Here is a 54,757-nt window from a genome sequence, read left to right on the forward strand (position 1 = left end):
TCGACGCCGAGTTCATCCAGCAACTGTGCGCCGAGCAGCTCGTCACCCGGCGTGATCGCCACGGCTTTGCGGTGCGCGAGTGGCAGAAGATGCGCGAGCGCAACGAGGCGCTGGACTGCTACGTGTATGCCCGTGCTGCTGCTGCGGCCGCAGGGCTCGACCGCTTCGAGGAACGCCACTGGCGCGAACTGGAGCGGCAACTGGGGCTGGCCAGTCCGCCAGCCCTTGAAACACCTACTGAATCGATCACCGAGGCCACCCATCGAGGTGGCCTGGGTGTTTCTGGCAACCGCAACACCGGCCGGCGCGTGATCAAGAGCCGCTGGCTGTCCTGACGAGGAGACGCTATGTCACTGACCACCCGCATCGAGAGCCTGGTCATCCGCGTCGCGCAGGAGTTCAACGACGTCCGCGCGAAGGCCGGGAACCTCGCCCACCTCACCACCACCGACAAGTCGAGCCTGGTGGCGGCCATCAACGAGCTGAAGGCCGCGGTGGTGGCCTCGGGAGCGATCGACGACGCCCAGGTCGCCACGAGCAGCACCTACTCCTCGCACAAGATCGTCACGCTGCTCGACACCCTCAAGGCCGAGATCCTGGGCGGGGCCGATGCCGCCTACGACACGCTGCTGGAGATCCAGCAGCTGCTGCAAGACGGCACCAGCGGTCTGGACGCGCTGCTTGCCGCGGTCAACCACCGCGTGCGCTTCGACGCGGCGCAGACCCTGACGGCCGCCGAGCAATCCCAGGCGCGCAGCAACATCGGCGCCGTGGCCGCGGCCGACGTGGGCGACACCGACACCGACTTCGTCGCGATCTTCGAAGGGGGCGCTGCTCTGATGAGTCTGGCTGCGCGCATCGCCGCCTTGGCCAGCCGCATCGGGCGGGAGGTCAAGGTCAAGGTCGGCGCCGACCACCCGGGTCTGGCGCGCGCCTGGGTGTGTTTCGGCTATGTCGGCAACCAGGTCGTCGTGCGCGCTGCGCACAACGTCGCCTCGGTCACGCGGCTCGCCCCAGGGCGCTACCGCGTGAGCTTCGCCAGCCCGCTGCCGGACGCGAACTACTGCTGGGTGGGCGTCGCACGCAGCAACACCAACACGGGCACGCAGCGGCTGCTGATCGTGCGCGCGACCGCCGACGAGAAGACGCCGACGCACGTCGATGTGGGCTGCGCGACCACCGCCGCGTCCTTCGCCGACTCCGCCGAGATCAACCTCGTGGTCTACCGCTGATGGCCTACACCCAATCCGACCTCGAGGCCCTGCAAGCCGCACTCGCCAAGGGCGAGAAGCGCGTGAGCTTCGGCGACAAGACGGTCGAGTACCGCAGCGTGGAGGAACTGCAAGCTGCTATTCGCCAGGTGAAACGCGACCTCTTCGAGCAGGCCGTGGCCACGGGGCTGTGGCCCGGCGCACCGCGGCAGATCCGCCTTCACACGACCAAGGGGACGTGATGGGTTGGCGCACCTCACGAACGCCAGCAAGCTGGCTCAGCACCCTCAAGCGCCGGCTGCTTGGCTCGAGCCCCACCTACGACGGCGTGGGCGGCGGCCGTAGGGCCGTGGCCTGGCAGGTCGGCAATCCCGGGGCGGTCGCGGCACTCGCCTACACCCAGGGCGAGCTGCGCGCCAAGAGCCGCGATCTCGCCCGGCGCAACGCCTGGGCCGCGGCGGGCATCGAGGCGTTCGTCGCCAACGCCATCGGCACCGGCATCAAACCGCAGAGCATGGTGACTGATGCGGCCGTGCGCGAGGCCATCCACGCGCTGTGGTGGGACTGGGTGGAGGAGGCCGACGCCGCAGGACTCACCGACTTCTACGGCCTGCAGGCGCTCGCCTGCCGCGCGATGCTCGAAGGCGGCGAGGCGCTGGTGCGCCTGCGCTGGCGCCGCCCCGAGGACGGTCTGCCGGTGGGCCTGCAGCTGCAGGTGCTGGAGCCCGAGCACCTGCCGATCACCCTGAACCGGGACCTGCCCTCGGGCCACGTCATCCGCGCCGGCATCGAGTTCGACCGGCTCGGGCGGCGCGTGGCCTATCACCTGACCCGCGCGCATCCGGGCGACGGGAGCCTGGCGCCGATGTCGGGCACGGGCGGCATGGAGACCGTGCGCGTGCCGGCGGACGAGGTCATCCACCTGTTCCGCCCGCTGCGCCCGGGGCAGATCCGCGGCGAGCCGTGGCTCGCGCGGGCGCTGGTGAAGCTGCACGAACTCGACCAGTACGACGACGCGGAACTGGTGCGCAAGAAGACCGCGGCGATGTTCGCCGGCTTCATCACGCGGCTCGCCCCCGAGGACACCCTGATGGGCGAAGGGCTGCCGGACGCGCAGGGCGCGGCGCTCGCCGGGCTGGAACCCGGCACCTTGCAGATCCTGGAGCCGGGCGAGGACATCAAGTTCTCGGCGCCTGCCGACGTGGGCGCGAGCTACGGCGAGTTCATGCGCCAGCAGTTCCGGGCCGTGGCCGCCGCCATGGGCATCACCTACGAGATGCTCACCGGTGATCTCACCCAGGTGAACTACTCCAGCATCCGCGCCGGGCTGCTGGAGTTCCGCCGCCGCTGCGAGGCCATCCAGCACGGGGTGATCGTGCACCAGCTCTGTCGCCCGGTGTGGCGCGCCTGGATGGAGCAGGCCGTGCTCGAAGGGGCGCTGATTCTCCCCGGCTACGCCCGCCGCCGGCGCGCGTACCAGTCCGCCAAGTGGATCCCGCAGGGCTGGCAGTGGGTCGATCCGCTCAAGGAGTTCAACGCGCTCAAGCTCGCGATCCGCGCCGGGCTGATGAGCCGCTCGGAGGCGATTTCGGCCTACGGCTACGACGCCGAAGACATCGACCGCGAGATCGCGGCGGACAACGCCCGCGCAGATGAACTGGGGCTGGTGTTCGACTCGGATCCGCGGCACGACCAAGCATTGAGGCCGGTGCCGACACCTGCGCCCGACACCGAACTTCAGGACTGAACCGATGCTGCCCCATCTCGCCTCCCGGCTCTTTGGCACGCCCTTGCTCGTCCAGCGCGCCAAGCTCGACGTGATCCTCGCGGTGCTCTCCGAGCGCCTGCATCTGGCCGCGCCGGACGTCGCACTCGCGCCGCCGCTGCCGAGAAGCCCGAACCCTGCGGCACATCCACAGACGTCGATCGCCGTGATCCCGGTCCACGGCACCCTGGTCAAGCGCACCCTGGGGCTGGAAGCGGCCTCGGGGCTGGTGAGCTACGCCGACATCGGCGCGCGGCTGGAGGCGGCACTTGGCGACCCGACGGTCGCCGGCATCGTGCTCGACATCGACTCACCCGGGGGTGAGACGGGCGGCTGCTTCGAGCTCGCCCGCCGCGTGCGCGAGGCGGCCGGCCTCAAGCCCATCTGGGCCGTAGCCAACGACGCCGCCTTCTCCGCGGCCTACGCGATCGGCTGCGCCGCCGAGCGGCTCTACGTCACCGAGACCGGCGGCGTGGGCTCGATCGGGGTGATCGCGCTGCACGTCGACCAGTCGGTCAAGGACGCCCGGGACGGCTTGCGCTACACCGCGATCACCGCGGGCGAGCGCAAGAACGACTACTCGCCGCACGAGCCGCTACACGATGCCGCCCGCGCGGCGCTGCAGGCCGAGGTGGACCGGCTGCACGCGCTCTTCGTCGCGCACGTGGCGGCGATGCGCGGCCTGCCCGAGGACGCGGTGCGCGCGACCGAGGCCGCGCTCTTCTTCGGCCCGCAGGCCGTGGAGACGGGGCTGGCCGATGGCGTGGCGACGCTCGCCGCCGTGCTCGCCGAGTTCGACCGACATCTTGCGGCCACGCGGCGTCCGTCTTCCCCGCCGCGCCAAGCCCCGACCGGGAAGGCGACCGTTTTCCGAGGAACCCCCACCATGACCGATACCCCGTCCGAAACGCTCGGCGTGGATGAGGCCGCCACCCTGGTGGCCGAGGCCCGCCGCGAAGTGGCGCAGTCCGCGCAAGCGATCGCGCAACTGTGCCTGATCGCCGGCTGCCCCGAGCGCGCCGCCGAGTTCATCGCCGCAGGCCGAAGCGAAGCCGAGGTGCGCCGCGCCCTGATCGAAGCGCGCGCCGCCCACAGCATGGAGTCGGCCGTGCGCTCGACCCACGCGCCCCAGGACTGGGCCACCCCCGGCGCCGATCCGGCCGCCTCGCCCGTGGTCGCCGCCGTGAAGAAACTCGTGACCCGGGAGTGAACCATGCCCACGCTCACCCAAGCCCCCACCCTCGGCGACCTGCTGAAGTACGAGGCGCCGAATCTGTACTCGCGCGAGCAGGTGACCGTGGCCGCCGGGCAGAACCTGCCGCTCGGCGCCGTGGTCGGCCGCGAGACGGCCACGGCCAAGCTCAAGGCCCTCGACCCCGCGGCCGGCGACGGCAGCGATGTCGCCGTGGGCGTGCTCGCGCTGGCCGTGGATGCGACGCTGATCGACCGGGAGGACGCGATCCTGATCGCCCGCCACGCCATCGTCGCGCGAAACGCACTGGTCTGGCCCGCGGGGATCACCACCGCGCAGCAGCTCGCTGCGATCGCCCAGCTCGAAGCGCGAGGCATCGTGGTGCGCGACAGCGCCTGACCGACACCCGATCCCGACCCACTCGAGCGACCCGCCACCCGGCGGGTTTTGCGTTTCTGGAGACCCCGATGCTCAACCCCTTCGACTCCCCCGGCTTCTCGATGGCGAGCCTGACCGCCGCCATCAACCTGATCCCCAACCGCTACGGGCGGCTGGAAGCCTTGAACCTGTTTCCGGCCAAGCCCGTGCGCACGCGCCAGGTCGTCATCGAGGAGTACGCCGGGCGCCTGAACCTGCTGCCCACCCGACCGCCCGGCTCGCCGGGCACGGTGGGCGAGCGCGGCCAGCGCCGGCTGCGCTCCTTCGTCATCCCGCACATCCCGCACGACGACGTGGTGCTGCCCGAGGAGGTCCAGGGCATCCGCGCCTTCGGCTCGGAGACGGAAATGGAGGCCGTCGCGGGCGTGCTGGCGCGGCATCTGGAGACCATGCGCAACAAGCATGCGATCACCCTCGAACACCTGCGCATGGGGGCGCTCAAGGGCCAGATCCTGGACGCCGACGGCAGCACGATCTACGACCTGTTCGACGAGTTCGATCTCAGGCCCACCACCATCGCCTTCGATCTGGCCAATGCCGCGAGCGACGTCAAGGGCCACTGCTACGAGGTGCTGGCCCACATCGAGGAGAACCTGAAGGGCGAGTTCATGACCGGCGTGCACGTCCTCTGTTCGCCCGAGTTTTTCCGGGCGCTCACCGGCCACAAGTCGGTCAAGGAGGCCTATACGCAGTGGCAACAGGGCGCGATCCTGATCAACGACGTGCGCGCGGGCTTCGTCTTCGCCGGCATCACCTTCGAGGAGTACCGCGGCCAGGCCACCGACGCCCACGGCAACGCGCGCCGCTTCATCGCCGCGGGCGAGGCCCACGCCTTTCCGCTGGGGACGGTGGACACCTTCGCCACTTACTTCGCCCCGGCCGACTTCAACGAGACCGTGAACACCTTGGGCCAGCCGCTCTACGCGAAGCAAGAGCCGCGCAAGTTCGAGCGGGGGACCGATCTGCACACCCAGAGCAACCCGCTGCCGATGTGCCACCGGCCCGGCGTGCTGGTGAAGCTCACCGTCTGAGGGTGCCTGTCCGATGGTCCGTGTGGAGGATCTGTACGACGCCGCCGAGCGCGCGGGACTCTTGACGCCCGTCGTGGTGGGCACCGCCACCGTGCACTGTGCGTTCCGTGCGCCGGACGAGACGGTGCTCGACGGCCTGGCGCTCTCGCGCGACTTCGAGATCGAGTATGCGGCCTCGCGCCTCGCGCTCGCCCCGGGCGACATGGTCACCATCGCCGGCGAGCCCTACCGCGTGCGCGAGGTAAGGGCGTTCGGCGACGGCCGCGAGTGCCGGGCGAGGCTCGCGAGGCTGCCATGAACTCGGTGCGCGAGCGCCTGCTGCGCCTCCTGATCGATCGGCTCACGGCGGCCCTGGCCCCGGCACCCGTGCTGCGCCAGCCGGCCACACCGCTGCCCCGCGAGGCCGGCCCTGTGTTGCTCGTCTTCGTCGAGGGCGACGCCCTCACCGCGCATGCCAACCGGCTGGCGGACCGGGCGCTCACCGTGCGCCTGGTCGCGCTCGCGCGCGGCGCGGACGCCTTCGACGCGGCCGACCGGCTGATCGTCGCCGCCCACGCCGCCGTGCTCGCGGACCCGAACCTGGGCGGCCTGGCGCTCGCGGTGCGCGAGCTCGACGCCGACTGGGACGCCGACGACCTCGATGCCGGCACGGTGATGCTGCCGGCGCGCTACGAGATCCGCTACCGCACCGCCCTGACCGACCTCACGACCCCGGGATGACCCCCATGCCCATCGAACTGCTCCGACCCCACACCCACGCCGGTCGGCGCCTGCCCGCGGGCGCGCGGCTGGACCTGCCCGAGGCCAGCGCCCGCTGGCTGATCGCCCAGGGCGCGGCCCGGCTCGTCACGCCGGACTCCCCGGCGCCGGCCGCATCCCTCAAACCCTCGCGCCGTGACGGTCCCGCCGCCGCGGCCCCGTCCACGCCCACCCCCACGGGAGACTGACCATGGCTTACTTCTGGCTTCGGCCGCTTCGCTTAACGCCCGCTACGCGGGCATTAGCCTTCGCCGCAACGCGCCGACACGGCGCGTTGTCCGGACACATCGCCGATCGCTGAGGAGGCACGGCAATGGCTTACTTTTCTGGACAGGGACGCGTTTACATCGGCGCGCGCGACTCGGCAGGCAACCCCGCCGGCCTCACCTTCGTCGGCAACGTGCCGGAACTGAAGGTGTCGCTGTCGGTGGAGACGCTGGAACACCAGGAGGCGCAGTCCGGCCAGCGCCTCACCGACCTGCAGCTCATCAAGACCAAGAAGGGCGAGTTCGCCTGCACGCTGGAGGAGCTCAGCAGCGGCAACCTCGCGCTCGCCCTCTACGGCCACTCGACCACGGTAGCACCGGGCACGGTCACGGGTGAGGCGCTGCCCAACCCGGTGACCGCGGGCCACCTCTATCCGCTCGCACACCAGAACGTCTCGGCGGTGCAGATCCAGGATTCCGACAGCCCGCCCAAGCCCCTGCCGGCGGCGCAGGTCCAGGTGCACGCCCGGCACGGCTCGGTGCTGATCCTCGACGCCACGACCGGCGGCCCCTATGTCGAGCCCTTCACCGTCGATTACGCCTATGGCGCCGCGCAGAGCACGGCGATGTTCACCCGGCCGCTGCCCGAGCGCTGGATCCGCTTCGAGGGCCTGAACACCGCCGACGCCAACCGCGAGGTGGTGATCGACCTCTATCGCGTGGCGATCAACCCGGCCAAGGAGTTGTCGATCATCACCGACGAACTGCTGAAGTTCGAACTCTCCGGCCAGGTGCTGGCGGACCTCTCCAAGCCCGCCGACGGCGAACTCGGCCAGTTCGGCCGCCTGGTGCTGCTGTGAAGGAGGGTGCGATGAAGGAGGGTGCGATGACCCCAGGCAGCGACGACTTCACGACCTTCCCGCCCGTGCCCCAGGTGGTCACGGTGGCCGGCACCGCGCTGGAACTCACGCCGATCCGGCTGGGCGAGTTACCCCGGATCCTCGCCGCGGTGCGGCCCATCGCCGCCGACCTCTCGACCGAGCCGGATTGGCTCGCGCTGCTCGCCCGGCACGGCGAGGCGGTGCTGGAGCTGCTCACGCTCGCCACCCGGCGCGACCGCGCCTGGATCGAGGGGCTGGCGCTCGACGAGGCCGTCACCTTGGCCACTGCCGTGTTCGAGGTGAACGCGGATTTTTTTCGTGCGGCGGGTGGCGCCGAGCATCGCGCGCTCGGGCGAGCGGCTGGCGCCGATCCTCTCGGCTGGGACGATGCCGTCGCCCGGCTCGTCGCCTGCGGTCACCGCCCCGCCGAGGTGATGGGCTACACGCTCACGCAAGTGCGCGGCTTGCTGGCCGCCCACGAGCGACAGGAGCGCCGGCAGCACGCCTTGCGGCTGGCCTTGCACGCGGTGGCGGCCCAGGGCGACCGCTCGGCCATCGAGCGGCTGCAGCGCGAGTTGTGGGAGGACGTGCGGCCATGAAACTGACGCTCACCACCGAGGGACTGCTCGATCCAAGGAAGCTCTCGGCCTGGAGCGTGGAGCGTCGGCGGGCGATCCATGCCGCCGTCGCCAAAGGGATGGTCTCGGGCGGCCGTGACGTGCGCGAGGCCGCCCGCGCCCAGATGCGCAGCGCCTTCCAGGTCCGGCGCGCGAGCTTCGTCGCCTCGCTGCAGGCCAAGGTGTTCGACCGCAAGCCCGATCGCCTGCCCGCGCTGTGGGTGGGCAGCCGCATCCCTGGCTGGGCATCCACACCCAGGGTGGCACGGTCGCGGGCCGGATGCTGATCCCGCTGCTGCCGGGACGGATCGGCCCCAAGCGCTTCCGTCAGGTCATCGACGGCCTGATGCGCTCGGGCAACGCCTTCTTCGTCGAGAAGAACGGCCGCGTGCTGCTGATGGCCGAGAACATCCGGGAGAACACCGCACAGCTCAACCGCTTCAAGCGCGCCGAGCGCGAGCGCAGCGGCGTCAAGCGCCTGCAGCGCGGCCAGGAGATCCCCATCGCCGTGCTGGTGCGGCGGGTGGATCTGAAGCGCCGGTTCGATCTCGCAGCAGGCGTGCAAGGCGCCTTGCCCAAGCTCGCTGCCGCGATCGGGCGTGAATTGGACAAACTCTAATGGCAACCGAGCGAGCCCAGATCCTCATCCGCGCCGTCGACGAGACGCGCGCGGCCTTCGGCTCGATCCAGCGCAACCTCGGCGGCCTGGCCGACGCCGCACGCCGGGTCAACGGCGTGCTGGCCGGGCTCGGCGTGGCCTTGTCGGCGGCGGGCTTGGCCGCGATGGTCAGGTCGGCGCTGGAGTCGGCCGATGCGCTGAACAAGCTCTCGCAGCGGGTGGGCATCACGGTGGAGGCTCTGTCCACCCTGGTGCCGGCGGCGGAACTGTCCGGGGTCTCGGCGCAGACCTTCGAGACCGGGCTCAAGAAGCTCGCCACCACGATGTTCGAGGCGGCCACGGGCTCGGAGGAGTCCGCCCGGCGCCTCAAAGCGCTGGGCGTGGAGTTCAAGAACCAGGACGGCACGCTGCGCGCGACCGATGCGGTGCTGCTCGATCTGGCCGACCGTTTCCAGGCCATGCCCGACGGGGCGCAAGAAGTCGGCGCTGGCGGTGCAGCTCTTCGGCAAGAGCGGCGCGGAGCTCATCCCCTTCCTGAACCAGGGACGCGAAGGCATCGCGGCATTGACCGGCGAGATGGAAGCGCTCGGCGTGCAGATCGGCGGCGACACCGCGGCGCAGGCCGAGGTGTTCAACGACTCGCTGGCCAAGCTGCGGCTGGCTGCGACGAGTCTGGCCAACCGGGTGATCGAGGCCTTCCTGCCGGCCCTGAACGAGATGGCCGGCGGCATGGTCGAGTCGGCCAAGCAGGGCGGTGCCTTGCGCGCGATCCTGGACGGCGTGGTGCTGGTGCTCAAGACCCTGGCGCTGGGTGCCGCCACGGTCGGCAAGGCCTTCGTCGCACTCGGCGAGGCGATCGGCGCTGGTGTCGCGGCGGCGGTCGAGGCCCTGCGCGGCAACACCGCCGGGGCCAAGGCCATCATCGCCGAACTCAAGGGCAGCCTCGTGCGGCGCCTGGACGAGTTGGCCGAGTTCCGGGACAGCCTGTTCGACCCCAAGCCCATCGAGGTGCGCTCGCCCAAGGTGCAGGCCGACCCGGCGTTGCTGCAACGGCTCACGACTCCGGGCCAGGCCCGCGAGGCCGCCAGCGCCCTGGCGGCCCTGCGCAAGGCGCAGATGGACGCCGAGTTCGCCCTGCTCAAAGACGGCCTCGAGCGCCAACAGCGCGCGCTCGATCAAGCACTGGAAGACCGGCTGCTGTCGGTGCGCGACTACCACGGCCGCAAGACTGCGCTGGAGCAGCGCGAACTCGACGCCGAGATCGCCCGTCGCCGGCTGGCACTCGCAGCTAGCCAAGCCGTCGCGACCAACCCGCGCGCATCAGAATCGGACCGCCTGCGAGCCAAAGCGGAGATCGCCAAGCTCGAGGCCGACCTCATCGTCCTCAACGACCGCCGCGCCGACATCGAGGTCGCCAACGCCCGCGCCGCCGCCCGGGCCGAGCGGGAACTGGCCGAGGCCCTGGCCCAGGCGCGCGAGGAACTCGCCCAGCTCACCGGCACCGACACGGCGGAAGACCGGCGCGCCGCGATCGAGCGCAGCGTCCGGGATCTTCGCGCACGCCTGGCGGCCGAGAACGACGCCGCGGGCGTGGCGCTGATCGACCGGCTCATCGACGTGAAGGCCGCCCAGGCCAACCTCGCCCGGCTGGAACAGGAGTGGCGGCTCGTCACCGAGCGGCTGCGCAATGCCCAGGAGGCGATCCAGATCCAGCAGCAGGCCGGGCTGCTCACCGAAGCCCAGGCGCGCAGGCAGATCGTCGCCTTGCAGCAGCAATCTGCGGCCGAGATGCAGCGCCTGCTGCCCGCGATGCAGCAGGCCGCGCAGGCGATCGGACCGGATGCGGTCAATCGCGTGGCCGCCTGGCGCAACGAACTGGAGCGCACGCGGCTGGTCACCGACGAACTCGCGCCGCTGTGGAACCGCATCGGCGAGGGCTTCGGCACCGCCTTGCAGGGCATGGTCACCGGTGCGCAAAGCTTTCGTGAGGCCTTGTCCAACCTGTTCCGCCAGGTGGCCGACGCCTTCCTGCAACAGATGGTGATCCAGCCCTTCCAGCAGTGGGTGGCGATGCAGGCGCGCATGCTCGCGCTCAAGCTCGGCTTCCTCCAGCAGGAGCAGGCCATCGAGCAAGCGGCGGCGGCCCAGTCGGTGGCGCAGAAGTCTGCCGAGACCACCGCCAAGGTGTCGATGGACGCAGCCCAGGCCGGCGCGGGCGCGGCGGCCTCGCAGGCCTCCATCCCCATCGCCGGGCCGGCGCTGGCCATCGCCGCGATGGCGGCGATGGTGGCGGCCGTCATGGCCTTGCTGGGCGGGATCAAGAAGTTCGCGGCCGGCGGCTTCGTCACGGGTCCCGGCACGGCGACCTCGGATTCGATCCCGGCGCGGCTGTCGGCCGGCGAATACGTGGTGCGTGCGGCGGCGGTCCGGCGTGTCGGCGTGGCCTTCCTCGATGCCCTCAACGGCCTGCACGCCCCTCCGGTGTGGGACGGACGGCGTCTGGCCTTCGCCGCCGGGGGACTCGTGCCCCAGGTCCAGGTGCAGCCGGCCGCGCCGCCGGTCAGCCAGGCCGTGCGCATCGTCAACGCCATCGACCCGGGCGTCACCCACGACCACCTGCAGACCCCCGCCGGCGAGCGGGTGATCCTCAACATCATCGGGCGCAACGCGCGCGCGGTGCGCGCGGCGCTCCAGGGGTAAGCCATGGCCTTGATCTTCATCGACGGTTTCGATCACGACGACCCGCAGGCACTCGACCCCTTCGGCGATCCGTGGCTCGCGCGCGGCAAGGCGGCGTATCTGTCGCCGCAGGCCACGCGCATCCAGGGCCGGCGACCCTCGTCCTACGCCTTGCGTCTGCCGGCCGGTGCCGGCGGCGGGTATGTGAAGAACCTGGAGACCGGGCGCACCAGCCTCATCGTGGGCGCGGCGCTGCGCGTGGCGCCGTTCGAGAACACCGGCGAGGAGCCGGTGCTGCTCGGCGTGCGCGACACCACCGCGCAGGTGGCCCACCTCGTGCGCATCGGCGAGGACGGGCGCCTGAAGCTCTACCGGCGGACGGGATCGGGAACGAGCGGCTGGGACCAGTGGATCTCGACCTCGGTCACGACGGCGGCCGTGCGGGGGTGGCACTACGTCGAACTGCAGGTCGTTCAGGGCACGAGCAACGGCACGTTGAACGTGCGCCTCAACGGCGTGCTCGCGATCACCCTGTCGGCGCAGAACACCACGCAGGGCGGCGGGCCGCTGCTCACCGCCTTCGCAGGCAGCGTGCCGGGCCAACCCTGCCCGGTCACCGTCGATGTGGACGACCTGTACCTGGCCGACACCTCGGGCACGATCAACAACACCTTCCTCGGCGACGTGCGGGTCGATGCCTTGAAGCCGCAAGCGCCTGGGGCGCTGAACCAATGGACGGTCGAGCCCGTGGGGCTGCCCGCTTGGGCTGCGGTGAGCGACGGCGATGAGACGACGGCGCTGCGCGCGGCCACGGCGGGCCTGCGCCAGACCTTCGACGTCGAGGCGCTGCCCGCGATGACCACCCCGGCGATCCACGGCGTGCAGGTGACCCTGCTCGCGCGCAAGACCGATGCGGGCACCGGCCGCGTGCGCGGGATCGTGGCCAGCGGTGCGCAGACCGCCGTGAGCGCCGACCTCGTCCTGCAAGAGCAACTGGCCTGGCACACGGCGCTGTTCGAGCGCAACCCGAACGGGAACGTGCAGTGGACGGAGGGCGCCTTCAACGCGGCCGAGTTCGGGCTGGAGTCGGCATGACCGAGCGTGTGTTGACCGAGGCTCTGGCAGAGGCCGCCGCCCAACCCGCTGCGATGGCGCAGGTGGTCGAACAGCGTGCCGAGGCGATCTCGCGCGCGGCCTTCGGAGCGCTGGCCGCCACGGCGCTGGCCGAGACCTCGGCCCAGCCGCTACCGGCCACTCATCTCTCGACGCTGTGGGCCGAGACGCTGGCGGAGCACGCACCGCCGCTGCACGCCGCCGCCTTGCTCGTCGAGGTGCTGCGCCGCGACACCGCCGCGGCGGCGATGGTCACAGAAGCGATGGAGGCCTTCGGCGAGACGCCCTGGCCCGAGGCTCCACGCGGGGTGTTCGCCTTCCGCCACGACTGGGCCGAGCCCCTGGTCGAGCGCCTGCAATGGGCCACCGGCGTGGTGCGGCTCGCCTCGGGCAACGAGGCGCGGCAAGGGCTGCGGCGCGTGCCGCGGCGCTTCCTGACCTACCACGTGGGCCACGCTCGCGCGAGCGACGCACTGGTGGCCGAGTGGCTGGCCGACCATCTGGGCAGGACTGCGTGGTGGCCGCTGCCGCAACATGCGGTGCGGCTGGGTGCTGCCGCTGAGACCGGGGCCTTCGCGCTGGACATCCTTGCACCAGCCGGCCACGGTTTCGCGCCTGCTTCCTACCGGCTGGAAGAGGGCGGGCTGCAGCGCGAGGACGCGCCGTTGCGCGCCATCGTGTTCACGCAGACGGGCTGGCAGGTGCTGACGCTCACCGAGGTGGAGCCGGACCGACTGTGGCTCGCCGAGCCGCTGACCAGGCCTGTCCACGCAGGCGCGCTCGTGATGCCTTTGGTGGATGGCGTGGCGACGGATCCTGCCGAGTTCGCACAGTGGGTGCCAGGCGTCAATGCAGGCAGCGTCACTGCTCAGGTGGCCTTCGAGCCGCTGCCCGACGAAGGGCTGCTCGACGACCCCTGGCTCGACGGCCTGCCCGTCTGGCCCGATGGCAACTGGCGCGACGACCCCACCCATACGGCGGATGGCGCGGTCACGCGGCAGGACCTCTCGCCCGCCGACCCCTGGGTGCGCCGTGACGACCCGTGGCCGACGAGCACCTTCCAGCGCCGCTATCTCGCCACGGGGCGCGAGGACATCGCCCGCTGGCGCGCGCGGCTCGCCCGCGCCCAGGGGCGGCTCGGCGCCTGCTGGCTGCCCGACGGTCTGGCCCCTGTGCTGCGCGTGCAGGCCGAGGTCGAGGCCGGGTACCTGCGCGTGGACGCCCAGGCCGGAGCCGCCTTCTGGCACCGACCGGCCGCCGCGCTGATCCTGCACCCCGACGGCACGCGCCAGGCCGTCCTCACCGGCGCGTTCCATCAAGACGCCGGCGGCGTGCTCGTCTTGCGCTCGGGCCTCGATGCCGCGGTGCCCGCCGGCAGCCGCGTCCTGCGTCTGGCCCGCTGCCGGCTCGACCACGACGCCGTCGATCTGTACTGGCACACCCCCGAGCTGGTCGAGATCCCCCTGACCCTGCGCCGGCTGCCCGAGCCGCGCGGCAACGATCGCATCACCTACACCCCGTCCTGACCATGAGCGAGGGCCCCCTGTTCGAGGTCGAGCTCTACGCCTTCGAGGGCACGAGCGGCAGCTTCCGGCTCACCCCGCACGAGTTCGACGTGGAGATCGGCGGGGAGCGCTACGAGCGCTGCCCCTCGAGCGCAGCGCGCTCGCGCTCGGCGCCGAAGCGGCCAAGTCAGCGCTGGAGTTGAAGCTGCCGCCCGACCACGCGCTCGTGCGGCATCTGCTGCAGGCGACCCTCACCGGCGAGGCGACCGCGGTGCGACTGCGGATCGCCCGACGTGAGGCCTGGGGCGAGTATTGGTGGCTTTCCGGCACGCGCTGGATGGGCCGCGTGCTCGGGGTGGAGGTGGCCGATGACTCTGCGCGCATCCGCTGCGAGTCCGCCCAGGTGAGCTTGAAGCGCATTGGTCTGCGGCGGCTCTACAGCCGCGCCTGCTCGCACGTGCTGTATTCGGCCGCGTGCGGGGCGACGCCGATCTCGGGCAGCGCCGAAGTGATCCGCTCCGAAGGCCGCCAGGTGGAACTGGCGAGCCTGCCGCCCGAGGTGGCCGGCATGCTCGCCGGCGGCTGGTTGCAGACGCCGGCAGGCGCGCGCCACATGATCGTCAGCGAATCATATGCGGGCGTGGAACTGCTCTATCCGGTGGGGCTTGCGCCGCAGACGCCGGTCGAGCTCGTGGCCGGCTGCGATCACAGCATGCCCACCTGCGCCGCGCGCTTCGACAACCTCGCCAACTACGGCGGCTTCCCCTTCATTCCGACGAAGAACCCGTTCTCGACGGGCGTCTTCTGAACGCACAGATCCTCCCATGTGGTACCTGGTCGTCATCGTCGTGGCGGCGCTGGTCTCCGTCGCCCTCGCGCCCAAGCCGCCCGCCCCGAAACCCGCCGAACTCTCCGACCTCGACGCGCCCACGGCCGAGGAGGGCCGACCGATCCCGGTCGTCTTCGGCGCGGTGCTGCTGCGCGGGGCGAACGTCGTGTGGTACGGCGACCTGGAGGCCGAACCGATCAAGAAGAAGGGCGGCAAGAAATGAGCAAGGACGTGACCGTCACCATCGCCCACGTGCGCGCCGCAGGCCTGTGCGTGCACGGCACGCGCACCTGGTTCGCGCGCCAAGGCCTGGACTTCCGCGCCTTCCTCGCCCGGGGGCTGCCCGCCTCCGTGCTGCTGGCCACCGGCGACGCGATGGCCGCACGCGTGGTCGAGGTCGCGCAGGCCTGCCATGAGGAGCCGCGCTGATGGGCGGCCGCCGCAAGAAGCAGACCGTCGGCTACCGCTACCGCATCGGCATGCACCTGGTGCTGTGCCAGGGGCCGGTGGATGCGGTGCAGGAGATCCAGGTCGGCGATCGCAGCGCCTGGGGCGATGCGAGCCGCGCGCCGCTGGCGAGCGGCCATGGGCTGGGGCGGCTCTCGATCCACAAGCCCACGCTCTTCGGCGGCGACGAACGCGAAGGCGGCGTGGTGGGTGAGGTGGATGTGCTCAGCGGCGATGCGACGCAAGGCCGCAACGACTACCTGATGAACCGCCTGGGCGCGGCCATCCCGGCGTTTCGCGGGGTGCTGTCGATCGTGGCGCGCAAGATCCTGTTCGCCGCCAACAACCCCTACCTCAAGCCCTGGGCGGTGCGGGTGCGGCGCTTCACGGCGGGCTGGCACGACGAACCCTGGATGCCCTGGAACGCCGAGGTGCGGACCTGGGATGCCGACACCGGCACCTCTCTCACCGTCGGCATGAACCCGGCCCACATCCTGGTGCAGTGCCTCACCGACCCGCACTGGGGCATGGGCTATCCGCCGTCCACCCTCGGCGCGAGCTTCTGGAACGCGGCCTGGGCGCTCGAAAGCGAAGGCTTCGGCCTGAACCTGGTCTGGACGCGCCAGCAACCGATCGAGGCCTTCATCGCCCAGGTGCTCGACCACGTCGGCGGCCTCCTCTACCTCGACCCGGAGCAGGGCACCTTCGAGCTCAAGCTGCTGCGCGACGATTACTGGATCGACGGGCTGCCCGTGCTCGGCCCCGACGAGATCGTGCGCATCGAGCGCTTCGAGCGCGCGCAGTGGGCGGAACTCCCCAACGAAATCACCGTGGTCTACACCGACTGGGCGACGGCCAAGGAGTCCACCGTCTCGGTGCAAAACCTCGCCGCGATCCAGCTGCAAGGCGGGGTGATCAACCAGCGGCGCGACTATCCGGGCGTGAACCACGGGCCGCTGGCCGCGCGGCTCGCGCTGCGCGACCTGCGCGCACTCGGCTCGCCCCTGGCGCGCATGACCCTGACCATCGTCCCCGGCGCCCTGGAGCGTCCGCCCCTGCCGGGGGACGTGTTCCTGCTGCATTGGCCACGCCTGGGCATCGAGCGCATGGTGGTGCGCGTGACCGGCATCGACACCGGCACGCTGGGCGCCGCCGAATGGCGCATCGAGGCCGTGGAGGACGTCTTCGGCATGGGCCAGACCGTGCTCGCCCCCACCCCGCCGCGCCTCGAGGAGCCGCCGTTGGAACCGCTGCCGCCGGCCCTGGTGCTGGCGGTCGAGGTGCCGTACTGGGAACTCGCGCGGCGGCTGTCGCGGGCCGATCTCGCCACCCTCACCGACACGGACACCTACGTGGGGGCCCTGGCCTGCGCGGGCGGCACGGGGCAGTTGAACTGGCAGCTCGCCACGGGAGCAGCGAACGGTGAGCTCCGAGGCGGTGGCCCCGGAGGATTACGCGCCTTTGCTCGCGCTCGGCCAAGCGCTGCCGGCCACCGAAGCCGATGCGTTGGCCGTGCCGGTGACGGCGCTGGCCCAGCCCGAGCGCCTGGCGGTCGGCGACTACGCCTATCTCGTCGATGCGCTGGGTGCGATCCGCGAAGCGGTGGCCGTCCTCGCCTTCGATGCCACCGCGGGCACGGTGGATCTCGCCCGCGGGGTGCTCGACACCACGCCGCAGGCCCACGCGGCCGGCACGCGACTGGTGGGCGTGGGCGAATGGCTGGCCGCCGAGACCATCGAGCGCGCGCCGGGCGAGTCGGTGTTCGTCGCCGCCATCCCGCGCACGGCCAGCGCCGAAGGGGATGCGGTGCTGGCTGCCAACGGTGCGCCCCTCGTGCTCGCGGGCCGCCAGGCGCGGCCGTACCCACCGGGGCGAGTGCGGCTCAACGGCCAGCGCGAGCCCGCCGTGGTCGCCGGCGACCTGATCCTGACTTGGGCACACCGCGACCGCCTACTCCAGACCGCCTACCTCGTGCGGCAGGACGAGGGCGACATCGGCCCCGAGCCGGGCACGACCTACCGCGTGCGCCTCCGTGACCGCAACGGCACCCTCGTGCGCAGCGAGACCGGCCTCACCGGCAACACCTGGACCTGGGACGTGGCCAGTGCCGCCCTGGACGCCGGCGTCGCGGGCGACCGCGTCACCGTCGAGATCGAGGCCGAGCGCGACGGGCTCGTGAGTTGGCAGGCGCAGGTGCGCAGCGTCGAGCGCGCGGGCTACGGCCTGCGCTGGGGGCAGCACTGGGGCGGGGTGTCGCCATGATCGCCGGGCCGTCCCAAGATCATGGCGCGCCCCCTCGGGGGGCCGCCGCCCAGCGGCGGGGGGCAGCTATGAGTCCGCCGCGCATCGACGTGCATCTGCTCACCCTCGACGAGCCCGGGCACTGGCGCGAGGAATGCCTCGCGAGCCTCGCCGGCGCGCCGATCCGCCTGCACCGGCTGCCCGGCATCCCGGGGCGTGTCGGGAAGGCGCGAGCGGCGGGCTTCGCGCGAGGGACCTTGGCGCTCGTGTCCTTCGTCGATCCCGACGACCGCTACGAGGCCCGCGCCTTCGCGCACCTGGCCGATGCGCTCGATGCCTGTCCCTCCGCGGTGCTCGCCTACACCGACGAGGCACTGATCGACGAGCACGGCCGAGTCATCGGCGTGCGGCGACTGGCCTACAGCGCCTTCCAACACGCCCATTCGGCCAGCCACGTCCACGGCCTGATCGTGATGCGCCGCAGCGCCGTCGAGCCGGTGCTGACACGCATCGCCGATCTCGACGCCGGCGCCGACTGGCTGCTCACCCGCCTCGTGGCCAGTCGGGGCGACGTGCTGCACCTGCCCCTCGTCGGCCGTCACTGGCGGCAGCACCCGAACCAGCACCACCGCCGCGCGCGCAGCACGGCTTTGGGGTCACTGCCGAGTCTTGCGATACCGTGAGGAGATGAACCCATGCCACAGCTCGATCCGAACCTGGGCCTCGCCTACGGCTGGACGCTGGGCGAGTCCGGCTGGCACGCCGGGATGGACGCGAACCTGAAGCGCCTGGGCGCCGTCGTGGGCCTGTCGGTGACGAGCCGCAGCACGACCACGCCGCCTGCCAGCCCCGCCGAAGGGGATCGCTACATCGTGCCGGCTGGCGCCACCGGCGCCTGGGCCGGCAGGACCGACCAGATCGCGGTGCGGATCAATGGTGCCTGGGAGTACCACGCCCCGAAGGTCGGCTGGCTGGCCTTTATTGCCGCCGAGGACAGGCTCGCCGTCTACAAGGCTGGCGGCTGGAGCGCCGGCGTTCCCGTCTGACCCGCACCCCGATCCGTCACCCCCGAACCCGCCCGCGTGGCGGGTTCGTCGTTTTTGGCTCCGGCATCACGTGGCTGCGCCACGTGAGCCTACGCCGCAACTTCGTTGTGTGGAGACCCCCGATGACCACCGATGCCAATCCCACCCTCGCGGAGAACATGCTGCTCCTGCGCCGCGAGGACTTCGACGACCTGCTCGACCGCGCCGCCGAGCGCGGAGCCGAGCGTGTACTCGCCCACCTCGGCCTGGAGAACGGCCACGCCGCCCGCGACATCCGCGAACTGCGCGATCTGCTGGAGGCGTGGCGTGACGCACGCCGTACGGCGTGGCAGACCACCATCAAGTTGCTGACGACCGCCATCCTCGCCGCCCTGCTGGTCGGGGCCGCCATCAAGCTGAAGCTGATGGGAGGTGGCCAATGATCGAGACCCTGCTCGGCGGCCTCCTGGGCGGAGCCTTCCGTCTGGCACCGGAGATCCTGAAGTGGCTGGACCGCAAGGGCGAGCGCAGCCACGAACTGGCGATGCAGGACAAGGCGCTTGAGTTCGAGAAGCTGCGCGGCGCCCAGCGCATGGCCGAGATCGGTGCCGGGGCCGATGCCGCGTGGAACACCGGCGCCATCGAGGCCCTGCGGGAGTCGATCGCTGCCCAAGGTCAGCGGTCCCGGGTCCGATGGGCCGATGCGCTGTCGGTCAGCGTGCGCCCGGTGATCACCTACTGGTTCATGGCGCTGTATTGCGCGGCCAAGACGGCGGCGTTCGTGGCTGCCATCAACGGCGGCAGCGACTGGGGCGCCGCGGTCCTGCACGCCTGGACCGAGGCCGACCAGGCCCTGTGGGCCGGGGTGCTGAACTTCTGGTTCCTTGGTCGCGTGTTTGACCGGGTGCGGCCGTGATCGCGGTTCCGCAAGCGGCTATCGATCTGGCCAAGCGCTTCGAAGGCTTTCACCGCGTTCCAAAGCACGATCCCAACCGGGCCTATCCGTACATCTGCCCGGCCGGCTATCCGACGATCGGCTACGGGCATCTGTGCGATCCGAAGCACCCGCCGATCACGGAGGTCGAGGCCGAGGCCTACCTCGCCCAGGATCTGAGGGTGGCGCTCGCCGCCACGCTGCGCTACTGCCCTGTGCTGGCCGCGGAGTCGGAGGGGAGGCTGATCGCGATAACCGACTTCGCCTTCAACTTGGGAGCGGGCCGTCTGCAAACGTCGACCCTACGCCGTCGGGTCAACCAGCGGGATTGGTCAGCCGCCGCCGCTGAACTTCGCCGGTGGGTGTACGGCGGTGGGAGGGTGTTGCCAGGACTTGTTGCTCGACGGGAAGCCGAGGCGCGTCTTCTCGTGCACGGGTAACAGATCCGGGAGCATGGCCGTGTATGCACTACGTGCATTGGCATGATAGATTATGCTCTTAACGCATCAACGGCTAAGGCAATGGCGATCACCAGCGTTGGAGAACTGGTCAGAGCTGCTCGCAACGGGCGCAGCCAGAAGGAGTTCGCTGCCTTCCTGGGCGTGAAACAGTCCTCCGTGAGCCGCTACGAGAGCGGGAAGGCAAGCCCGCCGATCCGAGTGATCGAGCAATGCATGCAGCTGGTGCATGCGGCAAAGGCGGAAGACGCCCCCACCGCCGACCAACTGGCAGAACGCATTCGCGCCGCCCTGGCGGACCCCGACCTGCGGCAGGCGCGCTTGGCGCTATCTCGGTTGGTGGATGCCTTTGTGTCCGAACACGCGCAGACTCGCGTTACGCGTGCTGCGCCTCAATGATCACTGGAGGCTGACGTGGCGACTCAATCGACCATCGAGTGGACTGAGCAGACGTGGAACCCGACCACCGGTTGCACCAAGGTTTCACCGGGGTGCAAGAACTGCTACGCGGAAGTGATGGCGCGCAGGCTCCACGCCATGGGCGCGCCCGGCTACGAGAACGGGTTCAAGCTCACGTTGCATGAGAGCCGGCTCGAACAGCCACTGCTGCGCAAAAAGCCGACAACGTACTTCGTCAACAGCATGAGCGATCTGTTCCACGAGGCCGTTCCGGACGCCTTCCTGGATCGTGTGTTCTCGATCATCGAGCGCACCCCTCACCACACGTACCAGATCCTCACCAAGCGCGCGGAACGGTTACCGGAGTACTTTGCTCGCCGTGCCTGCCCGAGAAATGTTTGGCTTGGAGTGTCGGTCGAAGACAAGAAGTACGGCGTTCCGCGCATCGCACACCTGCGCAAGGTAGATGCGCATATTCGATTCTTGTCCGTCGAGCCGCTGCTGGAAGACCTCGGGCGGATTGACCTGCGCGACATTCACTGGGTCATCGTCGGTGGCGAGTCCGGGCACAAAGCCCGGCCAATGCGAGAAGAATGGGTGGCGAACCTACAGGCCCAGGCCGAGGCCGCTGGTGCGGCATTCTTTTTCAAACAATGGGGCGGCTGGGGTGCCGACGGTGTCAAGCGCCACAAGAAGGCGAACGGCCGCATCTTCCGGGGCCGCACGTGGGACGAGTACCCGGAAGCGATGACTTGCGCTTAGGGAAGGTCTGAACAACCCGCTCTGCCGCCCGGATTGCGGCATCGTGGCGCCGGCCTGGCGTCGCTTTCGAGCCGGATTTCGCCCGTGCAGGGCGGTTTTTGGCGGGTTTCCCCGCCTTACGGACGCACTGCTCCCGTCGTCGGCAACAAACGCCGGCGCGCCATCCACAGGTTCGACAGCGCGAACAGCGTCAGCACCTGCGCCGCGTTCTTCGCCAGGCCGCGGTAGCGCACCTTCGTGTAGCCGAACTGCCGCTTGATCACCCGGAACGGGTGCTCCACCTTCGCCCGCAGACTGGCCTTGTAGCGCTCCCACCGCTCGGCGTAGCGCCGCTCGCGCTCGTTCTTCATCGCACGCAGCTTCGACGGCTTCTCCGCGATCAGGAATCCGGCGTCCACGTCCTGCAGCTCCTCGCGCTTCTCGGCACCCGTGTAGCCGCTGTCGCCGCACACCGTGTCTTCCCGGCCGTGCAGCAGCTTGTACACCTGCGTCACGTCGGCCACGTTCGCCGCCGTGCATTCCACGTGGTGCACCAGACCGGACGCGTCATCCACGCCGATGTGCGCCTTCATCCCGAAGAACCACTGGTTGCCCTTCTTGGTCTGGTGCATCGCCGGATCGCGCTCGCCCGCCTTGTTCTTGGTCGAGCTCGGCGCACTGATGATCGTGGCATCCACGATCGTGCCACTGCGCAGGCTCAGGCCCTTGCGCTGAAGATGGGCGTTGACCTGCTCGAAGAGCTTCTCGGCCAGCCCGTGCGTCTCCAACAGCCGGCGGAAGTTGAGGATCGTCGTCTCGTCCGGGATGTCGGCAAGCCCGCCCAACTGCGCGAAGCGGCGCATCACCGGCGTGTCGTACAAGGCTTCTTCCATCGCCGGGTCGCTGAGCGCATACCACTGCTGCAGGAAGTGGATGCGCAGCATCGTCGCCAACGGATAGGGCTGGCGACCGGGACGGCCCATCTTCGGGTAGTGCGGCTCGATCAGACCCAGCAGCGCCTGCCACGGCACCACCTGCTCCATCTCCGCCAAAAACACCTCGCGCCGCGTGCGCTTGCGGCTCCCCAGACCCTCGGCATCACCGAACGACAGCTGCATCGCACTCACCCCGATCACGGTGAGGCATTGTCGCGCAATCGGGCGGAGTTGTTCAGACCTTCCTTAGAAGTCGAACTTACCCTGGCCTTCCACATTGGACGCGGTTGCCCAGAACTTGTGTGCGAGCTCGTGTTTCGCTGCTAGCAACAGCCAATATAGAGGCTGATTCTTCCCGCCCTTGAGCAGCCTCATCTCGGTGGATGGCCACACCCCGAGGTCTGCGACCTTTCCTCGCCAATACTGGAGGACCTGCTGCCGCAATGCTTGCTGCGATTGGCCTCGGGCCACCTTGTCCCGCCATCCCGGCGCAAAGGAATCGAAGGCAGATTCATCGGCAATCGCGTAGGAAACCGCATTCCGCTGCAAGTCCATTTGACTGACGTGAATCAGCATGTCGATTCGCTTCAGGCTGGCTAACGCGACGATGATGTCGAAGCTCAGGTTGGCCAGGTCAAACGGATCAAGGAAAGCCAGATTCAGAGCATGGGTGGTGTTAGGCTGCGTGACGATTTCTTTCACAGCTTGCGCGGCAGCCCCATCAATTTCAATGACCGGTGCATTCAACCGTCGCAGTCGTTCGGCGGCCGCCCGCCGCCGTTGTGCATCGAGGTCGGCAATGTAGATCTGCGTGAAGGGTGCTCCGCCTTCACAGCTTTTCTTCCACGCGGCAACAACGCCACCGTCAATCCACTCCCCAGTCTCCCTGACCTGGCACCTGCCTGGCCCGCAGAAGAGGTCGATATACGTAGCGCCCCCGTTTTTAGTTGTCGGGTCCCGGATGATTCCTAACCTGTTTTGAGAACAGATGCGGATGGGAGCGGCGCCATCGTTTCATGGCCTGGAGGGGCGTGAGGTGTTCCAGAGCCTTCTGGGGCAGGTGCTCGTTGTACAGCCACACGTAGCGGTGCAGCGTGGTGGCCAGGTCCTGGGCGCTGTTGAAGTGGTGCGAGCGCAGCACCTGCTCAAGCCGCCCGTTGAATCGCTCGACCATGCCGTTGGTCTGCGGCGACTTCGGCCGGGTCAAGCGATGCTCGATGCCCAGGGCTTCACACAGGGCGTCGAACGCATGCTGCCCCGAGGCGTCCTTGGCTTTGGAGCCGAACTGGCGGTCGGTGAACTCCTTGCCGTTGTCGGTGAGCAGGGTGTGTATACGAAACGGCGCGGCCTTGTGCAGCGCGTTGAGGAAGGCTTTGGCTGCCGCCGCCGTCTTGTGGCTCTTGATGGCGATGAACACCCAGCGTGTGGCCCGGTCGATGGCCACGAACACATAGCGCCGGGCCGTCTCGTCGGCCATCTGCGGCAGGTACTTCACGTCCAGGTGCACATAGCCCGGCTCGTAGGCCTTGAAGGGCTTGGGCGAGCGCGCAGGGACCTGCGGGGTCGGCAGGCGCGAATGGCCTCGTCGGCGCAGCAGGCGGTCCAGCGCCGAGCGGCTCATGCCAGGTTCGATGAACTCGCGCACCACCGCCAGCAGATCGTCCAGCGACAGCCGCAGTTGCGTGCGCAAGTAGATCACCAGCTCCTCCTGGGCGGCATTGAGTGTGGTCTGCAAGCGGTGCGGGGTGTGGCTGGCGTCATGCACGCTGTCGCGCTTGCGCCAGCGCCGGATCGTCTGGCGGCTCACGCCGTATTGGCGAGCCAGCTCGTACTCACTGGCCGAGGACTGTTGGATGGCCGCGCGCACGGCCGGCGTGGTGGTGGCGTTCTTGTGCAAGGTGATCAGCATGCCACCCCTCCCCGGACGGATGATCCTGCCATCACGGCCCGCAGCACCTCGCGGCCCATCAGCAGGCCTCGTCGATTATGCAGCAACCAATCATCCGGGACCCGACATTTAGTGCCCCCCTTTCGATCACCGATGTACTTTGCTCGCGCAGCGCGGGAGATATCGATGTACCGGCAAAGGTAGTCATGCTTCTCTTTGGCCCAGCTGCCCACCTCCTCAGCCGGCATCCCGTCGTCACCTTCGATCAACTTTCCCATTGATGATCACCTCGTCCCCTCTGGTTCTTCGATCTGGACCTGCTCTTACGGTGTCGGTCGATCTACGGTCTTGGGCCTGCTGGCTGCAGGGGCATCACATCCCAATCTTGACGTTGTACCCAAGCGCTCGCAGTCCCTTACTCGTACGCATGTTCCTCGGCGGATACTCGTCAGGCCTGGCCCAGCCGACGATCTCGCCAAGACTGCTCAGACCGATATGAGGGATTGCCCAGTCGTCACTGCGAATGGCATTCCAAATGCGCTCTGCCACATGGCCACTTCCCCACACAACGTAGTTCAGCAGATCGAGCATCGTCTTGCCTTCGCGCGAGCGTTGCTTCCACAGCCACTCGCCGAACTTCTGCACCTTGTCATCACCCGCCTGAGGTTTGTCAGGCAAACCCAAGTGCTCGTTCTCCTGTTTGATCGCGTGGTCTCGGATCGCGTGCACCCGAGATATAGCGTCAACGAACTCTTCCTCAGTCAAATTCAGAATGCGTTCGCGCGCGAGCAGCTCACGAAGTCGCGGCGACCACTCGTAAATCGTACGCTCTTCGAAAGAGTGATCGAATTCGGCGGCATGCCACCATTCCAAGGCCTCCCGCAGCGCCAGTTCGGGGTTCCTCGAGTTCCGTGCGAAGAACTCCTCGTAAGGATGGCGGTTTCCGTCCTTGACCTGCTTGTAGTAATACGCGTGAAGGAACTGGTCCGCCTGCACCCCGGGGGGCACAGAGTCATCGATCCAGCCTGGCTTCACGCCCGGAGCAGATACACGGGCTGCAATGGAACGCATCAGCTGCAGGGTATCGTTCCACTCCTGCTCGAACTTCCGGAAGCGCTTCTCCGTTGACCGCTTCTTCTCAACGAACACGAGACCGCGATTCTTGTCTAGCAAGCGCTTCTTGTCGAACTGCTGTTCCAGTTCATAGTCCTGTTTCGAAAGCTGCAGTCGTCGATCAGCGAGCTGCCGCTGCTCCAGGTAAATCTCTTCTCTGAGTGGAACAGATCTGTCGTCCACCTCCTCGAAGAAGTGCAGCAGCTCGCGTTCCATGCCCGTTTCGGCGAGCTCGTCGTGTGGCAGAAAGACGCCGGCTTCGATGTTTGAAATCCAAGCCCTGTCCGACAGATTGGCTGACCCGATGTAGGCCCCCGCGTCCACCCACCAGATGACCTTGGAGTGGAGGATGTCAGGCACCAGTTTGCAGTGATAGTTGGGGCTGGCCTTGTCCAGGAACCACTTCAACACGGCGGGGTCGACAGGAACCGTATGGTCGTAACGTCCGTAGAACTCCAGCGGCTTCAGGTGCCGCGCGCAAGCTTCGAACAACTGCATGTTGTCGCGGTTGGCGTAGGCAACCGCTGCACGAACTACGCGTGCAGGGTTCGATAACCTCGCCGAGCAAGTTCTGTAGCAATTGCTTGTTGAGGGGGCCAGCAATGAAGCGCATATGCCGCGATGCCTTGTCCTTATTCAGCCTTCCATCCCGCCTTGACCTCGGCCAACACCGCGTTGACCCGGTCGACAACGGATTGATCAACTGGGCTGCCATCACCGATCTCCACGGTCACGCGGATGCGCAGCGGATGCCCGGCCGTCGCTTCGCGCAATGCGTCTATGTGGTCAGCAAGGTCCTGAACCTCGTGCGTCTGAAGCTCCGCAGTCGCGGTTTTCGACCCGTAGTGCTTTGGCGGAGCCGGCTCCTTGGCCTCGCTCTTGCGCGCCACGATCTTGACCGCCGCCGCACCGCCCAGATCGCAGGGCCAGGGGCCCGAGTCAAGGGACCGCTCGATCAGTCCCAGCCGGAAGGCTTCATCGAGTGCCGCAGCAACGCGCGTCCATGGCAGCACCTTGCCACCCTTCGACGAGAGCGCTGCATGAATGAGATGGGCGTTGGTCGCATCGCTTTGCCACGCCGTGGGCAGCTGCGCAGGCAGCACATCAACGGCTGAAAGCAGCGGTGGCGGCGAGAACAGCTGAGCCGCCTCATTGATGAACCCTGCAGGAACGTCTTCACCCAGCACGCTGACCGTTCCGTTGAGCAACCAAATCCGGCCGCTTTTGACCGCACCGGCAAGGGCGTCAAGGATGGCCTGCTGAGTCGCTTCGGGGATCAGCAGGTTCTCGGAGTAGCCGCCCTTGTCGACCTCGACGAAGTGCTTACCGGAGAAGTAGGCCGAAAGATCCGCCAGGGTGAGAGGCTCCTTGTTCCAAAGGCCAGGCAGCCGCCCAGGGGCCAGCAGTTGCGGATCCAGCTCGGACAGTGCGGCCGCATCTGACAGCACCACCTCAAGGCTGGAGTCGTTGATGGCGTTCTCGTCCGGGCGGGACATCCAGAAGGTGCGCGTCGATTTGTCGGCGCGCGTCACTCGCAGTACGAACTCGCCCCTCTCGCAGCCTGCCAGCAGGGTTTCCAGGATGGCGCGGCGGTTCAGCATCTTGGGCAACTTGGCCGTGGCCGCAAAAGCGCCGACCAGATCCTTCACAAAGCGCGCATTGTCCCCATCCGTCCACAAATCGAACGGCCCGCCAGGCAGCAGCGCCTCGGAATTGACTGCCGTGCTCTCGATGCGTAGCCGCTTGTCCGCCACCATCTTGGGGAACAAGGGTTCGTTATCGACATTGATGCGGTAGGCAGCCACTTCGTTACCGTCGTTGACCGTGACGGCGATGCAGTAGGCCATGACGATCTGCGACCCCATCTCCCCACGGGCCGCGCGAATATTGCCTTCCAGGCGCGTCGTCGCTGCGGTGTCGATGTCGCTGCGCTCCTTGAGCATCTCGCGCACTTTCTCCCAGCCCAGCAGGTCACGCACCTTTTCACGGGCCACCTCAATGCCATCTTTGGACGGCACCGCCAGAACGACGGCATTGCGGTTGCGCGCACGCGGCTTGTCCGGCCCCGTCGTCTCGTCAATGAAGCGCCTGGCCTCGGCGCTCGGCTTGCCATTGCACGCGGCCTTGGGGCCGAGCACGGCATAGTGGAAGTCTTCGTCGTCTTCGATGTCGGCTGGACGCGCTGGCAGCACGTGGACTTTAGCGCCCAGCGTGCGAGCACCTTCAGTGAGCTGTTTTGCCTTGGCGATTTCGGCCTCCAGGACTTCTTCCACGGCCGTCGAACTTACGTTCTGGCGCGCGTCGTGATGCATCTGCTTCAGATTCGGCTTGGAGCCCAGGCGCCACACCTTGGGCAACCCGCCTTCACGGTCGCCGGTGAACGTGTCATCGAGATACCAAGAGGCGTCTGACCAACGCCCCAGCCCCTTCTCCAGCTCGATGCGGTCCGGTGATCCCACGCCAATCAAAACCTTCAGCTCGCGCGTGGTTGCGCGCTGGCCAATGGGCTGAGAGTGGAGGAACGTCGCCATCACCGCTTGCTCGATCTCTCGGTGCTGGACACCGAGCAGACCTTCCTGCGCCTTGCGCGCATGGGCGAGCTCGGCCTCCAGGATGGCCGTCCAGTTCTGCCGGCGACCTTCGTACTGCTCAAGCTGCGCCACGTTGGCCAACTCACATGCGGCTACGCTCAAGCCGTCCGCGCCCGGATCGACCAGGAAGATCTGCGGGCCGATCAGCGGCTGTTGGTCCCACTTGACCGCGTCGCGCAAGGCAGAGGCGAGCGTCTTGAGAATACCGCGCGTCTGTTGAAAGCCTTCCAACTGGGTCCACTTCTGGTAGAGGGTTTCGATCAGTGCCGGGTGAAAGGGGTAGGCGTCGGCGTAGCGCTTTTCCTCCGCGGCGCGGTTCTTGGCTGTGTAGTCATCGATGGCCTGAATGCCATTCAGCGCCGCGACCACCTGCGCGCCCCAAAGAGAACGATCGGTGTAGCTTTCGAGCTTCAAGAGACGGCGCCGCAGAATCTCCGGCACGTCCTGGCTTTCGACCGGCTGGATACCCTCGTCAGCCACGCGCTTGAACTCGTCGTAGAGTTCCTTGCTGATCTGTTTGCCGAGTTCGTCCATCTTGCCGGGGTCGGACGCCAGCAATGAGGCCACCAAACAGCATTGCGGCACCTTGGCTACCGCCTGCGTCAGGCTGTGCATGAACTCGCGCATACGACCGATCCACTTCGGATCGGTATCGGCCATCACGCGCACGAACCACAGCACCTCGTCAAACAGGATCAGCACGCCATCGCTGTCCCTGTGGCCGAGCTTGAGCAGATCCTCCATCACGCCGGTGGCCGGCGGGGTGGTGCGCTCCGTGCCGTCATCCTTCAAGAGCTTCATGCCCTCGCTGCCCGCCAGCTGCCAGGCGATCGCACTCCAGGGCATCTTGACCGTTGCCAGGCTTCCGTCGGGCGCAACGACTTCCATGCCCTTTTCGGCGTCCAGACGGTCGAACACCACAGCCGCTACGCGGGCCTTTGGCAGCCCGCCTTCGAGTGCACAGTGCGCCTTGAATTGCTGCACCGCTGGAATGTCAGGCAGTCTCGCAGGATCGCGCACCAAGTGCACCAGCGTGATCAAGGAGTGGGTCTTGCCGCCGCCGAAGGTCATGTGCAACTGGCGCACGGCCTTCTCGGACTTGCCTGCCAGGCGGTGGGTGACGTCACGCGCCAGATCGCGCAGCTTGACGGTGGGGTACGTGAGCGCGAAGAACTCCTTCGCATCGTGGTAGACGCCCGGGTTGCGCCCCATCACCACGTCGTACAGGTCTGCCGCAAACTGCTTTTGCGACAGTTCCTGCTTGGTGATGTCGTCGCGCAGCTGCACGACCTGGTGCCAGGGCTTGGTGGTGGTCTTGGCCATTGTTGTTCTCCTGATCCCGATTCTCTTTACTCCAGCCCGAGCGGCACTTGCGCGGTGCTGCCTACAGAGCGCAGATAGTTCTGCAAGCGCTCCAGGATCGAGCACTCGTCCGTGCAGCCTTCAGCGCGGCTCTTCTCGATCAAGGCTTGGATCAGCTGCGCGAAGACCTGGCTGCGGCGCAGCGCGCGGCTGTCCAGGTAGTCGTTGACCTTGACGACATCGCCGGCCACCCACAGCTGCATCAGCTTGTGCACCTGGTCGATCAGCGGAATCGCGCGTCCGCTCGCGGTTTCCACACCCAGCGAGCGGTGCTTGCGGGCGCGCCAGTCCTTGAGCTTGTACTTACCGCCACCGCCGGCGGCAGTGGTTTCCTCCGCGTCACTGGCCTCGTCATCGTCCTCGGTCTCATCATCATCGTCGACCGCTTGCGCGCCGCCGGTCTTTGCCAGCAGGTCGTACTGGTCGACCAACTCACGCTCGGAGAGGCCACAAGACACGGCGTAGAGGATGCACGGGCCAGCCGGCGCTTCCTTGAGGCCGAAGTCATTGCGATGCAGCAGGTAATAGGTGGTCACGTCGTCGAGCGGATGGTCGCCGGGCGTGGGCTCCGATTGGCCATGCGAGAGCACACGGCCGACGACGAAATCCACCACGATGCGGCGTACGTGGCCGAGAAACTCGCTCACCGTCATGAGGCTTCCTGGCTCGGACGCCTTTTTCACCGCCGGGTAGCGGCTGTAGGCCTCCAGCGCCGGTCCTGTAGCGGCCCAAATGAAGTCCGGGCCACGAATGCCGGCGTCCCAGAAGTCGCGCAACCGGGTGGTGATGCTCGACTCCATCTCCTTGAGCACCTGGGTATCCCAGCCGGCACGAGCAAGCGGGTCGCGCTTCTTGCAGACCAGCCAGACGGACGAGGCCAGCGCGGCTGAACCTTGGGCGCGCATACGGGCCGCCTGTTCGGTCTGGATGGGCCAGGACCCGTCAACGACGAAGCCAGCCTTGATGATTGCCGAGACCAGGGTTTCCCACGCATCGGGCTGCTTGTGCGCAAACACAATGACGAGCCGACCCCCCGGCCTGAGTGCCGTATGGCACGCCTTGAAGGCCCGGGCCATGCCCTCTTCGTAGTTGCGCTTGGACGCCTCACGGTTCCCGCCAAAGCGAGATGCGTCGTCGATCAGCTCACCATCGTTGACGTCACTGCGCCATTTGGGGCCGAGAGGCGATGCAAAGGCCTGCGCGTAGGCGGTTGAGAGATCTGCCAGTTGACGCCGATCCCAGACGTAGAAGTAGTCCATCAGGTCTGAGTACGGGATGGCGTCGTAATACGGGGGGTCGGTGACGATAACGTCGTAGGCCCCTGCTTCCGGGCACTTGATGGCGCTCTGGTTGAGCACCTTCGGCACCGGGGCGACCGGGTTGGTGGCCCGCAGAATCGTCTCGATGGACTCCGCAACAGCATCCAGACACATCCACCAGCCGCCACGTACGTCGTTGATGGGCGCGGCCTCACTGAAGTCCCAGTTCATCGGGAGCGCGAAGCGAACAAAGGTGTGGCCGATCGCCTCGACGCTGGTGATCCACGCGAGGATGCTGGAGTTGAAGTCGAGCATGCGGTCGAAACCGCACTGCAGAAGCGCGGACAGGGCCTCGACCTCGGTAGCCCCATAGCCTGACGTCGAGACCGCATGCCGAGCTCGGCGAATAGCCTTGACGAAACACCCCAGCGCCAGCAACTGCCGCGCCGTGAACAGCTTGTGCCATTGGTCGATGCCGTAACCGTCAACGGAAAAGGCACGAGCAGCGCCCGATCCCCCCCTGGGCGTCGGCTCCGTCGGCAACCCGAACGGCACCTCGGCAAACACACGCCCCAACTCGGCCTCGGCCTCTGCGGCCATCGCGATCTCGTGTGCGGTAGGGAGGCGGTACTCCTTGCCGCCGGGGCCATCGACCACCACCGCGGTCATGACCGCACTCAGACGTCCGGCACGGCCCTCCAGCCGCAGATCCTCCATGGTCATGATGGTGCCGCAGCAGGGGCAAGTGACCCCCGCGCGGCTCATGGTGCCGGCGCCAAGTTGCTTGTCGTGCACGCGCTTTTGCGCGGCGTTGCCGCCTTTGACGGGCGGGTTGGCGTCGATGCCGAACTCAACGCCGCTCTTGTCCTCGCGCGGCTGCATGGTGAGCAGCACGCGCTTGTTGTCCTTCTTGGCCAGCCAGCGGGTCTTGAGCAGCGGCACCGTGGCGCGGCAGGCCTTGCAGCTCACCGTGCGCGCCCACAGGTAGGCGACGGTCGGCTTGGCCACCCAGCGCGGGTTGGCAGGGTTGTCCAGATAGGCAGCATCGAAGCCGGCGTTGAGCACATCGATCTGCGGCTCGCCGTCGTCGTTGACCTGCACCAACTTCAGGGTCTCGTTGGTATCGAGTTCGACTCGGGCGTAGGGCTTGAGACTGCAATACTCGGCGTAGGTCGGATAGAAGCGCGCCAGGTCCTTGCGCGCTTCCTTGAGCACCCAACGGCCCCAAGCACGCACGTGCCAAGCCAGATCGGCGTTCAGTTCATCAGCCTCGATGTCAGGCAGGCCAAACAAGTCCTTATTCTCGTTGCGGGCGGTTTGCACCTGACCCGCGATCTGTCGGGCACGCCGCTCTGCATCCTTGACCTTGAGGCCGCGAGCCTTGAAGTACTCGGTGAGAAAGGCCACATCTTGGAGCGCAAAATCCGGCAGCCGGCGCCTCTGTCCAGCGAGCTTCTGCGGATACTCCAAGGTGCACTTGAGGATGAACCAGGCCACTGGGTTGATGTCGATGGCGGTCACCTCGCAGCCGAGCCGCATCGCCTCCAGCGGAATGGCCCCGCCGCCGGCAAACGGGTCCAGCACCCGGGGCGCGCGGTCGCCATAGGCCTTGCGGATTTCCTGCCGGAACCACTCCATGTCCGGACTCGTTTCCCGACCCCAGCGCAGCACGCCGCCTTCGGTTTCCCAGGCTTCGATCTCCTCGATCCGGCCATTGGGCATCTTCTTCTTCTTGGTGGTCTTCTTCAGCACACCGCCCAGGCGCTTGAGCAGCTCGTCGCGCTTTTCCTTGTCCCCTGGGTCGGGCAGCAGCGTGGCGATCAGCGCCGCGCGGCAAGCGGCCAGAGGCCGGCGCGCGGGCCAGATGTGCAGCGTGGAGATGTGGCCATGGCGCACGTTCTTCTCGTGCACCGAGTCGATGGAGGTCTGCTTGAGCGGGAAGGCGACCTCGATCAGGCGTTTGTCGTTCATTATTCTTCCTTCTTCAACGCAGCATCGAAGTCCAGCAGACCCTTCGCTACGCGTTGCAACGTGATTTCGCCTCGGGTTTCTCTCCCGCGGCCGGTAAAGTAGTCGCCACTCAGGCGCAGCCCATTCGGGCCAGTTGAGATCGCCAGCATGCAGACGCCACGATGTGTTTGCATCGTTGGCGTGGCGAGATTTCTGGGCTCGCACACATATTCGTACTTCAGTCCGACATCTCCCGGCTGCTCTTCGTAGAGCGCCGCCATCGTTGTGCGCGAGCGCGAGTGCTCGGTTTCGAGCTCGATGGCCATGCGGGTCCACGTCTGGCGCACGCGCACGACGCAAGGCACACTGGTTCCGCCGTTGTGCGAGGTGGTGATGGTCCCGACCCAGGTGCCGTTGAGATTCTTCAACGTAGACAGCCAGCGCCAGCCCCAGCGCTCATACAAAAGCACCATCCCGCCGTAGATCGCGCCTGCCGAGAGTGCGGCTGCATCGATATACCCGGCCACGGGTGGCAGCATGGCCATCTCATGCAGAAGGCTGGCCGCACCAATGGCCAGAGCACCGAAAGCGAAATACACCTTCGGTCCTCGGAAAGGGTTGTCAGATGCGTATCCGTGCACCGGCTATCTCCACTGGTTCCACATCTGGATCAAACCAGCAATGAAGGCGCGGGCGTTTGCCTCGGTCCACCGTCCGTCACTGAACAGGCGCTGGATGCCGTTCTGGCAGACGAAGTTCGTGAGGTCTGCGCTACTCAGGCAGTTCACGACGTTGACGAAGGTGCTCCCGTAGCTGCTACCGAACTGTTGGTCGGGCACGTTGTAGAGCAGGCACTCGATGGCATGGGACGATGCCGTCCCGCTCCGGATCAGGCCGTTGTCTTCCATCCAACCGCGGGCGTTCTTGAAGATGCGGACGGTCGGCTTGTACCAGTTGCTCGTTCTGCCGTGCTTGGCCACCCCGTTCTCATAAGACTGAGTCGGAAAACTGGTGACCTCGTGATTACGTTGAACATCCCTCAGCCAGATCCCAGACGCGTGGTCAACTGCACCTGATTGAGTCTTGTAATACAGCCGATACTCCAAGCAGGGAACGACATCGGCCGGAATGTTGTTGGTCGTCCTCGGAATCTTGATGCTCTTCCCGCCTTCGGTGATGTTGTGATTCGGGAAGGCACGCCGGATGGCGCTGGAGACGTCGCGCCTGAAATCGGCAAGCGTATACGTCGCCGGGCTGCTATGCCCTTCAACGATGCCTTTGGTGTAAGCATCCAATAGGCTGTAGTCAGGCATGTAGGTCTCGTTGAGCCTGACCACCACATCCACGTCGCTGTCGCCACGGATGTTCGTACTGTTGCGGTATGAGCCCTGAAGGAACACGTCGAAGTTCCGGACCGACAGCGTGGTATCAGCTTGCAACGCATCTCGGATTCGCTGGTAGATCGCGGATGCGGACGTCACTGCACCCTGATGCGACCAGGTTTCCAATTGGCTTTCGGGAATTGCCATGCTTGCTCCTTACTCCGACGCGCTGCGAACGATGTCGCTGTATCCGATCACCACGCTGCCACGCGCCTTGGCGATCAGCTTGGCAAAGGGATCCTGCACTCGCAGCAGGCGGGGCTGGGCGCCACCGCAATCGAACACGGCGTACAGCCAGTAGCGTTCACGCAGGATGCAGGCGCGTGCCCATTCGTTCTCGGTCAGCTCGATCTCGCCGACGCCTACACGCCCTTTGACTTCGATGCCACGCTCCTCGCCAGTCCGTTTGGACAGCAGGTCAAAGCCTGGGTAGTCCGTGAGCCCGGCCAGACGGGCTTTGTCGGGCGTTGACACGTCGCGCACGTCCGCGCCCTGCGCCGATTCAAAGGCGATCGCCACTTCCATGGCGATGCGCTCGACCTCGGCGTCGCGCGCCTTGATGTCTTCGGGATCGGTAGAGGGCTGCACCAGCGCGGAGGCCAGGATTTCCACGCGGCCAGGCTGGATCAGGTCCACCTCGCGGCGCGCTTGAAGCAAGGCCTGCTCACGGCGCTGCGCGAGGCTGCTCTGTTGCACCTTGATCCGCTCCAGCTCTGCATGGGCGCCCCGGTTGCCGTCACGGGCCTTCTCGGTGAAGCGCTTGCGCGCGGCGGCCAGCTCCGACTCCTGGTAGTCGAACGCCCGTTGCAGGTACTCCTGGGTCTCCGCGAGGCGCTGGGTCGCTTTCATGCGCTGTAGCTCGGCCAGCTGGCCGACGACCTCGCGCTGGATGTGTTCCTGCGCGGCCAGCCGCCACGTGTCGCTTTGGGCGAGAAACACCACGCTGCCAGGACTTGGTTTGTCGGTGGGTTTGAGGAGCAGCAGGTGCTCGACAGGCGCTTCGATCAGGCGGCCATCGGCGTATTGCTTGAGGCCGACGAGGCGTTGTTCGATGACCTCAGGTTGGAGAAACGCGGGCAAGCCGGGATCCACGCCGCGCTCCACGCTGACGCGGGCGACATGGAACAGGTAGGGTGCGGTGGCGCTGACGTCGGTGAAGATGGCGCCACGCAAGGCATCGTGACGGGCGCGCTCGATGGCTATGGCCGAGAGACGCTCGAAGACGGGCTCACCCGGATGCAGAAAAACGGCATCACGCCCATCGTCCGGACGGTAGACGGTAAACCGGTTGCGCGCCGACTCGGGGTAGGTCTCGAGCACCGGGAGGAGGCTGTCGAGCACCCCCGCTTGCGCGGCCGGATGAAGAAGGCACCATCGAGATCGCCGACAAGGTCGATGCCAATGACCGGCGCGGCGTGCTCGAGATACCGGCGGACGTACCCCGGCAAAAGGCGGCGCATCTCCTCGATGGCCATGGCCTCGCGAAGTTGGGGCAGGTCGATGCGGACGTCGCCGCCCTTGCCGTAGAGGGACGCCTCGCGGGCCTCGATGGCCTTGATCTGCTCCGGCGTGAGCTGGCCGGCGAGTTCGAGCGCCTTCTTGTCCGCCTCGTCATCCGACTCGATGGCCCGCTGGATGTACTCGGTGATGGCCATACCCTCGAAGATGCGGCCGACCACATCGAACACCTTTTCCGAACCGAGCTGCTTGCGGATTTCCTCCAGCTTGTCCAGCAAAGTCTTGATGACCCGTCCTTCTCGCGTCTTGCCCGCAACGAGGTTGATGATGGCAACGCGGTCTCGCTTCTGGCCATAGCGGTGAATCCGCCCCATGCGCTGTTCCAGCCGCGCCGGGTTCCAGGGCACGTCGTAGTTGATCAGGATCCAGCAGAACTGCAGGTTGATGCCCTCGGCTGCCGCGTCGGTGCCGATGAAGAAGCGGGCTCCTTTGCCATCGGCGTCATGAGGTCGCCGGAAGCGCTCGACTTGAGCGTCGCGCTCCTCGAAACCCAGACCGCCGTGGATGTAGGCCACCTGGTCGGCGTAGCCCATGCCTTCGAGGCGCCGGGCGAGAAGCTCGAGCGTGTCGCGGTGCTCGGTGTAGATGATGACCTTCTGGTCGCGATATTGCGGCGAGCGCAGCAGCTCCGCCATCCGTTCGAACTTCGACTCTTGGCCGCTCGCGTGAACGGCCTCGGCGAGTGCGATCAGCTCCTGCACCTGGTTGCGCTCGTCGATGAGCTCCGCGAGGCTGGTGGCGATGAAGGCGCCCAGCGCCTCCGCCTCGCTCTCCTCGTGCTCTTCGACGCCTGCCGATTCGGTTTCCTCATCAGCGGTCTTCGCGGCCAGCACGTCCACCAGCCGCCCCTCGCGGACCTTGCGGTTCAGGCGCTCTTGCTGGCTGCGCAGCTCTTCCTCAGGCACCCGACCGGATTGGATGTCATCGATCAAAGCGTCGAGCTTCGCCAGGCGGTTGCGGAAGGAGCAGAGCAGCGCCCAGGTGCTGCTGGCCATGCGCCGCTGGAACACCGTCATGGCGAACCGCGCGGCCTGGCGGTTCAACAGCCGCGCCTGGTTGTAGTAATGGCGGATGTACGCGGTCGTGCGGTCGTAAAGCACCTGCTCGCTGATCTGGCCTTGGGTGAGGTCGTAGCTCACTGTGTCGCAAAGGCGCTCGGGATAGAGCGGCTTGCCACGGAGGTCGACCATCTCCTCCTTGACCCGGCGGATGAAGTAGCGCTCGCGCGACTCGCGCGGAAACTTGGCGAAGGCGGTCTCGGTACTGAACAACTCCGGCTCCAGCAGCCGCCACAGGCAGTAATACGGGTACTCTTTGCCCATGTGGGGCGTGGCGGTGAGTAGCAGCAGGTGGTGCGCCGCCCACGGCATGCGCCACTCCTCGGGTAGTTCGCGCACCCCGGCGATGGCCTCGGCCAGCCGATACCGGTCGGTCGCCCTGAACGTCCCATCCAAGTCGCGGTTCGCCGAGAGCTTGTGCGCCTCGTCGAACACCACCAAGTCATAGGGCACGACTTGAGGGTCGCGCAGCGCGTTGAACAGGCGCGGTGCGCGGAGGCTGTCAATGCTGACCACAACGAGCTCGCTGCCAGCCCCGACGAACGGATTGCCGTCTTTGGCATCGTTGCCGGTCACGATCTTGAACGGCAACTGGAACAGCTTACGCAGTTCGCGGTACCAGTTGCCCACCAGACCGGCTGGCGCCACCACCATGACGCGGCGGATCGTCCTGCGTGACAGACTCTCGCGGACGTAGAGCCCGGTCATGATCGTCTTGCCGGCGCCGGCGTCATCGGCCAACAGGAAGCGCAGACGGTGCTGGGGCAGCATGCGTTGGTAGACCGCGATCCGCTGGTGCGGCAGCGGGTCGATTTCGCTGATCTCGGTCGCGAATGCCGGGTTGAACAGATGTCCGTAGGACAGCCGCTCGCCCTCGACGAGCACGCGCAACGCATTCGCGTCCCCGAGAAAATCAAGTCGGGGTGACGCATCGTCCGTGTCAGGAGGTGTCGCACTCCTGCTGGGCTTCCCCGACCCCGCTGAATGACCACCTGACCGACCCGCAAGCTCCCGCAACTTGGCCAGCCCCATCGCGGAGGGCTTGGACTGCCCGTTCTCCCACCGATTCAGGGTGACGAACGAGACGCCCAGCAGATCTGCGAACTGCTGTTGCGTGAGGTCCAGGGTCCTCCGGAGATGGCGGATCTGCTCGGGATTCATGTTGCGCTCGTGTGTTCCATGGTTGGCTTTATATCACACGATATATCGCCAACGCAAGGCCACGCGACTTGGCTTTCAACACCGGCAGCGGCCTGATGAGGGTCTCGTCTGCATTCGGGATCATCCACCATGACCAATGCCCATCGGTTGACAGCGGCCCAGTACGAAGCGGTCCGACTGGCAGCATCGCGCCTGAGCCGGGCGCTCGAACCGTTGCCTTCGTACATCAGGGGAGCTGCCAGGCAGTCGATGCTGACGGCGCTGGTCGCCAGCGGCTACGTCAGCAAGTGCTACTTTCCGGGGCATGTCGAATACGTGCTGACGGACTCGGGGCTGGCCTGCCCGGCCGGAGTCGACGCTGCCGCGGTGCAAAGAGCGCCTGGCGAAACCTCCGCTGCCGCGCCCGATTCCGCGGTGTCACCCGCTCAGTACGGATAGTGGTTAGACGTGGCGATAGACTCCGCCACACTTCCTACCATTTCCTACCAAATCCGCTGACGCGCGCAGACTTCCTCGGGAACCATCAGAAGCGGAACGGCAGGCGACGCACGTAGAGCCGAACCGTCACGCACCGCCTGACGGTTCCCCGGCGAATTCAAGCCCCGCCCCCTGACGCGAGCCGGCGAAGGCGCTCCGACTCGGCACGGGCTTCGCCCAGCAATTGGCCCCAGTCCGACGGTGGGCGGCCGCCGTCGAGCATCCTGCGGAACACCTGGTAGGCGTCGTCGGCGCTGTCGTAGGCCCGCTTGGTGTCCTCGTCGTTGACCCAGGCGCAGACGATCACCTTCGCCTGGGCGTGGTAGCGGAAGAACAGCCGGTACTGCTGGAAGAACTTGGCCCGGAACCAGTGCTTGTGCTCGTCCCCGAGCGTGTTGCCCTGGCGGTACTCCGGCCGGGCGGGGTCCTGAGGGATGACCTCGAACGCCAGCTTGGCGATGGCCGCCAGGCGCTTGGTGGCGTTCTTCTTGGCGTAGCCGGTCGGGTCCTTGCGCCTGAGCGCCTCGACCTGCGCGGTCAGGGCGTCAAGCTGGTCGAGGAAGATCGGGTGAGCGAAGAGGGCCCAGCCGTTGACGACCAACGGGGCGCCGCTCATTCATCATCCGCCGACAGCGGAGCCTCGAGATCGACCTCGACACCGCCGACCAGCGCCTGGATGCGCTGCGCGAGGCCGGCATCCACGGCTTGGAGCCGTTCGGGATGCTCGGCCATGTCGCGGGCCAGGAAGCCGAGGAACGGCACCAGCGCCGGGTCGTCGCCATCGCCGGGGGCCGCGCGCGTGAGCACGACCTCACCGTTCGGGCGGATGGTGTAGTGGATCTTGTCGCGTTTGCCCAGCCGAAGCGCGCGGCGCACGGTTTCCGGCACCGTCGTCTGATAGCGATCGGTCAGCGTCGATTCGGCTTCGAGGGTGGCGGGCATGGGCGGCTCTCTGGCTGCGAGCTTCGTGGCAAGAATAATGCGATTGCATTGTCTTGTCAATGCAACTGCATTGCAGCGCCGAGCGCCGCGATCACTTGTCAAGCGCGACTCGTCAAGTGCCTGCGGGGCACGAGGCGGGCGATCTCCCAACGGAAGATCTCCTCCACGTCGAAGCGGATCACCTTGCCGCCACCGAGGGTGTAGTGCGGGACACCCAGCGCCTCGCGCTCGGATCGGTGCGTGAACCAGTAGCTCGGCAGATCGGTCACCTGCCTGATCTCGTGTTCGGTGAGTAGCAGTTTCTCCCTCGGCCGAGCCCAGGAGGTGGCCGCTTGTTCGATGGCCTCTTCCCGCGCCTTGGGGTGCGACACGGACAGATCGCTCGTCCCGTCTGATCGACGGCGGATTTGCGCATGGCGCTCGAACCGCTCGACCTCGCATACCAGATAGCGCGGGTGCTTGCCGATCCGCCACGCCGGTGGGCCGATGCCTTCGGCACTCCAGCGCTGCAGGGCCTTCGGCGAGAGGTTCCACCGATGGAGCAAGGTCGCTTCGCTCAGGATCGGGTACTGGATGTCGATGATCCGGGAATCGGGTTCGGGTTCACGCGTGGCGGGGCGACTGCGGCGACGCGCTTGGCCGACCCATGCATCAGCCTCGTGATTCATCGTCGGCCTCCCCCAAGGCTGCTTCTGCGGCCTGCAGACTGCCGTACTGCGCGATCAGCGCGAATGCTTCCTTCAATGTGTAGCGCATCGGCTCGGGTTGAGGCGGCTCAGGGTCGGGCGCCGGCTCAGGTGCTGGTGCCGAACTCGGCAGTGGCGGCAGTTCGTCGCGGACGGGTTCACCTTGTCGCTGTGCCTGCTCGTAGTCCAGGATGTCGGCGAGGCGGTAGCGCACGACTTTCGACAGCTTGATGTACCGGGGTCCCCGGTTCTCGCTGCGCCAGCGCTGCAAGGTCTTGATGCTGATGGCCCATCGTTGGGCCAGCTCGATTTCGGTGAAGGCGGGGTCGTTCGACATGGTCTGCTCCGCTCGGGCTGCGGCAGGCCATTACGGCGCTGTTCGCGCAACCAGCTCAAGGCGACATGGCGGGTGTGGCCGTGTGCGGGCGAGTTCAGGGAGGCCGATCGGGGAGGTCGAGGAAACCCGGCGGAGTAAGCGATCAAGGAATGCGTCCCGACCATCCTCCACCCGGCCCGCCGTTCATGGAGAGGCACGCAGTTCCCACGGATCATTGGTTCATTTCGCGGCGATACTCCACCACCACCCTTCCACGCCCAACCGTTCTCGGTTGGGCGTTTTCGTTTCTGGGTTCCGCAGACGACGCGGGGCTGCGGGCTGTTTTGCGTGTGCCTCGCGGCGAAGCCGCGCCGCCCGAAAGTCGCCCAGTTCGACTCTCTTTTGCCCTCTCTTCTCTCAAAACCCGCGCCAACTTCTCGCGGGAAGCGCACGCAGACGGCCTTGCGCGTCAACGACTTGCACGTGTGTCACGGGCGTCGGTTGTCCATCGTGCTTGGATGGGCAGCACACCCGTTTCACTGCGACGCATGGTCTCGCCATGAGGTCCGTGATTGCCCAGGGACGCATGAGTCGACCCTGGGCACCTAAACCGCACAGCGCTGACTGCGTTCAGATTCCGATCAGCCGGTATCCCACCTGGAGTTCGGTGATCAAGTAGCGGGGGCGGGCAGGATCGTCTTCCAGCTTTTGGCGCAGGTTGGCCATGTGGACTCTCAGGTAGTGAGTGCGGTTGGCGTAACCAGGCCCCCAGACATCGTGGAGCAGTTGGCGATAGGTCAACACCGCGCCCTTGGCCTTCAGCAGCGCTGCCAGCAGCCGATACTCGGTCGGCGTCAAATGCACCATCTCGTCGCGTTTCCGGACTTCGTGCCGGGCGAGGTCCACTTCGATGTCGCCAAAGCGCACGATGACGTCCGCAGCTGCCGATGATCGCCGGCGCAGCAGCGCACGCAGCCGGGCCAGCAGCTCGTCCACGCCGAAAGGCTTGGTCAGATAGTCGTCGGCGCCCGCATCCAGGGCCGCGACTTTTTCACGCTCCTGGTCGCGGGCCGAGAGCACCAGGATGGGCAGATCCGACCAGCCGCGCACCTCCGCGATCAGGCGCTTGCCGTCGCCGTCGGGCAGGCCCAGATCGACGATGATGAGATCGGGCCGGCGCGTGGCGGCGTCGATCAGACCGCGCTTGACACCCTCGGCCTCGGTGACGGCAAAACCCGCATCTTCGAGCGCGACGCGCACGAAGCGGCGGATCTGGACGTCGTCCTCGATCATCAAGATGTGAGCCGCGCTCATACGGCCGCTTCCTCTGGCGGCAAAACGCCCTTGGGAAAACGCAGCGTGAAGATCGTGCCGTGTGGCGGCTTCTGGAGGACATCGATTTTGCCGCCATGCATCTGCGCGATCCGTTCGACCAGCGCCAATCCCAGCCCCATCCCGAGTACGCTGGATTCAGGTTCACCGCGACGGAAGGGCTCGAACAGGATGCGCGGATCCGCGACGGGCAGCCCCGGACCGTCATCGGCGACTTCGATGATGACCTCACTGCCTTCGAGCCTGACGCGAAGCTCGACGGTCGTGCCTTCAGGCGTGTACTTGAAGGCATTGTCCAACAGATTGACCAGCGCGCGTTCGAGCAACAGGCCGTCCACCTCGATCAGCGGCATGTCGGGGGGCAGATGAAGCTGGAAGCGATGCGTCCCCTGCGCGACTTCGACCTGCCGCAGTGCGCTGCCGACGATTTCCTCCAGTGAATGCCACTGCTTTTCCAGGCGGGCCATGCCGGATTGCAGCTTGGCCAGTTGCAACAGGTTGTCGAGAAGCCGCTGCATGGCGCGCGCCTGCGCAACGATCTGCCGCAGCAGTTCTTCGATGGCGCTGCCGCCTGCTCGCTGCGCTGCGACCTCCGCAGCGCCCAAAATCCCCGTCAACGGCGTGCGCAGATCGTGCGAGAGGGTGAGCAACAAGGTGTTGCGCATGCGCTCCCCTTCCATTTGTACGAGGGCGTCGCGGGCCACCTCCACGAAATGTACCCGCTCCAACGCGACTGCGATCTGCCCTGCGCACGCCTCCAGGGCATCAAGGTCCTCGGGCCGTTGCCAAGGCAATGTGCCGGCATGCTTGGGCTCGACGATCAAGACCCCGCGCACGCGCATCGGTGCCTTCAGCGGCAGATAACGGCCGGTCGTAGCGCTGAGCGTACCCGTGCCCGCACCTGCCGTTTCGCCGCGATCGAGAACCCATTGGGCGATGCTGAGGTCCACTGCCGCGGAGCCGCCTGCGCGATCATGGATCCGGTCATCGGCATCGGGAATCGCCAGGGCGATGTTCACCTCGAACCGGGACTCCAAGACTTGTACTGCGATTTCGACGATCTGCTCGACTGTCAACGCTCCAGACAGTGCATTCGACAAGCCCATCAGCAAGCCACTGCGCCGCTCGCGCTGGCGCATGGCGATCACGGCGAAGCGCAATCGCGCCGTGAGCTGGCCGATGATCAAAGCCACTGCCAGCATCAGCATGAACGTGAACAGATACTGGCTGTCGCTGACGGCAAATGACCATTGCGGCGGAACGAAAAAGAAGTCGAAGCACAGTACCGCCAGCAGTGCGGCCCAAGCGCCGGCACGGCGCCCCCAACGCAGGGAAACCAGCACCACCGCCAGCAGGAACAGCATGACGATGTTGGACAGATCAAATACGTGCGAGAGAAGCCAAGCGATCAGTGTGGTCGTCGCGCACACTGTGCTGGCCCACAGGTACGGGTGACGTGGGCGCAGTGCATCCTCGACCCGAACACGCCGCGGGGATCGCGCCTGGACCGGCAGGCCGATGAGAGAAATCTCGATGTCGGGTGCGCGGCGGCGGATGCGCTCCACCATGGGTGGATTCAACAGGCGCTTCCAGCCCGGCCGCGGTCGCCAGCCAAGTATTACCCGGTTGGCATTGCGCTCGCGTGCCAGTTCGACCAGGGTGTCCGCCACGTCGTCACCCGCCACGGTCGATACTTCGGCCCCCAGCCGCCGCGCCTGCGATAGCAACGCCATCACCTGCTCGCGTTTGTTTTTTTCGGTCTGTGCCGCGGTTCGATCCACATGAACCACGATCCAGTCCGCTTCCAGCCGTGTCGCCAGACGCGCCGCCGAGCGCAACAGTGGTTCGTCGTCGCCATCGCCAACAGCGACCAGCAGCCGCTCGCGCGCGGGCCAGACGGCTTCGATCGCCTTCTGGCTGCGGTAGGCACGCATCTGCGCGTCTACGCGTTCGGCTACGCGCCGTAGGGCAAGCTCACGCAGAGCGATCAGATTGCCCGGGCGGAAGAATCGGTCGATGGCCGTCCGTGCAGCCTCGCCCATATACACCTTTCCGGCATGCAGCCGCTTGATCAGATCTTCGGCAGACAGATCGATCAGGGTGACTTCGTCGGCGCGATCGAACACATGATCGGGCACGGTCTCGCGCACCCGGATGCCGGTGATGGCGGCCACCACATCGTGCAGGCTTTCCAGATGCTGCACGTTGAGCGTGGTGTAGACGTCGAAACCGGCATCTAGGAGTTCTGTCACGTCCTGCCAACGCTTGGCGTGACGGCTGCCGGGAACGTTGCTATGAGCCAGTTCGTCGATGGCAATCAGCGCCGCGTCCGAGGCCAGTGCGGCATCGAGGTCGAACTCGGACAGGGTGCGTCCTCGGTAGTCGATCGATCGCGACGGCAGTCGGGGCAAACCCTGCAACAGCGCCTCGGTATCACTGCGGCCATGAGTCTCGACCACGCCGAGCAAAACGGCCACGCCCTCACGCCGGCGTTCGTGCAGCGCCTGCAACATGGCATAGGTCTTGCCCACGCCCGGACAGGCGCCGAAGAAGATCTTCAATCGGCCGCGCCGCCGCTGCGTTTCCTCCGCCTGGACGGCAGCAAGCAGCCGATCTGGATCGGGGCGCAGGTCATCGCCAGCGGTGTTCACGTGCGACGTCGCCCAGGGTTGTCGAGTGGAAGGCGCATACGCATGAACTCAGAAACTGCGTGCGATCCAGACGGTCGCCCGCGATCGGCCCATTTCTATCCCATTGCGATCGGTCCACAGCGCATGGTCGGCATTGGTGCCGGTATATTGCACGCCAACACTCATGCCTTTCCAGAGCGCACCGGATCTTCCCAGGTCATAGCTCAGGGCAAGCTTCCAGTCCTCGTAGCCAAAATCGCGTGCGTTGCCGCGGAAACGCTGTCTTCCCCAGTGCAACGCAGCACTCAGCCCCGTATCCGCCAGCGGTATGCTGACACCGATATCGAGAAATAGGTACTGCCTGCTGGCGCAGCGAAGCCGAAGGTGTCACCCAGGCTGTAGGAGAGCTTTGCGGTCAGCCATCTCCACCCCCGCCCGCGTAGATTTCGTTGGTATCGGCGGCTACCACGCCGGTCGGACGCTTACCGGGATAATTGTAACGAATCACGCCGAGGTCGTAACTGAAGCCATTGCCGATATTTCCGCGCCAGCCGCCATACGTGTCGAGTTCCAGGCTACCCGTGCGGTAGCCTTGATAATCCTGGAGCCAGTCGACGTTGGACCCCCAGAACCCTGCATACACGCCGCTGGGGTGGGAGAATTCGACGCCCCCCTGAAGCGCTGGTTTGTGCGCGGTTTGCGTCATGCCACGGAAAACGTACTGGCTGTAGAAGCCCAGGTTGCCGCTGGCGGTCACCTCGGGCACATCCTCGGCGAGCACAGGTGTGCAGAGGCCGAAGAGCGCACAGGTCATGACGGCGGCTGCCGCCTTGTCGAAGGTTCTGGACATGGTGTCTTCCCCGAAACGAGGCCGAACAATCGCGCTCAACGCGCGCCACCGGCGGACTGCCTTGCGAGGCGATCGAGCGCAAGGTTGAGTTCGAGCACATTGACCAGGGGTGTGCCCAACACGCCAAGCAGTGGCGTTTCGGTATGTGCACGGATCAACTCTTCGATCTGCTGCACGGGGAGACCGCGCGCCTTGGCGATGCGCTTGGCCTGCCACAGCGCGGCCTCGGGCGAGATGTCAGGGTCGAGACCGCTGGGCGACGCGGTCACCAGGTCCATCGGCACCGGCCCCTGCGCATCGGGGTTGGCCGCGCGCAGCGCCTGCATGCGCTCCTCGACCGCCTTGATCAACGCCGGGTTGCTCGGCCCCAGGTTGCTGCCGCCCGAGGCCTGGGCGTTGTACGGGAGGGGGCCGTCGCCGAGGGGCGACCCCAAAAGTACTTCGGATCATCGAAACTTTGGCCGATCAGGCGGCTGCCAATGACTTTGCCGTCCTGCTCGATCAGGCTGCCGTTGGCTTGCCAAGGCAGGGCAACCTGGGCGATGCCGGTGAGCGCGAGCGGATAGATCAGCCCGGTGACCACGGCCAGCAGCGCAAAGCTCACCAGCGCCGGGCGCGCAAGCGATTTGAGGTCGTTCATTTCAAAGCTCCTTCACTCAAGCCACGCCCAAGGCGACCAGCAGCATGTCGATCAGCTTGATGCCGATGAACGGCGCGATCAGCCCGCCCAAGCCATAGATCAGCAAGTGACGGCGCAAGAGGCGTTCGGCCGATTCCGCGCGCCAACGCACGCCCTTGAGCGCCAGCGGGATCAGCACGACGATGATCAAGGCGTTGAAAATCACCGCAGACAAAATGGCCGACTGCGGGCTGTGCAAGCCCATGACGTCGAGTGCGGCAAGCTGCGGGTAGGTGGCGACGAAGGCCGCCGGGATGATGGCGAAGTACTTGGCCACGTCGTTGGCGATCGAAAAGGTCGTCAGCGCCCCGCGGGTCATCAGCATCTGCTTGCCGACCTCCACCACTTCCAGCAGCTTGGTCGGGTTGGAGTCCAGATCGATCATGTTGCCCGCTTCCTTGGCCGCCTGCGTGCCGGCGTTCATCGCCACCGCGACGTCGGCCTGCGCCAGCGCCGGGGCGTCGTTGGTGCCGTCGCCGGTCATCGCCACGAGGTGGCCCTCGGCCTGGTATCTGCGGATCAGCGCGAGCTTGTCCTCGGGCGTGGCTTCGGCGAGAAAATCATCCACCCCGGCCTCGGCGGCGATCGCGGCGGCGGTGAGCCGGTTGTCGCCGGTGACCATCACCGTCTTGATCCCCATGCGCCGCAGCTCGGCGAAGCGCTCGCGGATGCCGCCCTTGACGATGTCCTTGAGCTCCACCACGCCGAGCACGCGTCTGCCTTCGGCCACCAAAAGCGGCGTTCCGCCTTGGCGCGCGATGGCCTCGGCACGTTCGCGCACCGGGCCTGGTAATTCGCCGCCCGCTTCGCGCACAAAGCGCTCGATGGCATCGACCGCGCCTTTGCGGATGCTGCGGCCATCCACATCGACGCCGCTCATGCGGGTGCGCGCGGAAAACGCGACGAACTGCACGCCGTGGGTGTCGCGCCCGCGCAGATTGAAGCGCTGCTTGGCCAGCACGACGATCGAACGCCCTTCGGGGGTTTCATCGGCAAGCGACGCCAGCTGCGCGGCGTCGGCGAGTTCCTGCTCGCTCACTCCCGGGGCCGGATGGAAGGCCACCGCCTGGCGGTTGCCGAGCGTGATGGTGCCGGTCTTGTCCAAGAGCAGCACATCCACGTCGCCGGCGGCCTCCACCGCACGGCCGGAGGTGGCAATCACATTGGCGCGCAGCATGCGGCTCATCCCGGCGATGCCGATCGCCGCCAGCAACGCGCCGATGGTGGTCGGGATCAGGCAGACCAGGAGCGCGATCAGCACCGTGACCGACACCTGCTGTCCCTGCTGCGCCGCCTGCGCGCTGTATTGCGAGAACGGCAACAGGGTGACGCAGACGATCAGAAACACCAGGGTCAACGCCACCAGCAGGATGGTCAGCGCGATCTCGTTGGGCGTGCGCCGGCGCTTGGCGCTCTCGACCATCGAGATCATCCTGTCGAGAAACGTCTGCCCCGGCTGCACCGTGATGCGTACCACGATCCAGTCGGAGATCACCTTGGTACCGCCCGTCACCGCCGAACGGTCGCCGCCGGACTCGCGGATCACCGGCGCGGACTCGCCGGTGATGGCCGATTCATCAACCGAAGCCACCCCCTCGATCACCTCGCCATCAGCAGGGATCACGTCTCCGGCCTCGACCAGCACCACCTTGCCTGCGGCCAGCTCGTCGCTGGGCACCGGAATCCACGAAGCGCCGTGGTGCGGCTCCTGCAATACCTTGGCATAGACGCGTTTTTTCGCCGCGCGCAGCGCCGCGGCCTGCGCCTTGCCGCGGCCCTCGGCCAGCGCCTCGGCGAGATTGGCAAACCACACGGTCAGCCACAGCCAGGCCGCGACCCAAAGGGTGAAACCCACCGGCGCGGTCAGCCGGCCGAAGGCCGCCAGGATGCCGATCAGGGTGACCAGGGCCGCGCCGACCCAGACCACGAACATCACCGGATTGCGCCATTGCGCCCAGGGAGCAAGGCGCTTGAGCGACTCGAGCAGTGCGGGCTTGAGCAGCGCCGGGTCGAGCATCGAAGGCGCGCGATGCGTCATCGTCGTCATAGGAATCTCCTTCACCGAACGCCGAACAGTGCGAGGTGTTCGGCCACGGGGCCCAGCGCCAGCGCGGGCACGTAGTTGAGCGCCCCCACGAGCAGCACCGTGCCGACCAGCAGCACCACGAACAACGGACCATGGGTCGGCAGCGTGCCGGGCGAGGCCGTCAGCCGCGGCTTGGCGGCCAGACTGCCGGCGAGCGCCAGCACCGGCACGATCACCAGGAAGCGGCCAAACCACATCGCCGCCGCCAACAGCACGTTGTAGAAGGGTGTGTTGGCCGCGAGCCCCGCGAAGGCCGAGCCGTTGTTGTTGGCTGCCGAGGTGAGCGCGTACAGCGCCTCGGAAAAGCCATGCGCGCCCGGGTTGAGCAAACCGGCCAGTCCCGGTTCGAGGCGCACCGCGAGCGCCGTGCCGCCCAGCACCAGCGCGGGCACGACGATCACCGCGATCGCGACCATTTTCATTTCATACGCGCCGATCTTCTTGCCCAGGTACTCCGGCGTGCGGCCCACCATCAGCCCGGCGATGAACACGGCGACCACGGCAAAGAGCAGCATGCCGCACAGCCCCGAGCCCACACCTCCGAACACCACCTCGCCCAATTGCATCAGGAACATGGGCACGAAGCCGGCCATCGGCATGAGACTGTCGTGCATGGCGTTGACCGCGCCGCAACTCGTCGCGGTGGTCACCGTGGCAAACAGCATCGTGCCGACGACGCCAAAGCGCGTTTCCAACCCCTCTAGGCTCGGTCCGTGCAGCCCCAGCCGCACGAGCAGCGGGTTGGGCGTGCTCTGCGCCATCACGCCCACCGCATACAAGCCGATGAACAGCACGAGCATGGCGCCGAGCAGCGCCGCGCCCTGCCGCCAATCCCCCACCCAGCGACCGAACAAAAAAACCAGCGCCGCCGGAATGAGCAGGATGGCCAGAGGCTCGAAGAAATTGGTCAGCGCGGTCGGGTTCTCGAAGGGGTGCGCCGAGTTGGCATTGAAAAACCCGCCACCGTTGGTGCCGAGCAGCTTGATCGCCTCCTGCGAGGCCACCGGACCGAGCGGGATCGCCTGCGTGGTGGCGGTCTGTGTCACCGTCTGCGTACCTTGCTGCACGGTGTAGGTCACCGGGTCGAGCAGCTGCGCCGTGTGCGTGCCGGCCAGCGTCTGCGGCACGCCCTGCCAGACGAAAACCAGCGCAAACACCACCGACAGCGGCAGCAGCACCAAGAGCGTCGCCCGCGTGAGATCCAGCCACGCATTGCCCAGGCCGGGGCTGTCTGAATTTTTGTGTGTGAGGCGGTTTTCTGAATCTGCCTTCGTGCCGCTCAGCGCGGCGCGAGGGTGAAGCGGTCGCCGTACAGTATCGCGAACTGGTTCATCGCGGACTTCCACTCCTTGCTCGCCCGCTTCCAGTCGGCGGTGATGTTGCGCAGGGCCAGCCAGATCAGTTTGGTCGCGGCCTCGTCGCTCGGGAAATGCCCGCGGCTCTTGATGATCTTGCGCAGCCGCGAATGGACGCTCTCGATGGCGTTGGTGGTGTAGATGATCCGCCGCACCTCGGGGGGGAACGCGAAGAACGGGATCACCCGGCTCCACGCTCGCCGCCAGGCCGCGACGACGGTCGGGAAGCGCTGCCCCCAAGGGCCTTGCTCGAACGCGTCCAGTTCGGCTTCTGCGGCTTCCGCGCTGGGCGCGGTGTAGATCGGCTTGATCGCCGCGGCCAGCGCCTTGCGGTCCTTCCAGCTGGCAAAGTCGAGGCTGTTGCGGATCAGGTGCACGATGCAGGTCTGCAGCGTCGTGGCCGGGAACACCGCTTCCAGCGCTTCGGGCAGGCCCTTCAGCCCATCGGCCACGCCGATCAGGATGTCCTGCGTGCCGCGGGTCTTCAGGTCGTTGAAGACCTTCATCCAGAACTTCGCGCCTTCGGTGTTCTCGATCCACAGCCCGAGGATGTCGCGGGTGCCGTCCGGCAGCACGCCCAAGGCCAAGTACACCGCCTTGTTGCGCACCACGCCGTCCTCGCGGATCTTCACTCGTAGCGCGTCGAAGAACACCACCGGGTACATCGGCTCCAGCGGCCGGGTCTGCCATGCGCCCACCTCGGCCATCACCTCGTCGGTGACCGCGCTGATGAACTCTGGCGACACGTCGACGGCATACATCTCGGCCAGATGCCCTTGGATCTCGCGCACCGACATGCCGCGGGCGTACATCGAGATGATCCGGTCATCAAAGCCGGCGAAGCGGCGCTCGTGCTTCGGGATCAGCTGCGGCGCGAAGCTGCCGGCACGATCACGGGGCACGTCGATCCGGAGCGGCCCCTCGTCGGTCAGCACGGTCTTGCCGCTGCGGCCGTTGCGGTGGTTGCCGCGACCGCCCTCGGGGCTGGCCAGGTGCACGCCCAGCTCGGCGCCCAGGGCGCGCTCGATCACGGCCTTCTTCAGCTTCTGAAACACGGCCTCGACGCCGGCAGCGTCCACCGGGCCGGGGATCAGCTTCTCAAGCAGTTCGTCGGGAAGAATGGCGTCCGGCTTCGCGACTGGGGGGGGTTTCTTGCGTGGCATGGGGGCTCCTGAACATCGTCATGGTAGGCCCCTCACACAAAAATCCTGACACCCTCCCCAGGCCCTGCGCCGAGTGCCGCACCAGGCCGCGGATCAGCGCCAGCGCCACGGCGATGCCGGTGGCTGCCGACAGAAAGTTCTGCACGGCAAGCCCGAGCATTTGAGTCAGATGGCTGACCGTGCTCTCACCCGAGTAGCTTTGCCAATTGGTATTGGTCACGAACGACACGGCGGTGTTGAGCGCGAGATCCGGCGCCACCGCGCCCATACCCGTCGGGTTCAACGGCAGCACGCCTTGCAGGCGCTGCAAGGCATAGAGAAAGAGCAGCCCGATGACGTTGAACAGCACGATGGCCAGGGCATAGCGTCGCCAGCCCATGTCCTCGTCGGCGCGGCTGCCTACAAGCCGCAGCCAGCCCACTTCGATATGGCCGAGCAGCCGCCAGCGCTGCGCCAGCCGGCCGCTGAACACCGCATCGCACCAGCGCGCGAGCACCCAGCCCAGCGCCAACAGGACGCCGAGAAACAGCGCCAACATCGCCCAAGGGATTGCATCGGGGTTCATTCCATGCCCTCCACCCACAACAGCGCATAGATCAGATACAGCAGCAAGCCGGCGGCGAGCAGCGCAGCCAGCCCTATCAACCACATCGGTTCCATACCGCCTCCTCAGCCGCGTTTGAGCCGGTCACAGCCGGCGATGGCGCTCCACACGAGCACGACGAAACCTGTGGCCCAGGCCAGATAGATCAGATCCATCGATTGCCTCCTGATCAAAACTTCTGAGGCAGGCATCGTCCTGAAACCGATATCAAGACGGCATTCGATTGATGGCGTCCATATCAAGATCGCATCAAGATCGAGCGTCAGCGGTGAACGCGCCGCGCGGTTACCCCCCCATCAGAAATGTTTATTTCTGCATCTCGCAAATGCGTGCAATCATGCGCACATTTCACTCTGCACTGCATCAACCGCCAGATCGATGAAGCCGCGGAGATATAACCGAATTTGGTGCACGACCCTGAGTTGAGGAGAGGCGACGTACCGGGTTGGAATGGGCTTGTCACGAGTCCAACCCAACCACGAGGTACGCCACCGTGAGCAACGATAATGTCGTTTCCCTGCACCAGCCAGCACGCTTCCACGATGCCCTGACGGCGCTCCTGCGCGAGCAGGCCCAGCAACGCATTCAGCGCGCCGTGATGGACGAGTTCGCCCGCTTCCTGGAGGTCGAGGGCAGTACTCGCCCCGACGGCCGCCGCGAACTGGTCCGCGCCGGTTTCCTGCCCCAGCGCGAGATCCTCACCGGTCTCAGCCCGGTGCCGGTCAAGGTGCCAAAGGTGCGCGACCGCGCCGGCCGTGGCCGGGTGTTCCGATCGGAGCTCGTGCCGCCCTACGTGCGCAAGGCGGCGTCGGTTTTCCATCGTGCTCGGGTGACCAAGGCATTGGGTCGGCCATCGACGCTGACAACCCTGCAAGTCTCGCGCTGCGTTCAGCGTGGCCAGCCGTAGGCCCAGAACGGATCGTCAGCGCCGGGTGCTTGCAGCCGCTGCCAGCCCGGCGCATCGAAGAAGGCCTCGGCGCCGTCGGCCAGCACATGGGCCAGCTGTCGAAGCGGTTGTCGGGGCCCGGCGCCGTGTCCGTGCACGGCAGGCCGCGACTCACAGGTACGACGTGACCGCTGGCGCCGCATCCCAGCGGTCGTGCGCCCCGTCCACATAGGTCACCGGCAGCGCGGCGAGCCGCTCGGGCGCCAGCCCATCGAGACAGCTCACGCTCACCGCGATGCCGCTGCCGTCGGCGGCCATGCCAAACGGCTTGACACCGCAGACGCTGCAGAAGCGGTGCCGGATGCGCTGGGCCGCGAAGCGGTAGTCGGACAGCGTGTCCTCCCCCGCAAGCAGGCGGAAGCGGTCGGCCGGCACGAACGCCAGCCAAAAGCGCGATCGGGCGCAGATGGAGCAGTTGCAGCGAACGGTGCCGGCGTCCAGGTCGATATCGGCTTCGAACCGGACGGCTCCGCAGTGGCATCGCCCACGGTAGGTTTCGAGTGACATCAGTATCTCCCTCTTAGATGGATCGCGTCGCACTCAGGCGCGCACGTAGCGTAGGTGGGTGGCCGTCGCGTCGTGCAGCACGCGGTCGATGCGAAAGCCGGGCAGGGGCTCGGCCAGGTTTTCGAACAGGCGCCGGCCGCCGCCGAACAGCACCGGGGCCAGCGCGATCTCCAGTTCGTCGACGACGCCCAGGTTCAGGTATTGCTGGATCACGTCGGCGCCGCCGGAAATGCGGATGTCGCGCTTGCCCGCCGCTTCGCGCGCGAGCGCCAGCGCGCGCTCGGGGCCGTCGCTGACGAAGTGGAAGACCGTGCCGCCGGGCCGCACCCAGGGCTCGCGCGGCTGATGCGTGAGCACGTAGACCGGGGTGTGGAAGGGGGCCTCCTCCGGCTAGCCCAACTCACCCCCGTCGAACATGCGCCGGCCCATGATGTGCGCGCCGGTGCGCTCGAAGGTCTGGCGCACCAGATCGTTCACCGGCCCGGTCTCGCCGCCTTCACCGAACTTCAGCTTCTCGCGCAGGTAGCGCTGCTCCAGTGCCCAGGCCATGAGCGCGCCCCATTTGGCGCCCCAGTCCTTGTAGCCGGGGTCGGCGAAGTGCGCCATGTCCATGCCGTCGGGCGCCATGTAGCCGTCCAGCGAGAGGGCGATGTTGACAAAAACTTTGCTCATGTCTGCGTTCTCCTCAGCATCCTCCCGTCCCGCAGGGGCGCGGCGCAGTCGCCTGGCGATCGTAGAGCACGCTCTCGAAGCGGGTCACCCCCGTCCAGGAAGAGACGGCCGCCCTTGACCAGAGCCCGGGCGATGCGATCGAGCGCCGCGCGCTCCAACTCCGGATGCCGCCCGTCGAGCGCGCCGACTCGCACCGCGAATGCGATGTCATAGGGTTGCTCGCCTTCCTGGAGCTCGAAGTCCTCGACGGCGACCCGACGAAAGCGCAAGCGACCGGCCGCGATCTCGGCGCCCGAGCCGGCCACGGCTTGCGCAATGGCCTTGGCCGACCGGTCGATGCCCAGCACATGGCCGCCGCCGATGCGGCGTGCGACCGCACGCGCGGCCACACCCGGGCCGCACCCGATCTCCAGCACACGCAGGCCGGGGCGCAAGGGCAGCGCCTCGACGATCGCAGTGAGCCTGGGAGAGATCTCAGTGGCCATTCGTTTCTTGCGGCTGGTAGTGCTGCGCATACTGCGCCGGCGGCAGAATCACCGGTGCGCCCGCGCCGTCATCGCACGGACCGGCTTGCGGGGTTGGCCTGCCCTCTGCCCGCAGTGCCGCGCGCGACCAGCTCGGCATGGTGCCGCAAGGCGCGCAGATGGGCAGCCCATCCGGCGCGGTGCGCCTCGGCGAGCGACTCCCCTCCGTTCCCAGTCGCGCCCAGCCCGCATGGCAAAGACGCAGCCGGGTCGATGTGCCACGGGATTCGAGCGCAATCGAAACCTCGGTTGCTTCAGGCCAGTCGTCGTCGCGCCACGAGAGATCGAGCCGGTGCGGCGGTTCGATGCGCAGCACGGCGCCGCGCGTGGTCACCATTCTGTCGCCATCGCGCCAGGTCTCGACAAAGCCGCCACCGGCGCGCGCGTCCAGCCGCATGTGCGCGCCGAACCAGCACGCCACCGCCTCGGCATCGGTCAGGCAGGCCCAGACGGTCCCGATCGGCGCGGCGATGTCCTCATTCAGGTCGATCGTCATCCCCGCCCCCGCTGCGCCTTGCCGTCAACGAAGGTTTCGCGCCTCTCGACCGAGCCGCCGCGGGCCAGCCGCAGCCACTCGCCGTGTTTCACACCGTCGATGGACGCGGCAGTCTCAGGCATCGACGATCACTTCGAAGCCGCCGAAGATCATGCGCTTGGCGTCGAAGGGCATCTCCGCCATGTTGCCCTGGGCGCGCGGGTCGGCGGCCACCTTGGCCATGCCGGCATCGCGCGTGGCTTTGTCGGGCCAGGTGATCCAGGCGAACACCACGGTTTCATCGGGCTTCAACAGCACCGCCGAGCGCATCGAATTGAGCTTGCCCTCGGGCACGTCGTCGCCCCAGGCCTCGACCAGACTCAGCGCGCCGTGTTCGCGGAACACCGGGGCCACAGCCAGCGCGTGCTGGCGATAGGCCTCGCGGTTGGCGGTGGGCACCGCGAGCAGGAATCCGTCCACGTACATGGCCGTGCTCCTTCATCCTCGCCGCGCCGCGTCGATGGCGGCATGGTCGATCTTCTTCATCGTCATCATGGCGGCGAAGGCGCGCGCGGCCTCGGCGCCGCCCGCGGCCAGCGCTTCGGTCAGCGTGCGCGGGGTGATCTGCCAGTTCACGCCCCAGCGGTCCTTGCACCAGCCGCATTCGCTCTCCGCGCCGCCGTTGCCGACCAGGGCGTTCCAGTAGCGGTCGGTCTCCTCCTGCGTGTCGGTGGCGATCTGGAACGAAAAGGCTTCCGTGTGCGGGAAGATCGGGCCGCCGTTGAGACCGATGCAGGGGATGCCGCAGACGGTGAAGCCCACCACCAGCACATCGCCCGCCTTGCCCGAGGGGTAATCGGCCGGCGCCCGGCTGACCGAGGTCACCGCGCTGTCGGGAAAGACCGAGGCATAGAAGCGCGCGGCGGCTTCGGCCTCGCGGTCGTACCAAATGCAGACGGTGTTCTTCGGGGTCGGCATGCCATCCTCCTAAGGAGCCAGGGCTCGGCGGGTGTTGCGGCGGCGGGACGCGCGGATCATGGACCCGTGGACCATTCAAGTTGATATCAACATAATAGCGACTGTGCGCGACTCCTTCCCCCCATGTCAAGACGCTCGAAGTGGCCCAAGCGTGTCTGTGTCTGCACGCGCAGCGGGCGGCACGCGTGCTCGCCCGCCACTTCGACGAGGTGTTTCGTCCGCTCAATC

61 protein-coding genes and 3 pseudogenes (1 of these 64 only partly in view) are annotated in these 54,757 nt (G+C 67.0%); 31 read left to right on the forward strand and 33 right to left on the reverse strand.

All coding sequences use genetic code 11. The features are described from left to right. The 13 genes and pseudogenes from LJB71_RS11500 to LJB71_RS11560 all read left to right on the forward strand — a co-directional run. Positions 1-335 carry the 3' end of a phage terminase large subunit family protein gene (locus LJB71_RS11500; protein WP_259304283.1) on the forward strand. The gene continues 1,639 nt to the left of window position 1, outside the view, so only the last 335 of its 1,974 coding nucleotides appear in the window; its start codon lies beyond the left edge, outside the window; its stop codon occupies positions 333-335. Positions 336-347: 12 nt separating this feature from the next. Then, a pseudogene (locus LJB71_RS14600) lies at positions 348-827 on the forward strand (hypothetical protein); the annotation flags it as partial. A gap of 404 nt (positions 828-1,231) precedes the next feature. Continuing rightward, positions 1,232-1,453 (forward strand): hypothetical protein, encoded by a 222-nt coding sequence (locus LJB71_RS11510; protein WP_259304285.1) that lies wholly within the window; start codon positions 1,232-1,234, stop codon positions 1,451-1,453. Further along, positions 1,453-2,958, forward strand: coding sequence for a phage portal protein (locus tag LJB71_RS11515; protein ID WP_259304286.1), 1,506 nt, complete (start codon positions 1,453-1,455; stop codon positions 2,956-2,958). The genes LJB71_RS11510 and LJB71_RS11515 overlap by 1 nt, the downstream gene beginning before the upstream one ends. A gap of 4 nt (positions 2,959-2,962) precedes the next feature. Next, the gene (locus tag LJB71_RS11520; protein WP_259304287.1) at positions 2,963-4,186 is read left to right on the forward strand and encodes a S49 family peptidase; all 1,224 of its coding nucleotides are present in this window, start codon (positions 2,963-2,965) and stop codon (positions 4,184-4,186) included. 3 nt (positions 4,187-4,189) lie between these two features. Then, the gene (locus LJB71_RS11525) at positions 4,190-4,567 is read left to right on the forward strand and encodes a head decoration protein (protein WP_259304288.1); all 378 of its coding nucleotides are present in this window, start codon (positions 4,190-4,192) and stop codon (positions 4,565-4,567) included. A gap of 68 nt (positions 4,568-4,635) precedes the next feature. Then, positions 4,636-5,637 (forward strand): major capsid protein, encoded by a 1,002-nt coding sequence (locus tag LJB71_RS11530; protein WP_259304289.1) that lies wholly within the window; start codon positions 4,636-4,638, stop codon positions 5,635-5,637. 13 nt (positions 5,638-5,650) lie between these two features. Continuing rightward, on the forward strand, positions 5,651-5,935 hold the full coding sequence (locus LJB71_RS11535; protein ID WP_259304290.1) for a hypothetical protein: 285 nt from the start codon (positions 5,651-5,653) through the stop codon (positions 5,933-5,935). Further along, positions 5,932-6,357, forward strand: coding sequence for a hypothetical protein (locus tag LJB71_RS11540; RefSeq protein ID WP_259304291.1), 426 nt, complete (start codon positions 5,932-5,934; stop codon positions 6,355-6,357). The genes LJB71_RS11535 and LJB71_RS11540 overlap by 4 nt, the downstream gene beginning before the upstream one ends. Before the next feature lie 5 nt (positions 6,358-6,362). Then, positions 6,363-6,584 (forward strand): hypothetical protein, encoded by a 222-nt coding sequence (locus tag LJB71_RS11545; protein ID WP_259304292.1) that lies wholly within the window; start codon positions 6,363-6,365, stop codon positions 6,582-6,584. Between the two features lie 125 nt (positions 6,585-6,709). Further along, positions 6,710-7,462, forward strand: a complete 753-nt coding sequence (locus LJB71_RS11550; protein WP_259304293.1) for a hypothetical protein — start codon at positions 6,710-6,712, stop codon at positions 7,460-7,462. 11 nt (positions 7,463-7,473) lie between these two features. Then, entirely contained in the window at positions 7,474-8,082 is a 609-nt protein-coding gene (locus LJB71_RS11555; RefSeq protein ID WP_259304294.1) for a hypothetical protein, read from the forward strand. After that, positions 8,079-8,719, forward strand: a pseudogene (locus LJB71_RS11560) (DUF6441 family protein). The gene LJB71_RS11555 and the pseudogene LJB71_RS11560 overlap by 4 nt, the downstream one beginning before the upstream one ends. Here the strand turns inward: LJB71_RS11560 and LJB71_RS11565 are convergent. After that, positions 8,716-9,246: a hypothetical protein gene (locus LJB71_RS11565; protein ID WP_259304295.1), complete on the reverse strand. Its 531-nt coding sequence runs from the start codon at positions 9,244-9,246 to the stop codon at positions 8,716-8,718. The pseudogene LJB71_RS11560 and the gene LJB71_RS11565 overlap by 4 nt on opposite strands. On the opposite strand from LJB71_RS11565, the gene LJB71_RS11570 reads away from it, so the two are divergent. The 16 genes from LJB71_RS11570 to LJB71_RS11645 all read left to right on the forward strand — a co-directional run bounded on the left by LJB71_RS11570 (position 9,212) and on the right by LJB71_RS11645 (position 21,111). Beyond that, a complete protein-coding gene (locus tag LJB71_RS11570) occupies positions 9,212-11,419 on the forward strand; it encodes a phage tail protein (RefSeq protein WP_259304296.1) in 2,208 nt (735 codons plus the stop codon). The two genes, LJB71_RS11565 and LJB71_RS11570, sit on opposite strands and share 35 nt — an antisense overlap. A 3-nt stretch (positions 11,420-11,422) precedes the next feature. Then, positions 11,423-12,493 carry a hypothetical protein gene (locus tag LJB71_RS11575; RefSeq protein WP_259304297.1) on the forward strand — a complete coding sequence of 357 codons (1,071 nt, stop codon included), beginning with the start codon at positions 11,423-11,425 and terminating at the stop codon, positions 12,491-12,493. Beyond that, positions 12,490-14,037, forward strand: coding sequence for a hypothetical protein (locus tag LJB71_RS11580; protein WP_259304298.1), 1,548 nt, complete (start codon positions 12,490-12,492; stop codon positions 14,035-14,037). Before LJB71_RS11575 ends, LJB71_RS11580 begins: the two co-directional genes overlap by 4 nt. Before the next feature lie 2 nt (positions 14,038-14,039). Next, positions 14,040-14,219: a hypothetical protein gene (locus LJB71_RS11585; protein WP_259304299.1), complete on the forward strand. Its 180-nt coding sequence runs from the start codon at positions 14,040-14,042 to the stop codon at positions 14,217-14,219. Further along, a complete protein-coding gene (locus LJB71_RS11590) occupies positions 14,216-14,824 on the forward strand; it encodes a phage BR0599 family protein (protein ID WP_259304300.1) in 609 nt (202 codons plus the stop codon). Before LJB71_RS11585 ends, LJB71_RS11590 begins: the two co-directional genes overlap by 4 nt. Positions 14,825-14,840: 16 nt before the next feature. Beyond that, positions 14,841-15,068 (forward strand): hypothetical protein, encoded by a 228-nt coding sequence (locus LJB71_RS11595; protein WP_019562227.1) that lies wholly within the window; start codon positions 14,841-14,843, stop codon positions 15,066-15,068. After that, positions 15,065-15,274: a hypothetical protein gene (locus tag LJB71_RS11600; protein ID WP_259304301.1), complete on the forward strand. Its 210-nt coding sequence runs from the start codon at positions 15,065-15,067 to the stop codon at positions 15,272-15,274. Before LJB71_RS11595 ends, LJB71_RS11600 begins: the two co-directional genes overlap by 4 nt. Then, the gene (locus LJB71_RS11605; protein WP_259304302.1) at positions 15,274-17,328 is read left to right on the forward strand and encodes a phage tail protein; all 2,055 of its coding nucleotides are present in this window, start codon (positions 15,274-15,276) and stop codon (positions 17,326-17,328) included. The genes LJB71_RS11600 and LJB71_RS11605 overlap by 1 nt, the downstream gene beginning before the upstream one ends. Next, entirely contained in the window at positions 17,315-17,554 is a 240-nt protein-coding gene (locus LJB71_RS11610) for a hypothetical protein (protein ID WP_259304303.1), read from the forward strand. The genes LJB71_RS11605 and LJB71_RS11610 overlap by 14 nt, the downstream gene beginning before the upstream one ends. 68 nt (positions 17,555-17,622) lie before the next feature. After that, positions 17,623-18,216, forward strand: a complete 594-nt coding sequence (locus tag LJB71_RS11615; RefSeq protein ID WP_259304304.1) for a hypothetical protein — start codon at positions 17,623-17,625, stop codon at positions 18,214-18,216. A gap of 12 nt (positions 18,217-18,228) precedes the next feature. Continuing rightward, the gene (locus LJB71_RS11620) at positions 18,229-18,579 is read left to right on the forward strand and encodes a DUF2793 domain-containing protein (RefSeq protein ID WP_259304305.1); all 351 of its coding nucleotides are present in this window, start codon (positions 18,229-18,231) and stop codon (positions 18,577-18,579) included. 122 nt (positions 18,580-18,701) lie between these two features. Continuing rightward, positions 18,702-19,001: a DUF6127 family protein gene (locus LJB71_RS11625; RefSeq protein ID WP_259304306.1), complete on the forward strand. Its 300-nt coding sequence runs from the start codon at positions 18,702-18,704 to the stop codon at positions 18,999-19,001. Then, positions 18,998-19,474 (forward strand): hypothetical protein, encoded by a 477-nt coding sequence (locus LJB71_RS11630; protein WP_024892234.1) that lies wholly within the window; start codon positions 18,998-19,000, stop codon positions 19,472-19,474. The genes LJB71_RS11625 and LJB71_RS11630 overlap by 4 nt, the downstream gene beginning before the upstream one ends. Beyond that, positions 19,471-19,932 carry a lysozyme gene (locus tag LJB71_RS11635; protein WP_024892235.1) on the forward strand — a complete coding sequence of 154 codons (462 nt, stop codon included), beginning with the start codon at positions 19,471-19,473 and terminating at the stop codon, positions 19,930-19,932. The genes LJB71_RS11630 and LJB71_RS11635 overlap by 4 nt, the downstream gene beginning before the upstream one ends. 81 nt (positions 19,933-20,013) lie before the next feature. Next, on the forward strand, positions 20,014-20,349 hold the full coding sequence (locus LJB71_RS11640; protein WP_024892236.1) for a helix-turn-helix transcriptional regulator: 336 nt from the start codon (positions 20,014-20,016) through the stop codon (positions 20,347-20,349). Positions 20,350-20,364: 15 nt separating this feature from the next. Further along, positions 20,365-21,111, forward strand: a complete 747-nt coding sequence (locus LJB71_RS11645) for a phage Gp37/Gp68 family protein (protein ID WP_043691018.1) — start codon at positions 20,365-20,367, stop codon at positions 21,109-21,111. A 116-nt stretch (positions 21,112-21,227) separates the two neighbouring features. On the opposite strand, the gene LJB71_RS11650 is transcribed toward LJB71_RS11645, so the two are convergent. The 10 genes from LJB71_RS11650 to LJB71_RS11695 all read right to left on the reverse strand — a co-directional run bounded on the left by LJB71_RS11650 (position 21,228) and on the right by LJB71_RS11695 (position 37,307). Beyond that, on the reverse strand, positions 21,228-22,208 hold the full coding sequence (locus LJB71_RS11650) for an IS5 family transposase (protein ID WP_028915768.1): 981 nt from the start codon (positions 22,206-22,208) through the stop codon (positions 21,228-21,230). 63 nt (positions 22,209-22,271) lie between these two features. Then, on the reverse strand, positions 22,272-23,021 hold the full coding sequence (gene tcmP / locus LJB71_RS11655; protein WP_310649448.1) for a three-Cys-motif partner protein TcmP: 750 nt from the start codon (positions 23,019-23,021) through the stop codon (positions 22,272-22,274). Next, the gene (locus tag LJB71_RS11660; RefSeq protein ID WP_259304307.1) at positions 22,969-23,934 is read right to left on the reverse strand and encodes an IS481 family transposase; all 966 of its coding nucleotides are present in this window, start codon (positions 23,932-23,934) and stop codon (positions 22,969-22,971) included. Before LJB71_RS11660 ends, tcmP begins: the two co-directional genes overlap by 53 nt. A gap of 351 nt (positions 23,935-24,285) precedes the next feature. Continuing rightward, complete coding sequence (locus LJB71_RS11665) at positions 24,286-24,504, reverse strand: hypothetical protein (protein WP_201769622.1); 219 nt, start codon at positions 24,502-24,504, stop codon at positions 24,286-24,288. A 1,154-nt stretch (positions 24,505-25,658) separates the two neighbouring features. Further along, entirely contained in the window at positions 25,659-28,940 is a 3,282-nt protein-coding gene (locus LJB71_RS11670; RefSeq protein WP_259304308.1) for a DUF499 domain-containing protein, read from the reverse strand. 26 nt (positions 28,941-28,966) lie between these two features. Continuing rightward, positions 28,967-32,209, reverse strand: coding sequence for a DUF1156 domain-containing protein (locus tag LJB71_RS11675; RefSeq protein WP_259304309.1), 3,243 nt, complete (start codon positions 32,207-32,209; stop codon positions 28,967-28,969). Then, a complete protein-coding gene (locus LJB71_RS11680; protein WP_259304310.1) occupies positions 32,209-32,787 on the reverse strand; it encodes a hypothetical protein in 579 nt (192 codons plus the stop codon). The genes LJB71_RS11675 and LJB71_RS11680 overlap by 1 nt, the downstream gene beginning before the upstream one ends. Positions 32,788-32,832: 45 nt before the next feature. Beyond that, entirely contained in the window at positions 32,833-33,717 is an 885-nt protein-coding gene (locus LJB71_RS11685; RefSeq protein ID WP_259304311.1) for a nucleotidyltransferase, read from the reverse strand. A gap of 9 nt (positions 33,718-33,726) precedes the next feature. After that, positions 33,727-34,419 carry a DUF3883 domain-containing protein gene (locus tag LJB71_RS14605; RefSeq protein WP_310649449.1) on the reverse strand — a complete coding sequence of 231 codons (693 nt, stop codon included), beginning with the start codon at positions 34,417-34,419 and terminating at the stop codon, positions 33,727-33,729. A gap of 350 nt (positions 34,420-34,769) precedes the next feature. Continuing rightward, positions 34,770-37,307 carry a helicase-related protein gene (locus tag LJB71_RS11695; protein ID WP_259304312.1) on the reverse strand — a complete coding sequence of 846 codons (2,538 nt, stop codon included), beginning with the start codon at positions 37,305-37,307 and terminating at the stop codon, positions 34,770-34,772. 129 nt (positions 37,308-37,436) lie between these two features. Here LJB71_RS11695 and LJB71_RS11700 point away from each other — a divergent pair, with 129 nt between their 5' ends. Next, complete coding sequence (locus LJB71_RS11700; RefSeq protein ID WP_259304313.1) at positions 37,437-37,745, forward strand: hypothetical protein; 309 nt, start codon at positions 37,437-37,439, stop codon at positions 37,743-37,745. A gap of 157 nt (positions 37,746-37,902) precedes the next feature. On the opposite strand, the gene LJB71_RS11705 is transcribed toward LJB71_RS11700, so the two are convergent. The 14 genes and pseudogenes from LJB71_RS11705 to LJB71_RS11765 all read right to left on the reverse strand — a co-directional run bounded on the left by LJB71_RS11705 (position 37,903) and on the right by LJB71_RS11765 (position 50,388). Next, positions 37,903-38,400 (reverse strand): type II toxin-antitoxin system YhaV family toxin, encoded by a 498-nt coding sequence (locus LJB71_RS11705; protein WP_259304314.1) that lies wholly within the window; start codon positions 38,398-38,400, stop codon positions 37,903-37,905. Beyond that, on the reverse strand, positions 38,397-38,726 hold the full coding sequence (locus tag LJB71_RS11710) for a type II toxin-antitoxin system PrlF family antitoxin (protein WP_259304315.1): 330 nt from the start codon (positions 38,724-38,726) through the stop codon (positions 38,397-38,399). The genes LJB71_RS11705 and LJB71_RS11710 overlap by 4 nt, the downstream gene beginning before the upstream one ends. A gap of 98 nt (positions 38,727-38,824) precedes the next feature. Next, on the reverse strand, positions 38,825-39,394 hold the full coding sequence (locus LJB71_RS11715; protein WP_259304316.1) for a hypothetical protein: 570 nt from the start codon (positions 39,392-39,394) through the stop codon (positions 38,825-38,827). After that, on the reverse strand, positions 39,378-39,749 hold the full coding sequence (locus LJB71_RS11720) for a helix-turn-helix domain-containing protein (protein WP_259304317.1): 372 nt from the start codon (positions 39,747-39,749) through the stop codon (positions 39,378-39,380). Before LJB71_RS11720 ends, LJB71_RS11715 begins: the two co-directional genes overlap by 17 nt. 609 nt (positions 39,750-40,358) lie before the next feature. Continuing rightward, complete coding sequence (locus tag LJB71_RS11725) at positions 40,359-41,021, reverse strand: response regulator (RefSeq protein WP_259304318.1); 663 nt, start codon at positions 41,019-41,021, stop codon at positions 40,359-40,361. 17 nt (positions 41,022-41,038) lie between these two features. Beyond that, on the reverse strand, positions 41,039-43,711 hold the full coding sequence (locus LJB71_RS11730; RefSeq protein WP_259304319.1) for a sensor histidine kinase KdpD: 2,673 nt from the start codon (positions 43,709-43,711) through the stop codon (positions 41,039-41,041). Between the two features lie 48 nt (positions 43,712-43,759). Continuing rightward, positions 43,760-44,044 (reverse strand): annotated as a pseudogene (locus tag LJB71_RS11735) (TorF family putative porin); the annotation flags it as partial. Between the two features lie 61 nt (positions 44,045-44,105). Continuing rightward, a complete protein-coding gene (locus LJB71_RS11740; protein ID WP_259304320.1) occupies positions 44,106-44,540 on the reverse strand; it encodes a TorF family putative porin in 435 nt (144 codons plus the stop codon). 35 nt (positions 44,541-44,575) lie between these two features. Further along, positions 44,576-44,890, reverse strand: coding sequence for a potassium-transporting ATPase subunit C (locus LJB71_RS14670; RefSeq protein ID WP_345779452.1), 315 nt, complete (start codon positions 44,888-44,890; stop codon positions 44,576-44,578). Next, on the reverse strand, positions 44,887-45,180 hold the full coding sequence (locus tag LJB71_RS14675; protein WP_345779453.1) for a potassium-transporting ATPase subunit C: 294 nt from the start codon (positions 45,178-45,180) through the stop codon (positions 44,887-44,889). The genes LJB71_RS14670 and LJB71_RS14675 overlap by 4 nt, the downstream gene beginning before the upstream one ends. Positions 45,181-45,196: 16 nt before the next feature. Continuing rightward, positions 45,197-47,266 (reverse strand): potassium-transporting ATPase subunit KdpB, encoded by a 2,070-nt coding sequence (kdpB, locus tag LJB71_RS11750; protein ID WP_310649419.1) that lies wholly within the window; start codon positions 47,264-47,266, stop codon positions 45,197-45,199. Positions 47,267-47,277: 11 nt separating this feature from the next. Further along, positions 47,278-48,651 carry a potassium-transporting ATPase subunit KdpA gene (kdpA, locus tag LJB71_RS11755; RefSeq protein ID WP_259304321.1) on the reverse strand — a complete coding sequence of 458 codons (1,374 nt, stop codon included), beginning with the start codon at positions 48,649-48,651 and terminating at the stop codon, positions 47,278-47,280. Next, the gene (locus LJB71_RS11760; RefSeq protein WP_259304322.1) at positions 48,585-49,823 is read right to left on the reverse strand and encodes an IS256 family transposase; all 1,239 of its coding nucleotides are present in this window, start codon (positions 49,821-49,823) and stop codon (positions 48,585-48,587) included. The genes kdpA and LJB71_RS11760 overlap by 67 nt, the downstream gene beginning before the upstream one ends. Beyond that, positions 49,759-50,388, reverse strand: coding sequence for a potassium-transporting ATPase subunit KdpA (locus LJB71_RS11765; protein ID WP_259304323.1), 630 nt, complete (start codon positions 50,386-50,388; stop codon positions 49,759-49,761). Before LJB71_RS11765 ends, LJB71_RS11760 begins: the two co-directional genes overlap by 65 nt. Positions 50,389-50,920: 532 nt before the next feature. On the opposite strand from LJB71_RS11765, the gene LJB71_RS11770 reads away from it, so the two are divergent. Beyond that, a complete protein-coding gene (locus LJB71_RS11770) occupies positions 50,921-51,334 on the forward strand; it encodes a hypothetical protein (protein WP_259304324.1) in 414 nt (137 codons plus the stop codon). On the opposite strand, the gene LJB71_RS11775 is transcribed toward LJB71_RS11770, so the two are convergent. The 8 genes from LJB71_RS11775 to LJB71_RS11810 form a co-directional block, all read right to left on the reverse strand. Then, entirely contained in the window at positions 51,316-51,471 is a 156-nt protein-coding gene (locus LJB71_RS11775; protein ID WP_259304325.1) for a hypothetical protein, read from the reverse strand. The genes LJB71_RS11770 and LJB71_RS11775 overlap by 19 nt on opposite strands. A 13-nt stretch (positions 51,472-51,484) precedes the next feature. Next, on the reverse strand, positions 51,485-51,880 hold the full coding sequence (locus LJB71_RS11780) for a GFA family protein (RefSeq protein WP_259304326.1): 396 nt from the start codon (positions 51,878-51,880) through the stop codon (positions 51,485-51,487). A 33-nt stretch (positions 51,881-51,913) separates the two neighbouring features. Continuing rightward, positions 51,914-52,207 carry a dihydrofolate reductase family protein gene (locus tag LJB71_RS11785; RefSeq protein WP_345779454.1) on the reverse strand — a complete coding sequence of 98 codons (294 nt, stop codon included), beginning with the start codon at positions 52,205-52,207 and terminating at the stop codon, positions 51,914-51,916. A 63-nt stretch (positions 52,208-52,270) separates the two neighbouring features. After that, entirely contained in the window at positions 52,271-52,552 is a 282-nt protein-coding gene (locus LJB71_RS11790; RefSeq protein ID WP_259304328.1) for a hypothetical protein, read from the reverse strand. Continuing rightward, on the reverse strand, positions 52,549-53,037 hold the full coding sequence (locus LJB71_RS11795) for a class I SAM-dependent methyltransferase (protein ID WP_259304329.1): 489 nt from the start codon (positions 53,035-53,037) through the stop codon (positions 52,549-52,551). The genes LJB71_RS11790 and LJB71_RS11795 overlap by 4 nt, the downstream gene beginning before the upstream one ends. Continuing rightward, entirely contained in the window at positions 53,027-53,572 is a 546-nt protein-coding gene (locus LJB71_RS11800; RefSeq protein WP_259304330.1) for an SRPBCC domain-containing protein, read from the reverse strand. Before LJB71_RS11800 ends, LJB71_RS11795 begins: the two co-directional genes overlap by 11 nt. 114 nt (positions 53,573-53,686) lie before the next feature. Beyond that, a complete protein-coding gene (locus LJB71_RS11805; protein ID WP_259304331.1) occupies positions 53,687-54,037 on the reverse strand; it encodes a DUF1428 domain-containing protein in 351 nt (116 codons plus the stop codon). Between the two features lie 12 nt (positions 54,038-54,049). Then, entirely contained in the window at positions 54,050-54,529 is a 480-nt protein-coding gene (locus tag LJB71_RS11810) for a VOC family protein (protein ID WP_259304332.1), read from the reverse strand. Positions 54,530-54,757: the final 228 nt, after the last annotated feature.

It is taken from the genome of Thermomonas sp. S9, assembly GCF_024704365.1.
In the GTDB taxonomy this organism is placed as follows: Bacteria; Pseudomonadota; Gammaproteobacteria; order Xanthomonadales; family Xanthomonadaceae; genus Thermomonas.

Bases quoted from the DNA above. Each gene is read 5' to 3' on its own strand.
- LJB71_RS11510 (WP_259304285.1), top strand. From the start codon at position 1,232: ATGGCCTACACCCAATCCGACCTCGAGGCCCTGCAAGCCGCACTCGCC.
- LJB71_RS11515 (WP_259304286.1), top strand. From the start codon at position 1,453: ATGGGTTGGCGCACCTCACGAACGCCAGCAAGCTGGCTCAGCACCCTC.
- LJB71_RS11520 (WP_259304287.1), top strand. From the start codon at position 2,963: ATGCTGCCCCATCTCGCCTCCCGGCTCTTTGGCACGCCCTTGCTCGTC.
- LJB71_RS11525 (WP_259304288.1), top strand. From the start codon at position 4,190: ATGCCCACGCTCACCCAAGCCCCCACCCTCGGCGACCTGCTGAAGTAC.
- LJB71_RS11530 (WP_259304289.1), top strand. From the start codon at position 4,636: ATGCTCAACCCCTTCGACTCCCCCGGCTTCTCGATGGCGAGCCTGACC.
- LJB71_RS11535 (WP_259304290.1), top strand. From the start codon at position 5,651: ATGGTCCGTGTGGAGGATCTGTACGACGCCGCCGAGCGCGCGGGACTC.
- LJB71_RS11540 (WP_259304291.1), top strand. From the start codon at position 5,932: ATGAACTCGGTGCGCGAGCGCCTGCTGCGCCTCCTGATCGATCGGCTC.
- LJB71_RS11545 (WP_259304292.1), top strand. From the start codon at position 6,363: ATGCCCATCGAACTGCTCCGACCCCACACCCACGCCGGTCGGCGCCTG.
- LJB71_RS11550 (WP_259304293.1), top strand. From the start codon at position 6,710: ATGGCTTACTTTTCTGGACAGGGACGCGTTTACATCGGCGCGCGCGAC.
- LJB71_RS11555 (WP_259304294.1), top strand. From the start codon at position 7,474: ATGAAGGAGGGTGCGATGACCCCAGGCAGCGACGACTTCACGACCTTC.
- LJB71_RS11565 (WP_259304295.1), bottom strand. From the start codon at position 9,246: ATGAGCTCCGCGCCGCTCTTGCCGAAGAGCTGCACCGCCAGCGCCGAC.
- LJB71_RS11575 (WP_259304297.1), top strand. From the start codon at position 11,423: ATGGCCTTGATCTTCATCGACGGTTTCGATCACGACGACCCGCAGGCA.
- LJB71_RS11580 (WP_259304298.1), top strand. From the start codon at position 12,490: ATGACCGAGCGTGTGTTGACCGAGGCTCTGGCAGAGGCCGCCGCCCAA.
- LJB71_RS11585 (WP_259304299.1), top strand. From the start codon at position 14,040: ATGAGCGAGGGCCCCCTGTTCGAGGTCGAGCTCTACGCCTTCGAGGGC.
- LJB71_RS11595 (WP_019562227.1), top strand. From the start codon at position 14,841: ATGTGGTACCTGGTCGTCATCGTCGTGGCGGCGCTGGTCTCCGTCGCC.
- LJB71_RS11600 (WP_259304301.1), top strand. From the start codon at position 15,065: ATGAGCAAGGACGTGACCGTCACCATCGCCCACGTGCGCGCCGCAGGC.
- LJB71_RS11605 (WP_259304302.1), top strand. From the start codon at position 15,274: ATGGGCGGCCGCCGCAAGAAGCAGACCGTCGGCTACCGCTACCGCATC.
- LJB71_RS11615 (WP_259304304.1), top strand. From the start codon at position 17,623: ATGAGTCCGCCGCGCATCGACGTGCATCTGCTCACCCTCGACGAGCCC.
- LJB71_RS11620 (WP_259304305.1), top strand. From the start codon at position 18,229: ATGCCACAGCTCGATCCGAACCTGGGCCTCGCCTACGGCTGGACGCTG.
- LJB71_RS11625 (WP_259304306.1), top strand. From the start codon at position 18,702: ATGACCACCGATGCCAATCCCACCCTCGCGGAGAACATGCTGCTCCTG.
- LJB71_RS11630 (WP_024892234.1), top strand. From the start codon at position 18,998: ATGATCGAGACCCTGCTCGGCGGCCTCCTGGGCGGAGCCTTCCGTCTG.
- LJB71_RS11640 (WP_024892236.1), top strand. From the start codon at position 20,014: ATGGCGATCACCAGCGTTGGAGAACTGGTCAGAGCTGCTCGCAACGGG.
- LJB71_RS11650 (WP_028915768.1), bottom strand. From the start codon at position 22,208: ATGCAGCTGTCGTTCGGTGATGCCGAGGGTCTGGGGAGCCGCAAGCGC.
- LJB71_RS11660 (WP_259304307.1), bottom strand. From the start codon at position 23,934: ATGCTGATCACCTTGCACAAGAACGCCACCACCACGCCGGCCGTGCGC.
- LJB71_RS11665 (WP_201769622.1), bottom strand. From the start codon at position 24,504: ATGCTCGATCTGCTGAACTACGTTGTGTGGGGAAGTGGCCATGTGGCA.
- LJB71_RS11670 (WP_259304308.1), bottom strand. From the start codon at position 28,940: ATGGCCAAGACCACCACCAAGCCCTGGCACCAGGTCGTGCAGCTGCGC.
- LJB71_RS11675 (WP_259304309.1), bottom strand. From the start codon at position 32,209: ATGAACGACAAACGCCTGATCGAGGTCGCCTTCCCGCTCAAGCAGACC.
- LJB71_RS11685 (WP_259304311.1), bottom strand. From the start codon at position 33,717: ATGGCAATTCCCGAAAGCCAATTGGAAACCTGGTCGCATCAGGGTGCA.
- LJB71_RS14605 (WP_310649449.1), bottom strand. From the start codon at position 34,419: ATGAAAGCGACCCAGCGCCTCGCGGAGACCCAGGAGTACCTGCAACGG.
- LJB71_RS11695 (WP_259304312.1), bottom strand. From the start codon at position 37,307: ATGAATCCCGAGCAGATCCGCCATCTCCGGAGGACCCTGGACCTCACG.
- LJB71_RS11700 (WP_259304313.1), top strand. From the start codon at position 37,437: ATGACCAATGCCCATCGGTTGACAGCGGCCCAGTACGAAGCGGTCCGA.
- LJB71_RS11705 (WP_259304314.1), bottom strand. From the start codon at position 38,400: ATGAGCGGCGCCCCGTTGGTCGTCAACGGCTGGGCCCTCTTCGCTCAC.
- LJB71_RS11710 (WP_259304315.1), bottom strand. From the start codon at position 38,726: ATGCCCGCCACCCTCGAAGCCGAATCGACGCTGACCGATCGCTATCAG.
- LJB71_RS11715 (WP_259304316.1), bottom strand. From the start codon at position 39,394: ATGAATCACGAGGCTGATGCATGGGTCGGCCAAGCGCGTCGCCGCAGT.
- LJB71_RS11720 (WP_259304317.1), bottom strand. From the start codon at position 39,749: ATGTCGAACGACCCCGCCTTCACCGAAATCGAGCTGGCCCAACGATGG.
- LJB71_RS11725 (WP_259304318.1), bottom strand. From the start codon at position 41,021: ATGATCGAGGACGACGTCCAGATCCGCCGCTTCGTGCGCGTCGCGCTC.
- LJB71_RS11740 (WP_259304320.1), bottom strand. From the start codon at position 44,540: ATGTCCAGAACCTTCGACAAGGCGGCAGCCGCCGTCATGACCTGTGCG.
- LJB71_RS14675 (WP_345779453.1), bottom strand. From the start codon at position 45,180: ATGAACGACCTCAAATCGCTTGCGCGCCCGGCGCTGGTGAGCTTTGCG.
- kdpB (WP_310649419.1), bottom strand. From the start codon at position 47,266: ATGACGACGATGACGCATCGCGCGCCTTCGATGCTCGACCCGGCGCTG.
- LJB71_RS11760 (WP_259304322.1), bottom strand. From the start codon at position 49,823: ATGCCACGCAAGAAACCCCCCCCAGTCGCGAAGCCGGACGCCATTCTT.
- LJB71_RS11765 (WP_259304323.1), bottom strand. From the start codon at position 50,388: ATGAACCCCGATGCAATCCCTTGGGCGATGTTGGCGCTGTTTCTCGGC.
- LJB71_RS11780 (WP_259304326.1), bottom strand. From the start codon at position 51,880: ATGTCACTCGAAACCTACCGTGGGCGATGCCACTGCGGAGCCGTCCGG.
- LJB71_RS11790 (WP_259304328.1), bottom strand. From the start codon at position 52,552: ATGAGCAAAGTTTTTGTCAACATCGCCCTCTCGCTGGACGGCTACATG.
- LJB71_RS11795 (WP_259304329.1), bottom strand. From the start codon at position 53,037: ATGGCCACTGAGATCTCTCCCAGGCTCACTGCGATCGTCGAGGCGCTG.
- LJB71_RS11800 (WP_259304330.1), bottom strand. From the start codon at position 53,572: ATGACGATCGACCTGAATGAGGACATCGCCGCGCCGATCGGGACCGTC.
- LJB71_RS11805 (WP_259304331.1), bottom strand. From the start codon at position 54,037: ATGTACGTGGACGGATTCCTGCTCGCGGTGCCCACCGCCAACCGCGAG.
- LJB71_RS11810 (WP_259304332.1), bottom strand. From the start codon at position 54,529: ATGCCGACCCCGAAGAACACCGTCTGCATTTGGTACGACCGCGAGGCC.